This window comes from Thalassobacillus cyri, assembly GCF_900107755.1.
Taxonomy (GTDB): domain Bacteria; phylum Bacillota; class Bacilli; order Bacillales; family Halobacillaceae; genus Thalassobacillus; species Thalassobacillus cyri.
This window is the reverse complement of sequence record NZ_FNQR01000017.1, coordinates 1-57,671: the sequence shown is the minus strand read 5'-3', so window position 1 is coordinate 57,671 and position 57,671 is coordinate 1. Positions and strand designations below refer to the sequence as shown.

Annotated in this window: 61 protein-coding genes and 1 pseudogene (1 of these 62 running past the window's edge); 24 read left to right on the top strand and 38 right to left on the bottom strand. The window is 44.2% G+C overall.

Features of this window, described 5'->3' with window-relative positions; all coding sequences use genetic code 11:
* The 5 genes from lpdA to BLV00_RS17120 all read right to left on the bottom strand — a co-directional run.
* A protein-coding gene (lpdA, locus tag BLV00_RS17140; RefSeq protein ID WP_093046187.1) for a dihydrolipoyl dehydrogenase crosses the window boundary here: on the bottom strand, positions 1 to 383 show its 5' portion. The gene continues 1,024 nt to the left of window position 1, outside the view; the window shows 383 of its 1,407 coding nt (coding positions 1–383); it begins with the start codon at positions 381 to 383; the stop codon falls past the left edge of the window.
* Between the two features lie 3 nt (positions 384 to 386).
* Positions 387 to 1,715 carry a dihydrolipoamide acetyltransferase family protein gene (locus BLV00_RS17135; RefSeq protein WP_093046186.1) on the bottom strand — a complete coding sequence of 443 codons (1,329 nt, stop codon included), beginning with the start codon at positions 1,713 to 1,715 and terminating at the stop codon, positions 387 to 389.
* A gap of 29 nt (positions 1,716 to 1,744) precedes the next feature.
* Positions 1,745 to 2,722, bottom strand: coding sequence for an alpha-ketoacid dehydrogenase subunit beta (locus BLV00_RS17130; protein WP_093046185.1), 978 nt, complete (start codon positions 2,720 to 2,722; stop codon positions 1,745 to 1,747).
* A gap of 3 nt (positions 2,723 to 2,725) precedes the next feature.
* A complete protein-coding gene (gene pdhA / locus BLV00_RS17125) occupies positions 2,726 to 3,808 on the bottom strand; it encodes a pyruvate dehydrogenase (acetyl-transferring) E1 component subunit alpha (RefSeq protein ID WP_093046184.1) in 1,083 nt (360 codons plus the stop codon).
* A gap of 417 nt (positions 3,809 to 4,225) precedes the next feature.
* The gene (locus tag BLV00_RS17120) at positions 4,226 to 4,978 is read right to left on the bottom strand and encodes a YkyA family protein (protein WP_093046183.1); all 753 of its coding nucleotides are present in this window, start codon (positions 4,976 to 4,978) and stop codon (positions 4,226 to 4,228) included.
* Between the two features lie 197 nt (positions 4,979 to 5,175).
* Here BLV00_RS17120 and def point away from each other — a divergent pair, with 197 nt between their 5' ends.
* A complete protein-coding gene (gene def, locus BLV00_RS17115) occupies positions 5,176 to 5,730 on the top strand; it encodes a peptide deformylase (RefSeq protein WP_093046182.1) in 555 nt (184 codons plus the stop codon).
* A 92-nt stretch (positions 5,731 to 5,822) separates the two neighbouring features.
* Here def and BLV00_RS17110 read toward each other — a convergent pair whose 3' ends face one another.
* Positions 5,823 to 6,602 carry a Cof-type HAD-IIB family hydrolase gene (locus BLV00_RS17110; protein ID WP_093046181.1) on the bottom strand — a complete coding sequence of 260 codons (780 nt, stop codon included), beginning with the start codon at positions 6,600 to 6,602 and terminating at the stop codon, positions 5,823 to 5,825.
* Positions 6,603 to 7,087: 485 nt separating this feature from the next.
* Here BLV00_RS17110 and BLV00_RS17105 point away from each other — a divergent pair, with 485 nt between their 5' ends.
* Positions 7,088 to 7,300: a DNA-dependent RNA polymerase subunit epsilon gene (locus BLV00_RS17105; protein ID WP_093046180.1), complete on the top strand. Its 213-nt coding sequence runs from the start codon at positions 7,088 to 7,090 to the stop codon at positions 7,298 to 7,300.
* A gap of 2 nt (positions 7,301 to 7,302) precedes the next feature.
* Positions 7,303 to 8,970, top strand: coding sequence for a ribonuclease J1 (gene rnjA / locus BLV00_RS17100; RefSeq protein WP_093046179.1), 1,668 nt, complete (start codon positions 7,303 to 7,305; stop codon positions 8,968 to 8,970).
* Between the two features lie 238 nt (positions 8,971 to 9,208).
* Here the strand turns inward: rnjA and BLV00_RS17095 are convergent.
* From BLV00_RS17095 to BLV00_RS17060, 8 genes and pseudogenes are all read right to left on the bottom strand, one after another.
* A pseudogene (locus tag BLV00_RS17095) lies at positions 9,209 to 10,926 on the bottom strand (pyruvate oxidase).
* 224 nt (positions 10,927 to 11,150) lie between these two features.
* Positions 11,151 to 11,819: a potassium channel family protein gene (locus tag BLV00_RS17090; protein ID WP_093046178.1), complete on the bottom strand. Its 669-nt coding sequence runs from the start codon at positions 11,817 to 11,819 to the stop codon at positions 11,151 to 11,153.
* 191 nt (positions 11,820 to 12,010) lie between these two features.
* Positions 12,011 to 13,024: a cytochrome d ubiquinol oxidase subunit II gene (locus BLV00_RS17085; protein WP_176791675.1), complete on the bottom strand. Its 1,014-nt coding sequence runs from the start codon at positions 13,022 to 13,024 to the stop codon at positions 12,011 to 12,013.
* Positions 13,024 to 14,379 carry a cytochrome ubiquinol oxidase subunit I gene (locus BLV00_RS17080; protein ID WP_093046176.1) on the bottom strand — a complete coding sequence of 452 codons (1,356 nt, stop codon included), beginning with the start codon at positions 14,377 to 14,379 and terminating at the stop codon, positions 13,024 to 13,026. Before BLV00_RS17080 ends, BLV00_RS17085 begins: the two co-directional genes overlap by 1 nt.
* A 312-nt stretch (positions 14,380 to 14,691) precedes the next feature.
* The gene (locus tag BLV00_RS17075; protein WP_093046175.1) at positions 14,692 to 16,536 is read right to left on the bottom strand and encodes an ABC transporter ATP-binding protein; all 1,845 of its coding nucleotides are present in this window, start codon (positions 16,534 to 16,536) and stop codon (positions 14,692 to 14,694) included.
* A gap of 22 nt (positions 16,537 to 16,558) precedes the next feature.
* The gene (locus tag BLV00_RS17070) at positions 16,559 to 18,313 is read right to left on the bottom strand and encodes an ABC transporter ATP-binding protein (protein WP_093046174.1); all 1,755 of its coding nucleotides are present in this window, start codon (positions 18,311 to 18,313) and stop codon (positions 16,559 to 16,561) included.
* 296 nt (positions 18,314 to 18,609) lie between these two features.
* Positions 18,610 to 19,059: a redoxin domain-containing protein gene (locus tag BLV00_RS17065; protein WP_093046173.1), complete on the bottom strand. Its 450-nt coding sequence runs from the start codon at positions 19,057 to 19,059 to the stop codon at positions 18,610 to 18,612.
* A gap of 103 nt (positions 19,060 to 19,162) precedes the next feature.
* On the bottom strand, positions 19,163 to 19,705 hold the full coding sequence (locus tag BLV00_RS17060; RefSeq protein WP_093046172.1) for a peroxiredoxin: 543 nt from the start codon (positions 19,703 to 19,705) through the stop codon (positions 19,163 to 19,165).
* 327 nt (positions 19,706 to 20,032) lie between these two features.
* Between BLV00_RS17060 and BLV00_RS17055 the strand changes: the two genes are divergently transcribed.
* Positions 20,033 to 20,887 (top strand): mechanosensitive ion channel family protein, encoded by an 855-nt coding sequence (locus BLV00_RS17055; RefSeq protein WP_093046171.1) that lies wholly within the window; start codon positions 20,033 to 20,035, stop codon positions 20,885 to 20,887.
* 132 nt (positions 20,888 to 21,019) lie between these two features.
* Here BLV00_RS17055 and BLV00_RS17050 read toward each other — a convergent pair whose 3' ends face one another.
* The 6 genes from BLV00_RS17050 to cbpB form a co-directional block, all read right to left on the bottom strand.
* On the bottom strand, positions 21,020 to 22,303 hold the full coding sequence (locus tag BLV00_RS17050) for a hemolysin family protein (RefSeq protein ID WP_093046170.1): 1,284 nt from the start codon (positions 22,301 to 22,303) through the stop codon (positions 21,020 to 21,022).
* Positions 22,304 to 22,352: 49 nt separating this feature from the next.
* Entirely contained in the window at positions 22,353 to 22,595 is a 243-nt protein-coding gene (locus BLV00_RS17045; RefSeq protein ID WP_093046169.1) for a YkuS family protein, read from the bottom strand.
* A gap of 82 nt (positions 22,596 to 22,677) precedes the next feature.
* A complete protein-coding gene (locus BLV00_RS17040; protein WP_093046168.1) occupies positions 22,678 to 23,796 on the bottom strand; it encodes an N-acetyldiaminopimelate deacetylase in 1,119 nt (372 codons plus the stop codon).
* A gap of 597 nt (positions 23,797 to 24,393) precedes the next feature.
* A complete protein-coding gene (gene dapD, locus BLV00_RS17030) occupies positions 24,394 to 25,113 on the bottom strand; it encodes a 2,3,4,5-tetrahydropyridine-2,6-dicarboxylate N-acetyltransferase (RefSeq protein ID WP_093046166.1) in 720 nt (239 codons plus the stop codon).
* Between the two features lie 93 nt (positions 25,114 to 25,206).
* Positions 25,207 to 26,709 (bottom strand): MDR family MFS transporter, encoded by a 1,503-nt coding sequence (locus BLV00_RS17025; RefSeq protein WP_093046165.1) that lies wholly within the window; start codon positions 26,707 to 26,709, stop codon positions 25,207 to 25,209.
* Between the two features lie 84 nt (positions 26,710 to 26,793).
* Complete coding sequence (gene cbpB / locus BLV00_RS17020) at positions 26,794 to 27,261, bottom strand: cyclic-di-AMP-binding protein CbpB (protein ID WP_093046164.1); 468 nt, start codon at positions 27,259 to 27,261, stop codon at positions 26,794 to 26,796.
* 470 nt (positions 27,262 to 27,731) lie between these two features.
* Between cbpB and trhA the strand changes: the two genes are divergently transcribed.
* Positions 27,732 to 28,367, top strand: coding sequence for a PAQR family membrane homeostasis protein TrhA (gene trhA / locus BLV00_RS17015; protein WP_093046163.1), 636 nt, complete (start codon positions 27,732 to 27,734; stop codon positions 28,365 to 28,367).
* 291 nt (positions 28,368 to 28,658) lie between these two features.
* Here trhA and BLV00_RS22590 read toward each other — a convergent pair whose 3' ends face one another.
* Both BLV00_RS22590 and fadH read right to left on the bottom strand, forming a co-directional pair.
* Positions 28,659 to 28,871 carry an IS3 family transposase gene (locus BLV00_RS22590; RefSeq protein ID WP_093046162.1) on the bottom strand — a complete coding sequence of 71 codons (213 nt, stop codon included), beginning with the start codon at positions 28,869 to 28,871 and terminating at the stop codon, positions 28,659 to 28,661.
* 67 nt (positions 28,872 to 28,938) lie between these two features.
* The gene (gene fadH, locus BLV00_RS17005; protein ID WP_093046161.1) at positions 28,939 to 29,706 is read right to left on the bottom strand and encodes a 2,4-dienoyl-CoA reductase; all 768 of its coding nucleotides are present in this window, start codon (positions 29,704 to 29,706) and stop codon (positions 28,939 to 28,941) included.
* Positions 29,707 to 29,868: 162 nt separating this feature from the next.
* Between fadH and BLV00_RS17000 the strand changes: the two genes are divergently transcribed.
* From BLV00_RS17000 to BLV00_RS16930, 15 genes are all read left to right on the top strand, one after another.
* Positions 29,869 to 30,753: a metallophosphoesterase gene (locus BLV00_RS17000; protein WP_245729002.1), complete on the top strand. Its 885-nt coding sequence runs from the start codon at positions 29,869 to 29,871 to the stop codon at positions 30,751 to 30,753.
* A 134-nt stretch (positions 30,754 to 30,887) separates the two neighbouring features.
* Positions 30,888 to 31,466, top strand: coding sequence for an SCO family protein (locus BLV00_RS16995; protein WP_093046160.1), 579 nt, complete (start codon positions 30,888 to 30,890; stop codon positions 31,464 to 31,466).
* A 241-nt stretch (positions 31,467 to 31,707) separates the two neighbouring features.
* On the top strand, positions 31,708 to 32,190 hold the full coding sequence (locus tag BLV00_RS16990; protein WP_093046159.1) for a YkyB family protein: 483 nt from the start codon (positions 31,708 to 31,710) through the stop codon (positions 32,188 to 32,190).
* 487 nt (positions 32,191 to 32,677) lie between these two features.
* Positions 32,678 to 33,583: a branched-chain-amino-acid transaminase gene (gene ilvE / locus BLV00_RS16985; protein ID WP_093046158.1), complete on the top strand. Its 906-nt coding sequence runs from the start codon at positions 32,678 to 32,680 to the stop codon at positions 33,581 to 33,583.
* Positions 33,584 to 33,966: 383 nt separating this feature from the next.
* Positions 33,967 to 35,688 (top strand): acetolactate synthase large subunit, encoded by a 1,722-nt coding sequence (gene ilvB, locus BLV00_RS16980; protein WP_093046157.1) that lies wholly within the window; start codon positions 33,967 to 33,969, stop codon positions 35,686 to 35,688.
* The gene (ilvN, locus tag BLV00_RS16975) at positions 35,685 to 36,206 is read left to right on the top strand and encodes an acetolactate synthase small subunit (RefSeq protein WP_062445571.1); all 522 of its coding nucleotides are present in this window, start codon (positions 35,685 to 35,687) and stop codon (positions 36,204 to 36,206) included. The genes ilvB and ilvN overlap by 4 nt, the downstream gene beginning before the upstream one ends.
* 152 nt (positions 36,207 to 36,358) lie before the next feature.
* Positions 36,359 to 37,372: a ketol-acid reductoisomerase gene (ilvC, locus tag BLV00_RS16970; RefSeq protein WP_093046156.1), complete on the top strand. Its 1,014-nt coding sequence runs from the start codon at positions 36,359 to 36,361 to the stop codon at positions 37,370 to 37,372.
* Between the two features lie 4 nt (positions 37,373 to 37,376).
* Positions 37,377 to 38,921 (top strand): 2-isopropylmalate synthase, encoded by a 1,545-nt coding sequence (locus tag BLV00_RS16965; RefSeq protein ID WP_093046155.1) that lies wholly within the window; start codon positions 37,377 to 37,379, stop codon positions 38,919 to 38,921.
* 32 nt (positions 38,922 to 38,953) lie between these two features.
* Positions 38,954 to 40,060, top strand: a complete 1,107-nt coding sequence (leuB, locus tag BLV00_RS16960) for a 3-isopropylmalate dehydrogenase (protein WP_093046154.1) — start codon at positions 38,954 to 38,956, stop codon at positions 40,058 to 40,060.
* Positions 40,061 to 40,084: 24 nt separating this feature from the next.
* Positions 40,085 to 41,506, top strand: coding sequence for a 3-isopropylmalate dehydratase large subunit (leuC, locus tag BLV00_RS16955; RefSeq protein ID WP_093046153.1), 1,422 nt, complete (start codon positions 40,085 to 40,087; stop codon positions 41,504 to 41,506).
* A 12-nt stretch (positions 41,507 to 41,518) separates the two neighbouring features.
* Positions 41,519 to 42,112 (top strand): 3-isopropylmalate dehydratase small subunit, encoded by a 594-nt coding sequence (gene leuD / locus BLV00_RS16950; protein ID WP_093046152.1) that lies wholly within the window; start codon positions 41,519 to 41,521, stop codon positions 42,110 to 42,112.
* 256 nt (positions 42,113 to 42,368) lie between these two features.
* Positions 42,369 to 43,319 (top strand): threonine ammonia-lyase, encoded by a 951-nt coding sequence (gene ilvA, locus BLV00_RS16945; protein ID WP_093046151.1) that lies wholly within the window; start codon positions 42,369 to 42,371, stop codon positions 43,317 to 43,319.
* A gap of 122 nt (positions 43,320 to 43,441) precedes the next feature.
* Entirely contained in the window at positions 43,442 to 43,606 is a 165-nt protein-coding gene (locus BLV00_RS16940) for a YqaE/Pmp3 family membrane protein (RefSeq protein WP_093046150.1), read from the top strand.
* Between the two features lie 117 nt (positions 43,607 to 43,723).
* The gene (locus BLV00_RS16935) at positions 43,724 to 44,458 is read left to right on the top strand and encodes a Bax inhibitor-1/YccA family protein (protein ID WP_093046220.1); all 735 of its coding nucleotides are present in this window, start codon (positions 43,724 to 43,726) and stop codon (positions 44,456 to 44,458) included.
* An 87-nt stretch (positions 44,459 to 44,545) separates the two neighbouring features.
* Positions 44,546 to 44,746, top strand: coding sequence for a hypothetical protein (locus BLV00_RS16930; protein ID WP_093046149.1), 201 nt, complete (start codon positions 44,546 to 44,548; stop codon positions 44,744 to 44,746).
* A gap of 237 nt (positions 44,747 to 44,983) precedes the next feature.
* On the opposite strand, the gene BLV00_RS16925 is transcribed toward BLV00_RS16930, so the two are convergent.
* The 7 genes from BLV00_RS16925 to BLV00_RS16895 form a co-directional block, all read right to left on the bottom strand.
* Positions 44,984 to 45,190: a PLDc N-terminal domain-containing protein gene (locus BLV00_RS16925; RefSeq protein ID WP_425441702.1), complete on the bottom strand. Its 207-nt coding sequence runs from the start codon at positions 45,188 to 45,190 to the stop codon at positions 44,984 to 44,986.
* A gap of 94 nt (positions 45,191 to 45,284) precedes the next feature.
* Positions 45,285 to 45,605 (bottom strand): hypothetical protein, encoded by a 321-nt coding sequence (locus tag BLV00_RS16920; protein ID WP_093046148.1) that lies wholly within the window; start codon positions 45,603 to 45,605, stop codon positions 45,285 to 45,287.
* A gap of 127 nt (positions 45,606 to 45,732) precedes the next feature.
* Positions 45,733 to 46,017 (bottom strand): ferredoxin family protein, encoded by a 285-nt coding sequence (locus BLV00_RS16915; RefSeq protein WP_093046147.1) that lies wholly within the window; start codon positions 46,015 to 46,017, stop codon positions 45,733 to 45,735.
* On the bottom strand, positions 46,017 to 47,312 hold the full coding sequence (locus tag BLV00_RS16910) for an FAD-dependent oxidoreductase (RefSeq protein ID WP_093046146.1): 1,296 nt from the start codon (positions 47,310 to 47,312) through the stop codon (positions 46,017 to 46,019). Before BLV00_RS16910 ends, BLV00_RS16915 begins: the two co-directional genes overlap by 1 nt.
* A complete protein-coding gene (locus BLV00_RS16905) occupies positions 47,305 to 48,330 on the bottom strand; it encodes an electron transfer flavoprotein subunit alpha/FixB family protein (protein ID WP_093046145.1) in 1,026 nt (341 codons plus the stop codon). The genes BLV00_RS16910 and BLV00_RS16905 overlap by 8 nt, the downstream gene beginning before the upstream one ends.
* Positions 48,331 to 48,431: 101 nt before the next feature.
* Entirely contained in the window at positions 48,432 to 49,247 is an 816-nt protein-coding gene (locus BLV00_RS16900) for an electron transfer flavoprotein subunit beta/FixA family protein (RefSeq protein WP_093046144.1), read from the bottom strand.
* A gap of 323 nt (positions 49,248 to 49,570) precedes the next feature.
* On the bottom strand, positions 49,571 to 49,975 hold the full coding sequence (locus tag BLV00_RS16895) for a hypothetical protein (RefSeq protein ID WP_093046143.1): 405 nt from the start codon (positions 49,973 to 49,975) through the stop codon (positions 49,571 to 49,573).
* Positions 49,976 to 50,110: 135 nt separating this feature from the next.
* Between BLV00_RS16895 and BLV00_RS16890 the strand changes: the two genes are divergently transcribed.
* Both BLV00_RS16890 and ric read left to right on the top strand, forming a co-directional pair.
* Positions 50,111 to 51,007 carry a DMT family transporter gene (locus BLV00_RS16890; RefSeq protein WP_093046142.1) on the top strand — a complete coding sequence of 299 codons (897 nt, stop codon included), beginning with the start codon at positions 50,111 to 50,113 and terminating at the stop codon, positions 51,005 to 51,007.
* 67 nt (positions 51,008 to 51,074) lie between these two features.
* A complete protein-coding gene (ric, locus tag BLV00_RS16885) occupies positions 51,075 to 51,767 on the top strand; it encodes an iron-sulfur cluster repair di-iron protein (RefSeq protein WP_093046141.1) in 693 nt (230 codons plus the stop codon).
* A gap of 50 nt (positions 51,768 to 51,817) precedes the next feature.
* Here ric and BLV00_RS16880 read toward each other — a convergent pair whose 3' ends face one another.
* A complete protein-coding gene (locus BLV00_RS16880) occupies positions 51,818 to 52,669 on the bottom strand; it encodes a patatin-like phospholipase family protein (protein ID WP_093046140.1) in 852 nt (283 codons plus the stop codon).
* 124 nt (positions 52,670 to 52,793) lie between these two features.
* Complete coding sequence (locus tag BLV00_RS21755) at positions 52,794 to 52,934, bottom strand: FbpB family small basic protein (RefSeq protein WP_143030742.1); 141 nt, start codon at positions 52,932 to 52,934, stop codon at positions 52,794 to 52,796.
* A gap of 120 nt (positions 52,935 to 53,054) precedes the next feature.
* Here BLV00_RS21755 and BLV00_RS16875 point away from each other — a divergent pair, with 120 nt between their 5' ends.
* Positions 53,055 to 54,206 (top strand): aminotransferase A, encoded by a 1,152-nt coding sequence (locus tag BLV00_RS16875; protein WP_093046139.1) that lies wholly within the window; start codon positions 53,055 to 53,057, stop codon positions 54,204 to 54,206.
* Between the two features lie 174 nt (positions 54,207 to 54,380).
* Here BLV00_RS16875 and BLV00_RS16870 read toward each other — a convergent pair whose 3' ends face one another.
* The 4 genes from BLV00_RS16870 to BLV00_RS22585 all read right to left on the bottom strand — a co-directional run bounded on the left by BLV00_RS16870 (position 54,381) and on the right by BLV00_RS22585 (position 56,082).
* A complete protein-coding gene (locus tag BLV00_RS16870; protein ID WP_093046138.1) occupies positions 54,381 to 55,238 on the bottom strand; it encodes an NAD(P)-dependent oxidoreductase in 858 nt (285 codons plus the stop codon).
* A 185-nt stretch (positions 55,239 to 55,423) separates the two neighbouring features.
* On the bottom strand, positions 55,424 to 55,603 hold the full coding sequence (locus BLV00_RS16865) for an aspartyl-phosphate phosphatase Spo0E family protein (RefSeq protein ID WP_245729001.1): 180 nt from the start codon (positions 55,601 to 55,603) through the stop codon (positions 55,424 to 55,426).
* 82 nt (positions 55,604 to 55,685) lie between these two features.
* Positions 55,686 to 55,868, bottom strand: coding sequence for an aspartyl-phosphate phosphatase Spo0E family protein (locus BLV00_RS16860; protein ID WP_093046137.1), 183 nt, complete (start codon positions 55,866 to 55,868; stop codon positions 55,686 to 55,688).
* A gap of 82 nt (positions 55,869 to 55,950) precedes the next feature.
* Complete coding sequence (locus BLV00_RS22585; protein WP_281243062.1) at positions 55,951 to 56,082, bottom strand: hypothetical protein; 132 nt, start codon at positions 56,080 to 56,082, stop codon at positions 55,951 to 55,953.
* A 139-nt stretch (positions 56,083 to 56,221) separates the two neighbouring features.
* Between BLV00_RS22585 and lepB the strand changes: the two genes are divergently transcribed.
* On the top strand, positions 56,222 to 56,743 hold the full coding sequence (gene lepB, locus BLV00_RS16850) for a signal peptidase I (protein ID WP_093046135.1): 522 nt from the start codon (positions 56,222 to 56,224) through the stop codon (positions 56,741 to 56,743).
* Positions 56,744 to 56,801: 58 nt separating this feature from the next.
* On the opposite strand, the gene BLV00_RS16845 is transcribed toward lepB, so the two are convergent.
* From BLV00_RS16845 to BLV00_RS16835, 3 genes are all read right to left on the bottom strand, one after another.
* Positions 56,802 to 56,939, bottom strand: coding sequence for a YvrJ family protein (locus tag BLV00_RS16845; protein WP_093046134.1), 138 nt, complete (start codon positions 56,937 to 56,939; stop codon positions 56,802 to 56,804).
* A gap of 62 nt (positions 56,940 to 57,001) precedes the next feature.
* Entirely contained in the window at positions 57,002 to 57,214 is a 213-nt protein-coding gene (locus BLV00_RS16840) for a DUF2922 domain-containing protein (protein WP_093046133.1), read from the bottom strand.
* A gap of 34 nt (positions 57,215 to 57,248) precedes the next feature.
* On the bottom strand, positions 57,249 to 57,473 hold the full coding sequence (locus BLV00_RS16835) for a DUF1659 domain-containing protein (RefSeq protein WP_093046132.1): 225 nt from the start codon (positions 57,471 to 57,473) through the stop codon (positions 57,249 to 57,251).
* Positions 57,474 to 57,671 lie beyond the last annotated feature (198 nt).

Below are 57,671 nucleotides of genomic sequence, written 5' to 3'. Positions count from 1 at the left end.
CGGACGGTGTTTTTGTCTACAAAGTAAACTTCACCTTTTACGATGTCCACTTCGTTACCTTTCAATAACCCTTCCACGCCGCCAGTCAATTTATCAACGACTTTTCCTTTCCATTCCTGTACTTTGGAAAAATCGACGGTCGTGTTTTCAGATTTGATACCCATATCGTCGGCGCCTTTTGCATGTGCAAAACGGTGGCCAGCCTGAATCAGGGCTTTAGAGGGGATACACCCTACGTTCAGGCACACCCCGCCAAGAACTCCTTTGTCTACGATTGTTACCTTTTGACCCGTTTGTGCGGCACGGATGGCAGCTACATAGCCACCAGGACCCGCACCTACTACTAACGTATCAAGTTCAATTGGGAAATCTCCTACTACCATACTTTACGCCTCCATCATAATTAGTTGTGGATCGTTCAGTAAACGCTTGATGTGGTTCATTGCAAGTTGAGCTGTCGCACCATCAATAATACGGTGGTCAAAACTTAGTGATACTGCAAGAACTGGAGCGACTACAATTTCACCATCACGTACGACTGGTTTTTCAGCAATACGTCCGATACCAAGGATAGCTACTTCCGGATGATTGATGACCGGAGTGAACCATTGTCCACCTGCTGAACCGATATTGGTGATTGTAGTAGAACCACCCTTCATGTCTTCAGATGATAGTTTACCGTCACGAGCTTTCACAGCAAGTTCATTGATTTCACTTGAAATAGCGAAAATGGATTTGCGATCAGCGTCTTTTACGACTGGTACAAGCAATCCTTTGTCAGTATCTGCTGCGATACCAATATTATAGTAGTGTTTCTGAATAATTTCATCCGTTTCATCATCAACTTGCGTATTTAGTGCAGGATATTTTCTTAGTGCTGATACTAAAGCCTTTGCGACATATGGCAGATATGTCAGCTTAATATCCTGTTCGGCGGCAACTGCTTTGAACTTCTTACGATGAGCAACAAGTTCTGTAACATCTACTTCGTCCATCAAGGTTACATGTGGTGCAGTATGCTTGGAATTGACCATCGCTTTAGCGATTGCTTTACGGATACCGCTCATCTTCTCACGTGTTTCTGGATATTGTCCTTCCAGTACAGGCTGTTGTTTTTCTGTAGAAGCAGCAGCTTGCTGATCTTGTGCTTCTTCTTCTTTTGCTTCACCAGCATCAGCTGCCGGTTTCTGATCGCCGCTTAAGTATGCATCGACATCTTCTTTAGTCACGCGGCCATTTTTTCCAGACCCTTGGACTTTACGGATATCTACATCATTGTCGCGGGCATGCTTACGGACAGACGGCATAGCGATGACACGCTTGCTTTCATCTACTTCCTCATCGTCTGCAGCTGGAGCTTCTTCTTTAGATGCACCTTTATCTTCTGCAGCCGGTTCTTCTGATTTTGTTTCTTCTTGTTTTTCTTCTTTTGGTGCTTCTTCTTGCTTATCGTCTCCGCTATCGTCAGACTCATAGCCTTCTGCGTCGAATGTAATGATGGTTGTGCCGACAGTAGTAGTGGTACCTTCATCAACCAGTACCTCTTTAACCGTTCCTTCCACAGGTGATGGAATCTCTACTACTGCTTTATCATTTTGTACTTCACAAAGTACATCGTCTTCTTTTACTTCGTCACCAGGTTTGACAAACCACTTTGCAATTTCACCTTCATGGATGCCTTCGCCGATATCCGGCAGTTTAAATTCGAAAGCCACGAATATTGCCTCCCTTTTCTAGGTTTCAATTAAAAGTTCATTACTTTATTGACTTTCTCTACAACGTCATTATGGTTTGGAAGCCATACTGTTTCCGCTTGAGAGAATGGGTAAACCGTATCTGGAGCTGCTACGCGTAGTACCGGCGCTTCCAGATACAGGATCGCTTTTTCCTGGATTTCTGATACGACATGCGCAGCAATACCTGCTTGCTTCTGCGCTTCCTGAAGTACGACAGCACGATTTGTCTTTTTGACAGATTCTACAATCGTTTCATAATCGATTGGAGCTACAGTACGCAAGTCGATTACTTCCGCTGATACGCCGTTTTCTCCCAGTTCGTCAGCAGCTTTCAATGCCGTGTGGACCATTGCACCGTATGCTATCAATGTTACATCCTTACCTTCACGTTTCACTTCCGCTTTCCCTAGCTCGATGGCATATTCCTCTTCAGGAACTTCTTCACGGAAAGAACGATAAAGTTTCATGTGTTCAAGGAAAATAACCGGATCGTTATCACGAATGGATTGGATTAATAATCCTTTCGCATCGTAAGGATTAGAAGGAATGACTACCTTTAGGCCTGGCTGCTGTGCCATCAACCCTTCCAGGCTATCCGCGTGAAGTTCTGGCGTGTGTACACCGCCGCCGAATGGAGAACGAACGGTAATCGGCATAGTGCGAGTACCACCGGAACGGTAACGGTAACGGGCCATTTGTCCGCTAATCGCATCCATCGTTTCAAAAACGAAACCGAAGAACTGAATTTCAGGTACTGGACGGAATCCTTGAAGAGCAAGTCCAATTGACATGCCGCCGATTCCGGATTCAGCTAGTGGTGTGTCAAATACACGATCTTCACCGAATTCTTTTTGTAAGCCTTCAGTTGCTCGGAAAACACCGCCGTTTTGGCCGACGTCTTCACCGAAGACTAGCACATTTTCATCATTTTTTAATTCTGTGCGCATCGCATCAGTGATGGCTTGGATCATTGTCATTTGTGCCATGGTTTACTTCGACTCCTTTGCCTCGTATTCTTCCCTTTGCTCTTTCAGGCTGGCAGGAAGTTCTTCATACATGATGTCCATAAGTTCAGTGACTTTCTGTTTTGGCTGCTCGTCCGCTTTCTTGATCGCAGCTTTGACATCTTCTTTCGCCTGTTCAATCACTTCATTTTCTTCTTCTTCAGACCATAAGTCTTTATTTTCAAGGAACGTACGGAAACGGACAATCGGGTCTTTCGCTTCCCATTCGTTGTCAGTTTCTTCTGTACGGTAACGTGTCGGATCATCCCCGGCCATTGTATGTGGACCATAGCGGTAAGTAAGTGTCTCGATCAATGTCGGACCTTCACCGTTGATAGCACGTTCACGCGCATCTTTTGTAGCAGCATAAACAGCTAATACGTCCATACCATCCACCTGGACTCCTTCGATACCGGCAGCAACTGCTTTTTGTGCAATTGTTTGTGCTGCAGATTGCTTTTCGACTGGTACGGAAATCGCATAACGGTTGTTTTGGACAACGAATACTGCTTGAGCGTTGAATGCACCAGCAAAGTTGATTCCTTCGTAGAAATCACCCTGAGAGGCACCGCCATCTCCAGTGTAAGTAATAGCAATAGCGTCTTTACCACGTTTCTTCATTCCGATTCCAACACCAGCTGCTTGTGTGATCTGTGCTCCAATGATGATTTGCGGGCTGACAGCATTCACACCTTCTGGCATTTGGTTACCATGGAAATGACCACGTGAGAAAAGAAATGCCTGGTACAATGGAAGACCATGCCAGATCAATTGTGGTACATCACGATACCCTGGTAAAATGAAGTCTTCTTTTTCAAGTGCAAAATGGCTTCCTAGCTGGGAAGCTTCCTGTCCTGCTGTTGGAGCATAGAATCCCAAACGGCCTTGACGATTCAAGGCAATCGAACGTTGGTCTAAAATACGTGTGTAAACCATCCGACGCATAATCTCTTTCAAATCATCGTCTGAAAGTTCAGGCATCGCATCTTCGTTTACTATTTCGCCTTTTTCATTCAGAATTTGAAACATTTCGAACTGATTTTCAATGTTTTCAAGTGAGCGTTTCAAACTGATTCACCTCTTCCTTCCTATTAAAAAAATGGTTACTTTCCTTAGCTTTCCCAAAAGCTGCAAAAACCTGTACCGATTTGCTCTTATTCTTTTACCCTTAAGCCATTTATATTAATCATAAGCCTTATACAACGGAAACTGTTACAATAAGAACACAAAAACAATTGGTACAATGAAATGTTCTGTATGTAGTTTAGCTCATGTAACTAGGGAACGTCAAACAGTTTGTATTAAATTAAATTAGCCTTTTAGAAAAACAGCTTACAAAACATGGGTGAAACAGGATGGAGAGCTGTTTGCACCGTCCCCCCCCCTGTTTCAGATTTTCCTATTAGCTGTATCATTCAGAAAGACAAAGAAAAACTTAGCTTAAACTTTCTTTAAGAATAAAAAAAACCGCCGTGGGCGGTCTTTTTATTCTTCACTATTTTGTTCGTCGTTCTCCGCATTCTCTTCTTTCTTGGGTTCATTGGATTCTGAGCCGGAAACGTCTTTTTCATCTTCACTATATTCGACATTCAAGTCTGTCGCTTCATAGAATGCTTTTTTCTGTTGATTATATTCTTCGGTATACTTATTGAAAGTTTCGTTCGACTTAATCACCTTATCATAACTATCATTGATCTTTTCGATGTGCTTCTGTAACGTTTCTTCTTCTAAATCTTCTTTCTGTAATAATTGATATAATTCTTTATCAAGCGCAATGGCTGCCTGATAATCTTCATATAGTTGCTGATATGCATCATAGCGATTGTTCATCGTTTTAACAAGAACCTTTGCTTTCTCTATGGCTTCCGCCTGTTCTTCTTCATCTAAATCGTCGATCAAGGGTTCGATTTTATCAAACTCCTCTTTAGCAGCATCGATACTTTCTTTCTCCAGCTCGATCTTTTGCTGACGCTCTTCCACTAAATCAGCTGCCTCTTTAGAGTATTCTTTAATTTGATCAAACTCTTCCATACTGAGGTTGATGATTTTGTTATACAATTCCTGCTCTTTACGTTCCAACTCTACGATCGGCTGTTGTTGTTTACGGAACTCTTCCTCTAATGATACGGCTTTTTCCAAGTGTTCATAAATCTGTTCTTCCGGGGCTGGACCATTATTACACGCTGCCAACACTACTAAGATGAGGGTTAATGGTATGTATAGCTTTCTCAATGACACGAAACTTCCTCCTTAAGGGGTATGGATAAATCCATACTTTCATCATAGTTTTAATAGTATAATAAATGATTTTAAATTGGAAGGATATTTTATCCAATCCTAAATAGCCGACTGTATCATCATTTAACCTTTCCAATGTTATCTATGTTAAACTAAATGAAGATATTCGAAGATAGAGAGAAAGGGTGGACTTTGGAATGATTACTATGAAGGATATTATCCGCGAAGGGGATCCAATCCTGAGAGAGGTTGCGAGCGAAGTTGACCTCCCCCCGTCCGAAGAAAATAAAGAAACGTTAGAAGAAATGCTGCAATATTTAAAAAACAGCCAGGATGAGCAAATTTGCGACCGATATAACCTCCGGCCTGGCGTAGGATTGGCAGCTCCTCAAATCGGATTGTCCAAGCGCATGCTTGCTGTCCATTTTACTGACTTCAATGAAAAGTTATATAGTTATGGGTTATTCAATCCAAGAATCGTCAGTCATTCAGTAGAAAAAGCCTATCTAACCAGTGGAGAAGGCTGCCTTTCTGTTGACCGGGAAGTCCCAGGCTATGTCCCGCGCTATGCCCGTGTTACTATCAAGGCAACTGACCTGGAAGGAAATGAAGTGAAGTTACGCCTTCGGGACTTCGCAGCCATTGTCTTCCAGCATGAAATCGATCATCTGAATGGGGTAATGTTTTACGATCATATCGATCCCGATAATCCATTCAAAGAACCGGAAAATGCCAAGCCGCTGGATCATTAAGAAACAGCACCCTCATTTAAATGAATAACAAAATAATAAGTAACAAAAAAGCTTAGAGTAACTATGGGACTCTAAGCTTTTTATATAGGTGTTTAGTTTTTCAGAAGGCCGACTTCCTGAATTGCTTTGACTAATCCGCCTTCGTCAACGTCATCGGTGACATAATCGGCAAGTGATTTAAGCTCCGGGATGGAGTTTCCCATTGCTACTGCTGTACCGACCACTTGCATCATTTCTTTATCATTAGGTCCGTCACCGAATCCATAGGAATCTTCGATGCGCAGTCCTGCGGCTTCTATCACCTTCTTGATTCCTTCTGCTTTGGAACCTCCTCCTGGCAGCACGTCACAGGCTTTTGGATGCCAGCGGATAAAATCAAAAGACTCATGTTCTCCACTATATTCTTCGATTTCATCCCCTTCACAGAATAGCAAGGATTGATAAATATTTTTATCCTCATAAAATGCATCATCAATATCTGGGTATTCGAAGTGCAGGGATCCCATACTCTCAGAAATATGCTCGTGATCTGGTTCAGTCGCTTTCATCTCTTCGTGGTTCATGAAGACCATTGGGTGGCCTGTTCGTTTAGCATGCTCGACCAATGTCGTCAATTCTTCAGTAGCAAGCGGGTTTTCATAGATAACTTCCCCTTCGAAAACGACATATTGTCCATTGAAACTGACGAAGGATTCTATCCCTAGCTTTTTTCTGATATCTTCAAACATGAATGGAGCACGGCCTGTTGCAATAGCGCAGTATACTCCCTCTTCTTGCAGCCGCTTGATGGCCAGCACCGTTTCTTTGGGCAGCTGTTTATGGTGATCAAGTAAGGTGCCGTCGATATCAAAAAAGGCAATTTTTTTATTCATGTATTTCATCCTCCTGCTGTTGCGAGCTATTCTCTCTGCATTTCTCATTTTTCATCAATGAATACACAATAGCATGACTGAAACAAGATGAGAAGGGAAAAACTATAAGCAACTAAAGCTTTCGAAAGCCCCAATATTGGGCTCTGATGGATAATAAATCCTTTATATCAATAGTTCTTTGTTTCATTATTCATCAAACCGTATTATACTATTAGTAACGGGATTGGGTCGGTTGAACGTTTTGCTTGTTTTCTTCATCACCTTGAAAGGAGATGAGTGCTATGCTGAAGCGCTTAAGAAGAAAGCTCAAGAAACGTTGGAAAGATTTTTGGAAGCGGAAAACATTAGCCTGAGACGGTCTTCTCCTACGATTTAGGAGCAGAAACAGTAATCGATTAGAAATACCATCCGATAAAAAAACATGCTATCATTGTTGCTAGGACAAGAATGTGGAAATTACTACTAGTTAGGAGAGATATTAGAAAATGGTATATAAAGTTTTATACCAGGAACTTCCAGACGAAGTTCCTGTTCGAGAACGTACAAAATCAATGTACGTGGAAGCAGAAACAGAAAGAAAAGTACGTGAACAACTGTCCGATCGTGGGATCAATATTGAATATATTCAGGTGTTAGATGAGGACCACCTGAATTATGAACAACAAACTAAAGATGATTTCAAAGTGGAGAACAGCTGATCATGAAGTTTGTTAAAAACGATCAAACCGCTGTTTTTGCACTGGGCGGATTAGGTGAAATCGGGAAAAACACATACGGAGTCCAATTCCAGGATGAAATCATTCTGATTGATGCGGGTATCAAATTCCCGGAAGATGAATTGCTTGGAATCGACTATGTCATTCCTGATTATACCTATTTAGTACAAAACCAGGATAAAATCAAAGGTCTTATCATCACCCACGGACATGAAGACCATATTGGCGGCATTCCTTATCTTCTACGTGAAATCAATGTGCCAATTTATGCTGGAAAATTAGCGATCGGACTAATCAAAAATAAATTAGATGAACATGGATTATTGCGTAATGCAAAGTTGAACATCATTCAGGAAGACGATGTCATCAAATTCCGCAAAACATCTGTATCCTTTTTCCGGACAACGCACAGTATCCCGGATTCTTTCGGAGTAGTAGTCAAAACTCCTCCAGGGAACATTGTGCATACAGGTGATTTCAAATTTGATTTCACCCCCGTTGGAGAGCCAGCTGACCTAGCAAAAATGGCTGAAATCGGAAAAGAAGGCGTTTTAGCATTATTATCGGATAGTACGAATAGTGAAGTCCCAGGTTTTACAAAGTCTGAGAGTGTCGTCGGACAAAGCATCCAGGATATTTTCGGCCGTGTTAACGGACGTGTGATTTTTGCGACATTCGCTTCGAATATCTACCGTTTGCAGCAAGCGGTAGAAGCAGCGGTTAAGCATAACCGTAAAGTTGCCGTTTTTGGGCGCAGCATGGAATCGTCCATCCGTATCGGGCAAGAGCTTGGCTATATCCAGGCTCCTAAGGATACTTTCATTGATGCCCACCAAATCAACCGTCTTCCAGCACATGAAGTGATGATTCTGTGTACCGGTTCCCAAGGGGAGCCAATGGCAGCTCTATCCCGTATTGCCAACGGTACACACCGTCAAATTCAAATCATGCCTGGAGATACGGTCGTGTTCTCGTCTTCCCCAATCCCTGGGAACACGCTTAGTGTATCTAAAACAATCAATATGCTTTACCGTAACGGAGCAGATGTTATTCACGGCCCATTGAATGATATCCATACTTCCGGCCATGGCAGTCAGGAAGAAATGAAATTGATGCTTCGTCTGATTCAGCCGAAATACTTCATGCCAATCCACGGTGAATACCGTATGTTGAAAGAACATACGAAATTGGCTCAGCAATGCAATCTGGATCCAAGTGATTGCTTCGTTATGGATAATGGTGATGTCCTTGCACTCGGTAAAGACAATGCCATGATCGCCGGCAAGATTCCATCCGGCTCCGTCTACGTGGATGGAAGTGGTATCGGGGACATCGGAAATATCGTATTGCGTGACCGCCGGATTCTTTCTGAAGAAGGGCTGGTTATCGTGGTCGTAAGCATTAATATGAAGGAGTTCAAGATTGCTTCCGGACCAGACATCATTTCACGCGGTTTCGTCTATATGCGTGAATCCGAGGATCTTATCAAAGAAGCTCAGAAGCTTGTCTCTAATCATGTGGAAAAAGTAATGGAACGTCGTACGACTCAATGGTCCGAGATAAAAAATGAAATCACGGATACCATCGCACCGTTCTTATTCGACAAAACCAAACGCCGTCCGATGATCCTTCCGATCATCATGGAGGTATAATGAAAAAGCCCGGACTTAACTGTCCGGGCTTTATTACTTGTTACAGAAAAGGAGCCAGCTTTATGTGCTGGGCTCCTTTTTCATTTGATTCAGCCAGCTGAACTTCTTCCCTAGCGTAGACATGTTCTATCTTAACGCCATCATGTTCTACCCTAACTGTTCCTCCCTAATTCACCATGTTCTGCCCCAGCGGTAAAAACTTCTGCCCTAACTTTATCCGTACAGCGTTACGATATCGTCAGAATAGACGGTCGATGGCTTTTTTCATATCAGGCAGCTCGATTTTTCCACTGTCGAAGAATTCTTTTATCAAAAATTTGCTGTAATTGACAGCCTGGGTGTAATTGATATGACCTGGTAATGGTGCCTGTTCTTTAATGACAACGTCAATGATGGCGGGTTTGTCGCTGGCAAAGGCTCGTCTCATGCTGCTTTCCAGTTCTTCATACTTTTCCACGCGGTATCCTTCTCCTCCGCATGCTTCCGCAAACTTGGCAAAATCCATTTCTCCAAGATCTGTTTGATACGTCTGGTGCCCCATTTGCTGCTGTTCATATTTAATCATACCGATGGATTTGTTGTTCAAGATAACCACTTTAACTGGCAGTTCATATTTTACAGCGGTTACAAAGTCCTGGGATACCATAGTAAAGCCTCCATCCCCGCATATGGCAATCGCCTGTCTGGGTACGCAAGCTGAGCGGCAATAGCTCCTGGCAGGCCGCTCCCCATGGTAGCCAGCCAGCCGGATATGATGAAGTCCTGTTGTAATAAGGGTAAAAATCGTGTCACCCATACCGTTACATTTCCTACATCGCAGGAGATGACCGCGTTCTTCTCCATCACTTGTTCCAGATGGTACATAACCTGCGGGGCGTGCATTGGATTTTGTTCCAGCTTTTTTTCTTCAAGCAGCTTGGTATGCCATTCTTTCATTTTTCCTTGATACTCTTTTAAAAAAGAATCATCCTTCTTTTCACTCATATGGGCAGTCAGATAAGCCAGTGTTTCCTTTGCATCACCTGCCAACCCTACCTCAACTGGATACATTTTACCGAGATGTTCAGGCTTATTATCAATTTGAATCGCCCTTACCCCATCAGGGAGAAAATCGCGGTATGGGAACTGCGTACCGATCAAAACAATTAAATCCGCGTCCATCATCGCGTGATAAGCTGGCTTTGTGCCGATTTGTCCGTGCTGTCCAAGGCAAAGTGGATGCTGATCCGGGATGACCCCTTTTGCTAACAAGCTGAGAATGATTGGTGCTTTGATATGTTCGGCAAACGACACCAGCTCCTCACTCGCGTTCTTCACACCTTTTCCTGCTAAAATAATAGGCTTTTTCGCACCATCCAGAAGTGACCTTGCTTCTTTCAATGATTTTTCTGAAGGGAAGACTTCGGGCCGGTAATAGCCTTGGGATGTCAGTCTGCTTTCATTTTTGAACTTTTTCGCGAATAGGTCATCCGGCACAATCAGTACAGAAACCCCTTTATTTACATAAGCCTCGCGGATTGCTTGATTCAACAGATCAGGAAGCTGTGCTTCGGTTGCTGCGCGTTTGTTGAAGACTGCGACATCATCAAACATACGCTCTAAATTAATTTCCTGAAAGGCATCCGTCCCGATTTCTTCGCTTTGCACCTGTCCTACAATCGCCAGTACAGGAGCTCTGTCCGCTTTGGCGTCATACAGCCCATTCATCAGGTGGATTGCTCCGGGACCTGCGATAGACATACATACACCAATCTTCCCGGTGAGCTTTGCATAGGAAGCTGCTGCAAGAGCCCCCACTTCTTCATGACGAACCTGTATGAATTTCAAGTTCTCTTCCTGCTTTCTAAGATCGTCGATCAGTTCATTGATCGAATCTCCAGGCATGCCGTAAACATGGTTTATACCCCATTCTAATAACATCTCGGTCATTACCGTACCGGTTCGTTTCTCTAACAATACCATCATCCTTTCGTTGCAAAATTGTCTTATACAATGGATTATTTCCCTAAACTCAAAAAGCAAACCTATGGAAGCCAATGGCCAAAAAGATATTAGCGGGAGATTTGACAAATTGCCCAGAAAATGATGAACGCGTGAAAACTCTGATAACGGAGAAAATAATAATTGCGGACACATCAAAAAACAGCTGAGCTTTACTGCTCAGCTGTTTGATAACTAAATCAATCATCTTCTACCACAAGGTTTTTCTCGAACCGGGAGATATCTTTGTCTGCGCCGATGACAATCAATATGTCGCCCTCCTGGATCATTTCGGTTGCCATTGGAGAAACGATGACATCTTTCTGACGCTTGATGGCCACCACGTTACATCCATATTGGGCGCGGATGTCTAGATCGACGAGTGATTGGCCGCTCATCTTACTTCCTGCTTTAACCTCGACTACACTGTGATCATCCGAGAGCTCAATGTAATCTAATATATTATTGGACATGATATTATGAGCAATTCGTTTACCCATGTCACGTTCCGGGTGGATCACATGGTCTGCCCCGATTTTGCTTAATATTTTTTCATGGTAATCATTTTGAGCTTTCACGGTTATTTTTTTAATTCCGAGCTCTTCTAGTATGACAGTGGTCAACAGGCTCGCCTGGATATTGTCACCAATGGCAACGATAACATGATCGATGTTCCGGATTCCAAGCTCCCTTAACACTGTTTCGTCCGTAGAATCGGCAATAACAGCATGGGAAGCGATTTCTTTGTACTCATTGACCTTATCTTCATCCAGGTCGATCGCTAATACCTCCAGCCCCTCCTGGCTCAGTTCCCGGCAGATACTTCCGCCAAAACGGCCCAAACCTATGACTGCATATTCCTTTTTCATCTCGAATCCTCCATTTTTGCTGACATCAGATAGAAGTAATTTTATCATAATTCCGGCTAACGTACGACAAAAAACATAAAGCGCAAGCGCTGGTGCTGGTGCTGGATGCAGCCCGTTACAAAAGATTATACATAATTACTTACTTAGACAGTGTAAAAAACAGCCCCCGCTTGCTTGGGGGCTGTGTGTGTTTATTTTTTACCTTTTACATAATCGGCATCAAACAGGAACATTCTCATCAACAATACAAGCGATGGAATTAGAAGGAACAATCCCGCAATGAAGGCGATGACTAGCGCAAGCCCCATGGCGTCATTGACCACTCCTTCTGAGAGAGTCACATAAGGATAAAGCAGGTAAGGCAAATGGGAAGCTCCATAACCGAAAAAGGCAGTCAGGAATTGAAACATTACCGCTATGAAAGCCCATCCATAGTATTTTCCTTGATAGATTAAAAAGATAGCGATCATGAAAAATCCTACAGACAGTCCGAATACCCACCATAATTCCATCATGCGATTGAAGTGCTCCTGGTTATGCTGACTCATCGCAATGAATGTCGTCAAACTCGCAATGATGGTTGGAGAACTCCAAAATAGTGCGTACTTCCGTACTAAATCCAATGCTCCCCTGTCATCAGCACGGTGTGCATAAAAGCTTAAGAATGCCGAGCTGATATAGAGTACGGATACGATCGCAAGAAATACAACACTCCAGGAGTAAGGGCTTTTCAATAGTGCCCCGGTAAGGAGATGGACGCCCTCTGAAGTTTCTTCGATGAATCCTCCCTCGGAAATAGTAAGGGCAGTAGACAAGGAAGCAGGAATCAGCAGGCCGGTCGCACCGTACAAGAATAAGTAGACACTGCTTTGTTTTGACCCGTAATTTTCAAAAGCGTAGAAAGAGCCACGGATAGCAATTAATACGATTGCGATACTTCCCGGTACCAGCAAGGTTTGCCCGAAATAGTACGCTGAATCCGGGAAAAAACCGACCAGACCGACGAAGAAGAAAACGAAAAATACGTTAGTCACTTCCCAAACAGGTGACAAATAGCGGGATATCAATTTGTTGATCAAGTGGTTTTTTTTGGTAATTTTTGCATAATAAGCAAAGAAACCTGCCCCGAAGTCGATAGAGGCTACGATTAAATAACCGTATAAAAAGATCCACAAGACTGTTATTCCAATCAGTTCGTATGCCATCAGCGCTCCTCCCCTTCAGTTTTAAAATCTGGATAGTGACGTTCCAGTTCCGATTCTGCCGGGTTGTTCTTAAACAATTTGCGCAGCACAGTGATGACACCAATTCCTAATACCGTATACAGGAGAATGAATAACAACAGCATCCAGCCGACATTAGGGGATGTCGTGGCGCCTTCTGCCACTTTCATGTATCCGCGTAGAATCCATGGCTGACGCCCGACCTCAGCATAGATCCAGCCGAATTCGATTGCCAGCATCGCCAATGGGCCATTGAGGAAAATCAGCCACAGCAGCAATTTATTGTTTTCATTCCATTTTTTTATTTTAGCAACAATCAAATACAGCAAGGAGACGCCCAGGGAATAAAAGCCGATCAGAACCATCAGGTCGAACATATAGTGGACCCAAAATGGTGCGATTTCATCTTCAGGAAACTGGTCCAAGCCGACCACTTTCCCATTGAAATCACCCGTAGCTAAAAAGCTCAGCGCATTTGGCAGCCGGAGGGCATTTTCCACTTCATTCTCTTCATTAAGATGGCCGAACAGGATCAGATCCGCCCCCTCTTCCGTTTCAAAATGCCATTCGGCGACCGCCAGTTTTTCCGGCTGCTCATGAGCCAGGAATTTAGCGGATAAGTCGCCAGCCACCGCTGTCAGCAAGGCGAAAATGAAAATCGAACCTACCGTGAGTTTTAGTGCTTTCTTATGGTAATCACTGTTTTTATTTCTAATGATATAAAAAGCTGTAATCGCAGCGAGAATCGCTGCGGAAGTTAAATGAGCAGTGGAAAGCACATGGAATACTTTTGTCGGTGTCGCCGGGTTGAACATGGCGACAAGCGGCTCGACATTAACGAGCGCCCCATCCTTGAATTCGAATCCTTGCGGCGTATTCATGAACGCATTCACTGTAGTGATGAAAAATGCGGACATCCCGGCTCCAATAACCACTGGAATAGATAATAACCAGTGATAAATCGGGTTTTTGAATCTGTCCCAAGTATATAAATATGCACCTAAAAAAATCGCTTCAAAAAAGAATGCGAATGTTTCCAGGAATAACGGCAAACTGATGACATTTCCCGCCACCTGCATAAAGCTTGGCCATAATAAAGATAATTGCAATCCGATAGCCGTGCCCGTCACAACCCCGACTGCAACAAGGATGATGAATCCTCTTGTCCAGCGACGGGCCAATAATGTATAGTTCGGATCTTTCTTTTTGATTCCCATAAACTCCGCGATGGAGATCATCAATGGGACGCCTACCCCGATAGTGGCAAAAATGATATGAAAGCCAAGCGTCAACGAAGTCAATAACCTGCTCAGCAGAACATTATCTAATTCAAACAAACACGTTCCCTCCCCATGTAACAATAAATACCTTTCTATGGTTACTCTACCCTAAAAAATACTAAGACTAGTATAATACGTGAAATCGTTTTAATTCTATTAAAATAACGACTATTTTGTGACAGACTTCACATACTTACTGATAATTTTATCTTATACTATTTATTGGGGATATGTCTAAAGAAAAACCTCTGCGGCTTAAATTAGTGGGAGTCTTGCCTTTTGAAACTAATGTTCCACAAACGGTACTTAATTTTTACCAGACCATGCAAAAACGCTTGGATATCAAAATCCAAGCGTGTTTTGCTATTTCTATATGGCGTCGAGCATCTGGAATTGTGTTTTGACTAAGTCGTAATATTCCCCTTTTTGCTCCATCAGTTCATCATGACTTCCTTGCTCGAGGATTTTACCATGCTCAAGAACGATGATGTTATCCGCTTCCCGGATCGTAGACAGACGGTGAGCGATAATGATCGCCGTCCTTCCTTTCAACAACCTGCGGAGTGCGGATTGAATTTTCACCTCGGTTTCTGTATCGATGCTTGCTGTCGCTTCATCTAAGATAAGAATTCGCGGATCTGCAAGCAAGGCGCGTGCGAAGGACAACAATTGACGTTCCCCTGCCGAAAGGACGTTTCCTCTCTCTTCCACTTCGGTTTGATAGCCTTCGGAAAGCCGTTGGATGAATTCGTCTGCACCTACGACCTTCGCAGCATCGATGACTTCCTCATCGCCCGCATCCGGGCGGCCGAACCGGATATTTTCCATGATGGTACCGGAAAAAATGAAGGTATCCTGAAGGACGACACTGATTTGCTGACGGACACTGTCAATGGTCACATCCCGAAGGTCGGTTCCATCAATTTTCACAGCACCTTTGGTAGGGTCATAGAAACGACTAATTAGATTGGCAATGGTAGATTTACCAGAACCAGTATGACCGACCAGTGCGACTGTCTGGCCTTGCTTCATCTCCAGTGATATTTCGTGTAAGGCGATCCTTTTTTCATCATAAGAAAACTGGACGCGATCGAATTCGATGTGGCCTTTGATTTGCTTTAAACCTTTCGCATCAGGCTTCTCAGCCACATTCGGCTGCTCGTCGAGAAACTCAAATATTCGCTCCGATGCCGCCATCGCCATCAACAACTGGTTATACATCTGTCCGAGACGTGAAATCGGTTCCCAGAACATTCCCAGGAAAAATGCAAAGGAGACAAAGGTACCAACTTCAATCCCCCCGTTCGCAGGGCCCTGGATGATAAGCCACGCCCCATAAGAGATAAGGATAACCGTTCCGATCGCGTTACTCATTTCAACAAACGGACGAAACATGGCACTTTTTTTCGTGGCATTGCGCCAAGCTTCAAAACTATCGGTATTGACACCATCAAAGAACTCAGCGTTTTCTTTTTCCTGTGAAAACGACTGGGTAATGCGGATGCCCTGGATGCTTTCATTCAAATGAGAATTCAAGCGGGATTGTTGGATTCTCACCCGCTGCCAGGAGCGGCGAATATTCCGGCGAAGTTTAGTAGAAATATAGAACATGATCGGCAGGATGACCATGATTGCCAATGCCAGCTTCGGACTAAGCACGAACAAAATGATGATGATGCCCAGCAATGTCACGATGTCCATCAGTAGATTGATGATTCCATTCGTGAACAGCTCCTGCAAAGAATTGATGTCATTCATGATCCGGACTAGTATTGAACCAGCTGACCGTGAGTCAAAGAACCGGTGGGATAGTCGCTGAACATGGGAAAACAAATGCTGGCGCAAATCGTAAATGACGTTTTGCCCGAGGATGTTTACCCATTTGATCCGGAACACATTTCCGAGATAACTGAACAAGTAAAGGATACCGATTCCGACAACCAGTTGGATCAGCATGTTGACATCCTGGTTTGCGATAGCAATATCAATGGCTACTTTACCTATTAAGATTGGTACCACCAATCGGATGATTGTCGATACCAGCATGGCGATGATCGCTGCCGGTAATAGGGTTTTTGCGTATGGTTTCAAATATTTCATTAACCGGACCATCTGTTCCCAGTTGAACGGTTTCTCAATCGCCTGATCAATGGTGTAATGGAAACGGTTCAAGTGTTTATTTTCTTGTGGCTTCTTTTTTTGCCTTCGTGCCAAGGTGACTCCCCCCTTTTCTATTTCAAATATTGGATGCGTTCATAATTTGTTCTTTATCCTGGTATTGAATATCATAAATCCGCTGATATGGACCGCCATTGGAAAGCAGGAAGTCGTGGGTTCCACGTTCTTTCACTTCTCCATCTTCCAGTACCAGAATTTCATCGGCATGTTTCAAGGAAGAGATACGGTGAGCGATGATGAAGGTCGTTCTGCCTTCCATCACTTCCTTCAACGCTTTTTGGATTTTGAATTCGGTTTCCATATCGACAGCAGAAGTCGCATCATCTAATACGAGGATACTCGGGTCGATGAGAATGGCCCGTGCTATTGCGATCCGCTGCTTCTGTCCACCGGATAGGCCCATGCCGCGCTCACCGAGCAAGGTATCATAACCGTCAGGCATATCCATGATAAACTCATGGGCCTGTGCCCGCTTGGCAGCATCGATCACTTCTTCCGGTGTAGCATCCGGGTTTCCATAAGCGATATTTTCCTTGATCGTTGTCGAAAACAGGAACGATTCCTGCAGAACGAATCCGATATTGCGTCTCAATGTTTTTAAGGAATAATGATCAACCGGTTTGCTATCGATCAGGACTTCTCCTTGTTCCGGTTCATAGAAACGGGTGATCAACTGAGTGATACTCGTTTTTCCGGAACCGGTCGCCCCGATCAAACCAATCACCTTGCCTGGAGGGGCGTCAAAACTGATATGTTTCAATGCCGAATCATCATCTTCCGTGTAGGTGAGTGTGACATCCTGGAAAGTGACATGCCCGTTCAAACGCTTCAGGGTTATCGGGTCTTCTTTTTCCTGAATATCTTCTTTGGCTTCCAAGATTTCAAGGAGACGTTCACCGGAAGCTTTCGATTGAGAAAATAGGTTGATGACAAAGCCGAGGTTCATCAATGGGCCAAGGATGTACCATACCAGACTGAAAAATGCGACTAGTTCACCGAGGCCAAGCTGGCCGTTGACGACCATTCTTCCTCCGTAAGCCAGCAATGCGACGACGGAAACATTTCCGATGAACTCCATCAATGGGAAATACTTCGCCCAAATATTGGCGGTTGTCAGGTAATTCTGCCGGTAGTCCTGGTTCCGGTCCGAGAATCTGCCAATTTCAAAGCCTTCCCTTGACAGCGATTTGACTGTTGTCATCCCGCTGATATTTTCCTGCACGCGTGTATTCAGTTTTCCGAACGATTTACGAATCCCCCGGAAAGCTGGATGGACACGTTTATCGAACTGAAAAACGACAACAGCCAGAAATGGCATGGCCGCCATTGTCACAAGCGCTAATGGTACAGAGAAATAGAACATGACGCTGAGACTGATGACAATCAATAAGGTGATACGGATCAGCTCGGCAATACCGAAGGAAAGGAAAAAACGAAAACCTTCCACATCTGCTGTCAGACGGGACATCAAATCTCCTGTTTTTGCATTGTCATAGTACTTGAACGGGAGACGCTGCAATTTTTTATAAAGCTCATCTCTCAATTTATAGACAGAGGTTATTCCAAATAAATCACCTAAGTATTGATGTAAGTATGTGGCAATCCCTTTGATAGCCATCAGGATGATGAAGGCTCCTCCCAGGTAAGGGATCAGGTTATAACGTTCATCTGCTACGACATCATCGATCGTAATTTTCAAAATGATTGGATATACCACGGTGATTGCTGTCACAAAGAATAAAAACAACAGCGACCAGAAGAAAAACTTTTTATAAGGCCAGTAGAACTCTTTCAGCTTTTTGAAGGTATCCAAATGTCTCCCTCCTCTTTCTGTAAAATTTTTACGTAATTATAAATATATCGGGTTACGAAATAAATATCCACCTTTTTGAGCTAATTTTTTAAAAATTCTACTGCTAAATTTTATGTTGGAAAGTGATGTAAAAGTGGGTAATACTACTGTTCATGGCAGGTGGATTTTATCATTAGAAAAACTTGGCATATCGCCAAGTCCTTATGTCGAAAGCCTAAGTGATTCTTATACTTTAACCCTTTAACAAAGTTAAGTATAAAAAAACCACCAGCTTCAACTGGTGGTTCAGATAACTCTTATTTATCTTTAACGCCAAGGACACGGTTGACACGCTTGCGGAGCATTTTCATACCGCCGCCCCCTGCCTGGAAGTGACGCAAGTTGCCTTCTTCATCAAATACATAGTAGGCAGGTACATATTGATTTTCAAAGGCATCAGTAAGTGCGTGTTTATTGTCTACGAAAATCGGCTGTGTAATGTCATGCTCAGCTGCCACTTCTTTTATTTTATCCAAATCAAGGTCTTTTTCAGAGCGTGGCATATGAACAGCAACCACGTTCAAATCGTCTTTATATTCTTCACGAAATTCATTGACATTCGGCATTGCTTCTTTACATAGGCCGCAGCTGACAGACCAGAAATGGATCAATGTCGGTTTATTTCCTAATAGATCACTTTTAGAAACTTCCCCATTCAACCATTCGGTTGCGCCTTGCAGCTCTGGCATCGGTTCTCTTAAACGCATGCTAATTCCTCCTTCATTAATGTACATGAACAATTGCCGTAGATATAAAAGGGTCTAACATGTAGTTAGACCCTTGTGAATAGCTTGTCCTTTTATGACTCGATTATAGAGTCTCTTGACCTGGCTTCCAGTTTGCAGGGCAAAGTCCGCCAGTTTGAAGTGCTTGAAGTACACGAAGTGTTTCGTCAACGTCACGACCAATGTTGTTGTGGTTGACTACCTGATACATCAATTCGCCTTCTGGGCTGATGATGAATAGGCCGCGAAGTGCTACACCTTCATCTTCGATTAGCACACCATAGTCTTGAGCGACTTTATGGTTAGTGTCAGCAGCCAATGGGTAAGCTAGGTCACCCAGGCCATTGTCGTCACGGGAAGTGTTGATCCAGGCTAAGTGGGTGTGGATAGTATCTGTAGATACGCCCACTACTTCTGTATCAAGATCTTCGAATTCATCGAAACGATCAGATACTGCAGTGATTTCTGTAGGACATACGAATGTGAAGTCCATTGGATAGAAGAAAAGCACTGTCCATTTGTCATTCTTCATGTTTTCCTCTAAAGATACTTTTCCGAATTCTTTGTTCGGAAGTACCGCGTCCATTTCAAAGCGCGGAGCTTGTTTTGCTACCATACGTTCTGCCATGAAAATCCCTCCAAAATTAATAAATTAATTTGTAATAATCACTCACAAGTTATATTATAACGAGCAGCTTTTTTAAAGTCAATATCAAATTATAATAAATTTAATCTAGCATTTTTGACTTTCACAATCAAGCATGCCCCAATAATATAACCCTTACACATTCTCATTAAACATTAATGAATGATGAAAGTAAAATGATAGGCTTTACATCTAACCCTCCTCCTCATTTTAACTCTGGCATATGACAATCACCCGTTTGATTTGATAATTTCTGACAAAATCCGCTATTCTAGTACATGGGATTTTATTTGAATAGGAGTTGTTATTATGAATTTGTTTGAAGAAGGTTTTGAATTCAACCTGGCAGAGTTTACTGAACTGCTGATATCGGTAGGACTTAAAGTTCTGGTGCTGATTATCATATTCGCCATCATATCTCCAATCGGGCGCAGGGCGATCAGTGGAGCGATCAACAAAATAAGTAAACATCGCAAAATTCCAGAAGCACGGACAAAGACCCTGGAACGATTATGTGTCAACATTTTTTCTTATATATTGATGTTCGTGTTCGTTGTCATGCTGCTGGAAATGATCGGGATTCCAATCGGTCCTTTGCTCGCCGGGGCCGGTATCGTCGGCCTGGCCATCGGTTTCGGTGCCCAGGGACTTGTCAGCGACATCGTTACTGGTTTCTTCATTTTGATCGAACGCCAAGTAGACGTTGATGACTATGTGACAGCAGCTGGGTATGACGGTGTGGTTGAGGAAGTAGGGCTGCGAACCACGAAGTTAAGAGGTTTTGATGGTACCCTGCATTATATACCCAACCGGGAAATTTCAGGCGTCAGTAACCACTCCCGCGGCAATATGCGTGCGATGATCGATATCGGTATTGCCTATGATGAAAATATCGAGGAAGCACTCACCGTCCTGCAGCGTGTCTGTGATGAGTTTTCCATCACGGATGAACGGATCAAAGAAGGTCCGGACGTTTTAGGGGTGCAGAGTCTTGGGTCTTCTGATGTCGTCTTGCGCGTTCTCGGCAGGACAGCTAATATGGAGCAATGGGCTGTAGAAAGGGATCTACGGAGAGCAATGAAAGAAGCTCTGGACGAAGCAGGTATTGAAATCCCGTTCCCTCATCAAGTATATGTGGAGAAGAAATATGGAGCGGAAGCTTAAGTATTATGGCACGGCCGCTTTGTCTCAGTTCTGCAAATTATATCTCGTAAGATTTCACTTTTGTCACTTAACATCCCGATTTTGTCTCATTAAGTTAAAAAGGATGCCCGGGTGCTTGCCCGGGCATCTCTGTTAATCTTTCCATACTTCCACTTTTCTGATTTGTCCATTAACCATGTCGACGATTTTGAAATGGTAGCTGCCATGCGTGACCTCTGTTCCTTCTGCTGCGTCAATGTCATTGGTATATATGAATCCGGCTATGGTGTCATAATCTTCGTTATCAAGGTCAAGATCGAAATATTCATTCATGTCCTGGATGGATACTTTGCCTTCCACAAGAAAGTGTCCATTTTTCAATCGTTTGATCGCCCGCTCTTCTTCATGGTCGAATTCATCACGGATCTCCCCGACAATCTCTTCAATGATATCTTCTATCGTGACAATTCCGGAGGTACCACCATACTCGTCAATCAAGACAGCCAGGTGTGTCCGCTCTTTTTGCATTCGCACTAACAAATCGTGGATAGGGACGTTTTCAAACACTTTGAAAGCAGGTCGGATAAACGGATCTAAGGTATCCAACTCTTCAAAATCACTGTAGAATAATTCCTTCAGATGGATGACTCCTAAAATATGATCTTTATCACCATCGATGACCGGGTACCTTGTGAATCGTTCCTGATGGATATACCTGCTGATCGCTTTGATGGAATCATTGATATCAATGACAGCGACTTCAGTCCGAGGAATCATGATCTCTTTTGCAGTCCGGTTATCGAATTCGAAGATTCGATCCACATATGTGAATTCGGAGCGGTTGATTTCCCCTTTTTGGTAACTTTCTGATAGAATATGCCGCAGTTCTTCTTCGGAGTGTACCTCTTCAGACTCTTTTGCCGCATGTAGACCGAACATACGGACCAGCACATTGGCAGATCCGTTCAGGAGCCAGATCAATGGGTACATCATTTTACTATAGAGGATCAATGGCTTTGCTAAAACGAGCGTGATTGCTTCCGCTTTTTGGATGGCAACTGTCTTTGGAGCAAGTTCTCCTAAAACCACATGTAAAAAGGTAATAACAAAAAAAGCGATACCAAACGAAATGGCATGACTGATTCCGGCGGGTAGCTCAAACCCTTCTATCAACGGGTCAATGAGCACGACCAGAGTAGGTTCCCCGAGCCAACCTAAACCTAAGGCTGTGATCGTGATGCCAAGCTGACACGCCGATAAGTAGTAGTCTAAGTTATTTGTCAGCCGCAAAACACTTTCCGCTTTTTTATCCCCTGCAGCTGCCCTTGCTTCCATCTTTGTTTTTCTGACCTTGACGATTGCAAACTCACTTGCGACGAAAAACGCGGTCAAAATAATTAGCAAGGCAACTGCCAAAAGCTTTAATGTGATTTCCATCCAATCTCTCCTCTAGCAACTATGTAACGGGGCGTTATAGCCCCTCCTGTCAGCGCAAACGCTGTTCTACCTGTTGGCAGACTTCTTCTGCCGTAGACCCATCGGCATTGATTACCGACTGTTGTGTTGAAGCATCCGCCATCCCCATGACGTTTTTATCCTGACCGGAAATGACACAGCAGTCACATCCTTGTACGTCCTGCTCATTTTTCAGGGTTATTACATCATACCCTTTTTGCTGTAAAGCAGAACTGATGTCTGACAAACTTTCTTCTACTGCAATTTTACTCATTGTCGTCATCCTCCTTGAATAGGGTAATATCTACTTCCCTATTGTTACCAACGTACAAAGAGGTATGCAGACTGAAGATCACTTACCAGCCTCTTATCATAGCTTCTACGGTATCCACTCCGGTGGTCAGAGCTTGTTCATCTGGTGTCAGCCTGGCGTGGTGAAGTCCATATTCTGATTCCACTCCAAGCCAAAACATAAACCCGGGTATTTCTTTCAGCATATAGCCGAAGTCCTCTCCAGTCATCGCTGATGGAGCTTCTTGAAAGTCAACGTCTTTCAGTTCTGCAACAACCCTACGGAAGGATTCGACATGGTTCCCGTCATTATAGACCTGATGATAATTTGCACCATAATCAATGGAGACCTCACAATCATGGCCAAGTTCCAGACCTTTTGCCAGCCTTTCGATATTCTCCTTCACTTCTTCCATCGCCTTCGGGGACATTGTCCGGATTGTACCTTCTAACCTGGCGTGTTCAGCAATCACGTTCTGTACGGTTCCACCTGTTATTTTGCCGATGGTCACGACTGCGCTGTCCAAAGGGTCGACTCTTCGTGCCACAATTTGCTGAAGCTGTGTGACAAAATAGCTGGCAGCAACCACCATATCATGGGTGTGATGAGGATAAGCGGCATGCCCTCCCTTCCCTTTCAGATCGATGAACAATTCACTGGTGTTGGCGAACAACAGACCTTTCCGGGAGGAGACAGTGCCGACCGGTAAATCAGGGGCGATGTGCAAAGCAAAAATGACGTCCGGACGCCAGAATTGAAATTCTTCACTTTCCAGTAACGGCTTGGCTCCTCCCGGCCCTTCCTCTGCCGGCTGGAAAATGAATAGACAGTTATCTTGTGCCGGGTTCCCGGCTAATCGTGACAAGGCACCCAGCGCTATAGTCATATGAAAATCATGACCGCAGGCATGCATTTTCCCTTTATGGCGGGAGTGGAAATCAAAACCTGTTTTCTCTGTAATCGGCAGCCCATCAATATCCGCACGGTAGCCAATGGTTTTGGACGGATGCTTACCTTTGACAAAAACCAAAATGCCTGTTCGCCATGTTTTTATTTCGATATGCTCCTGTGGCATTCTCCCAATTTCATCTAAGAGATACTGTTGCGTTTTGAACTCTTCAAACCCCAACTCAGGGATCTGGTGCAGCTCTCTTCTAATTGTTTGGAGTTGTTTTCTATCCAAGCTTTCTCACCTCTTTTTCCTTATGGCTCTATTAAACGTAATTGTTAATTTTTCGTAAGGGACTCATTCAACTATCAAACCGGAAAGTCGAAGACTTTATTTCGAGATGCTTTAGGTCCGTTGCCGAGCAGGAGGAAGGGCGGCTGGGAAACGGTTCGCTTTCCTGTGGGGGAACTGGCAAGCCTCCTTAGACTTCGTCTTCCGGGGTCTTGCCTAAATCCTTCTCCCACGGGAGTCTCACCGTTTCCCCGCAGCCCATCTGTTATTGAGATTAACGGACCCAGGTATGATGAGAAAGAAGGTGTATACATAAAAACTCCTCTTAAGATTTTTGCTAAAACTTGTGGTACAGAAAGTAATTAGCCACTTTTGTAAGAACTTCTTTAGTCATTTGTGAACTGCAAATCTGTAGGGTTTCCGTTTGCCTCACCACTGCCCACGGAAAGCGATCCGTTTTCCCACCCACCATCTTCTCCCCCATAAGCCTCGAAACTGAGTATTCTGGAAAAGGGAGCTTGACTGTAAAATCAACATGAAGTTTAAATAGAGATTTTCTTATAGAAAAGGCCCTGCAAAAGCAAGGCCTCCAATGATTGATCAGTTATCCAGTTTACGCAATTCCTGCTTGATTTCTGTTTTGGATTTCGTTTGATCATCAATGTCTTTGATTTTTTTCGCTGGTGTACCTGCCACAAGCGTATTCGGTGGTACATCTTCTGTTACGATCGATCCTGCCGCTACGACAGATCCTTCGCCTACAGTTACGCCTTCAAGGATAACTGCGTTTGCACCGATGACTACCCCGTCTTCAATGACTACCGGGCTTGCGGATGGTGGCTCAATGACACCGGCAAGAACAGCACCTGCACCGATGTGGCAGTTTTTACCGACCGTAGCACGACCGCCAAGTACAACGTTCATATCAATCATCGTTCCCTCACCGACTACCGATCCGATATTGATCATGGAACCCATCATGATGACACAGCCATCACCAATTTCTACCTGGTCGCGAATAACGGCTCCTGGTTCAATTCGAGCATTAATATTTTTCAAGTCAAGCAACGGAATAGCAGAGTTTCTGCGATCATTTTCCACTACATAATCCGCAATGGCATCTTTGTTATTTTCAAGAAGCTGTTCGATGTCTTTCCATTCACCGAACAGGACACCGCTTTTTTCTTCGACAAAATCCTGGACGCTTTCCCCGAAGTCGATGCTCTTCAAGTTTTCCCCTTTCAAGTAAACCTTGACTGGAGTTGACTTGGTACTATTAGAAATAAACGAAATAATTTCGTTGGCATCCATTTGTTTCATAATGACTATTCCTCCTTTATGGTATGTAGCATACTGCTTCATTTACTTTATCAAAGTGAAATCCTTGTGACAAGAATTTCACGTCTATCTCTATCATTTCTTCAGCCTGCTCTTTTCCCCTTTCGGCAAAAGAGTAATCAGTAAGAAACTGATGATTGCCAGGACCAGCAGCCCCAAATAAACGAGATGCAGCCCGGATGTCAAAGCATCCTGTAATACCTCCAGTGCGTTCGGTGAAAGATCGTCCCGTTTTTCCGCATCCAGCAGCAAGTTGGTAGAATCGACATTTAATTCCTTGTCGAGATCCGCTTCGTTGATGGCAGACTGAATTCTGCTGTTGAGCATTCCTCCAAGTAATGCGGCTCCTACGGCGCTTCCTAACGAACGCATGAACATGTTAGAAGCTGTTGCGATTCCCCTTGTTTTCCAGTCGACCGTGCTTTGAATCGAAACGATGAAGGATGTCGTCGACAGTCCCATCCCGACACCGATGAAGAATGAGCCAGTGGCTGCCCACACTGGTCCTTTTTCCGGTGATAATAAAAAGAAAAAGATGCCACCAATAATTAATGAAACGCCGCCGATCAGAGAAGTTGTCCGAAATCCGATCCGCAGCAGCAGTTTACCCGCTAATGCAGATGAAATCGGCCAGCCGATCGACATGGTTGTCAAGGTGAACCCGGCTATGATGGCAGGCTTTTCCATTACACCCTGGACAAATGCCGGCAGATAACTGGACACCCCGATCAAAATCATTCCTGTCGTTAATGAAGTGATGTTTGCGACAGATATCGAACGATGCTTCCAGATTTCAAATGGCATCATCGGAGCACTTACCCTTGTTTCCTGTAAGAAAAACAGGATGAACCCGATGAGCGACAGACCAGAGAGTAACAGCATCAACTGGGAATCCCAGGCGATCCTCACCCCTCCTTCTACGAGGATCAACATTAACGTACTGACGGCGATGAACATAAACACGGCACCGCCATAGTCGATTTTCCTATCTGTCTTGTCCAGGTCTTCATGAAAGAAAATGATGATGCCGGCCATCGCCAGCAACCCTAAAGGAATATTCATCCAGAACACATATGGCCAGCTTAGTACGTCTACGAAAAAGCCCCCGAGCGCTGGTCCGGTAACAGCAGAAATACCCCAGACACTGGACAGGTATCCCTGGATATTAGCACGTTCTTCCTTCGTATAGATATCACCGACAATCGTTGTCGCAATCGGCATCAGTGCGCCAGCTCCAAGTCCCTGGATCAACCGGGCGAAAATCAACATTTCCATCGAGACAGCAAACCCGCTAAGTGTAGAACCTAGCAGGAAAACGGAAATTCCAATCATAAAAATCGGCTTCCTGCCGAAAATATCAGACAGCTTACCGAAAATTAGCACCGTAGCAGCATTTGTCAATAAGTAGGCTGAAAACACCCAACTATATAAACTGAACCCGCCTAAATCAGCTACGATACTCGGCATAGCAGTGGAGACAATCGTAGCCTCAATCGCAGCCAGAAACATCGCGAGCATGATTGATGCTAATACCAGTGGTCGTTTAAGCTTTTTTTTATGTATAACCGGTTCTTCCATAAAACCCCTTCTCTTTTTTATTTTATATAAAAGAGGGGCTGACCCATGGGAGAGTCGAGCCCCGCTAATCCCTATACCTTTGTTTTACCTCTCCACTTTGTCTCGAAAGAGGTGTGTTTGTGTGTGCAGATATCGATTCAACTGCTTTAAAATAGCCCTTCGCGTCAAAATGCCATCAAAAGAACCTTCTTCATCGGCTACGCATACAAATGGATTATCAATGACAGACTTTAACGCTTTTTCAAACGAATCTTCCTTGTGAAGTGTGGGAATATCTGTTTTCATTACGGTATTGACACACATCTCTGAGAGGTTGTCAAATTCGAATTGTTCGATTCCTAATGTTTGTTCAATGATTGCCGCCTTGCTGATCGTCCCTTTAAGCATGTAGGCAGGATCCAGTACAGGCACCGCAGAATAACCTGTCTTTACCAAAACCAATAAAGCATGCTCTAATGGATTGCCAACCTGGACGTGTGCAACTTTATCGGCAGGTATCATAAGTTCATTTACTGTCGTTTGTATCAACTGATCGTTTGGTACATTAATCATTTTTTCAACACTCCCTTATCATCCAACAGTTGAAGGAGTATACAGAGTATGCACAGCACAAAGCAAACTAAACTTTCCTTTACCAAAGCCTTAAATCACGCTTTTCATGTGTAGACTTTTAGGCCACGAAATATGCTACCTCCATTATTTTAACATAATCCAGCAAAGCAAAAACTAATTTGGCACAGAAAACTTATAATTTCACATGTCTGACATCTCTTTGTAATTCTGGCGAAGGTTTTCTTTTTCTACATTAATGGTGATTTCGACTAATGTAATTTTATTACATTTATCACAATACCCCGGCTCCCTATAAAGCAAACAACATTTCGGACATTTATAAAACATACGAACACCCTTTTTCATAGCTTATGATAAACGATGAGGTTGGGTGAGTCTCTAGCCATAACGGACAAAAGATGAGATAATTGATAGAAAATTGATTGAAATTAAGGAGATGTCCTTTAAAAATGACTACTCACACGTTTACGAAACCGGAAGAAATTGCCAATACGATTACACATGGGATCGGAGCTATACTTAGTGTAGCTGCACTCGTCCTGCTGCTTGTATATGCCGGTATGGAAGGGAATCCGTGGCACATTGTCTCAGTCGCCATATATGGTGCTACTATGGTACTCATGTATGTGTCTTCCACTCTCTGTCACGGATTTCCAAAAGGAAAGATGAAAGATCTCTTTGAAATTTTCGACCACTCCGCGATCTATCTATTTATTGCCGGAACATATACACCTATCATGCTGGTTCCTTTAAGAGGGACATTAGGATGGACGTTGTTCGGCATCGTTTGGGGAATTGCCATTCTCGGAATCGTCTTCAAAGTATTTTTTGTCAAACGATTCGTGATGCTATCGACCTTGTTCTATATTCTGATGGGTTGGCTGATCATATTAGCCTGGGGTCCTTTAACTTCCGAACTGCCAGCTAAAGGGATTACCTACCTTGTAGTCGGCGGGGTACTGTACTCAATCGGAAGTATCTTCTATGTCTGGCGGAGCTTTCCGTTCCACCATATGGTATGGCACCTGTTCGTCCTGGGCGGCTCGATTTTCCACTTCTTCACGATTTTCTTTTATATCCAATAGAATATACACTCACACTATTTCTACCAGCTACACTAAAAAGACAACAGTGAGCATAGCTTCTTTACTATGCCCTCTGTTGTCTTTTTTCAATGCTGTGCTAAACGTTGTTGCTTATTTTTTCATAACAGACTAATTCAACTTTAGGGTCGTAAAGTCGAAGACTTGATTTCCAGATGTTTGAGGGAGTTTAGGTCGTTGGGGAAGGATTCGCTTTCCTGCGGGGGACCTGGCGAGCTTCCTCGGGCTATTGAAATGACCCCTTTAATATTGGACACTCTATAATTCCAGCAGTTAACTGGGCACGTTCCCGTATTTGACGGGACTCATGCCAGTTAACCTGGATTTGATTCTTTCATGGTTGTAGTAGTCCATGTATTCTTTCAGCTCCTGCACTACAATGCTAATTTGAATGTGCTTTCTGTTCCAAAAGCATACTATTCTTGATAGGCGTTTCGAGATTATAATCCTTGTATGGTGGCTAAAGTCTCGAAACTGTGTCTTCAATTAAAGGGGGCTTATATGAAAAATCAACATTGAAATTCAACTGACTTCCCAATGTATAGAGTTAGAGTTAAAAAGGGAATTGGTTGAGCCATTGACCACCGTCGAGGGTGACGACTTCGCCATTCATATAAGAGGCTTTCTCTGACAAGATAAAATGGGCGAGGTCGGCTATTTCCTCAGGTGTACCAAGTCTTCGCAGCGGAACTGATTGAAGTGTCCGCTTGGCAGCTGCTTCCGATTCGAACAGTTTATCAGCGCCTCCGGTCCGTTCGATTGGTCCCGGGGCGATGGCGTTAACCCGGATTCCATATTTCGAACCCCATTCGACAGCAAGCGTCCGCGTCATGCTAAGAACACCGGCTTTTGCAGCAGCTGAATGAATGACTCCTGCCCCTGCATTCCATGCATAAGTGGCGACCATATTCAGAATAGAACCCTTGGTATCATTTTCAATCCAATAGTTCCCGACTGCGTGACTACAATAGAACGTGCCATTCAATACGATATCGATAACGGTTTTCCAACCATTTGCGGATAGCTTCTCTGCCGGAGCGATAAAGTTGCCCGCCGCATTGTTGACTAAATGATCAATTCTTCCGAATGCAGACTCTGTTTCCATTACCATACGCTCTGCATCTTCCATTTTTCTTACATCCATCACAATCGTTAATACTTGAGCGGGATCTTCCCCGCTGATTTCCTGCTTTGCCGCTTCCAGCCGTTCTTCATTACGTCCGGTTATGACCACATTTGCGCCTTCCTGGACGAACTTTTTCGCCATGTATTTTCCCATGCCGCTGGAACCGCCTGTTACTATCACTACTTGACCTTCCATTACAACTCCTCCTTCACTATGTATCTATTCCATATTAAAAAACTGAATTCCTGTTCATTTTTCAAAATATATCAATCTATTTTCATTTTCGAGTTAAATCTAGCACATATCAGCCCGCATGCTATAATAACCTAGACTGAACGAAAACCTTTTTGTCGTTCTATGGAACGTACATGCAGTAGAAAGGAAATCGATATGAGAATGAACCGGCGAAGTTTTATTAAACGAACACTAGGAAGCCTGCTTGCCTTATTCGGATTGAGCGGCGGAACCTATTACTATGCCAGATATATGGAACCGGATATGTTAACGATTCAGGAAGAAACGATTCGAAATGTAAAAATACCCGATAGTTTCCAGAACTTTAAAGTCGTGCAATTTTCTGATACCCATGTCGGATTTCACTATAGTCTGGAACAATTAGAGAAAGTAGTTGACCGAATCAATGGGCTTGAACCAGATTTAATCCTTTTTACCGGCGATCTTGTCGATAAACCGAACGCCTATGAATGGGATGGCAGAATTGTAGAAGTCTTGAAGAAACTGCATGCACCAAACGGCAAGTTTTGGATTTATGGCAACCATGATCATGGGGGTTACGGAACCGATGTCGTCAAAAAGAAAATGGATCAAAGTGGATTCAAGTTATTAAAAAATGAAAATACCGCCATAAAAAAAGGCCAGGATTCGTTCATCCTGGCCGGGGTAGACGATATTATGCTGGGTAAACCAGATATGGCTAAGACGCTTGAAGAAGTATATGAACGGGAATTTGTATTATTAATGGTGCATGAACCTGATTATGCCGATCATGCAGCCGCCTACCCTGTCGATGTGCAATTGTCCGGTCATAGTCATGGAGGCCAGATTCAGATTCCTTTCATCGGCTACCTGGTCACCCCTCCCCATGCTGAAAAATATGTAGAAGGACGCCATACCATCGGTGGACTTGAATTATACGTAAGCCGGGGACTCGGTACCACACGGCTCCCCTACCGCTTTTTGTGTAAACCAGAAATCACACTCCATACACTCACTAATTCTTAATTGTGAGTTTCGACATTTTTGTGACAAGTCTGCAAGCAATAGAAACCCTCCACCCTTCGTGTTACAATTAATGTCGGAATAACAAAGGAAGAAAATTCACCTAATTCCAAGCAACAATGCTGGAGGTTACAAAGATGAAAAAAATTTATACGTTGGCAATCCCCTTTTTCGCCGTGTTGCTATTCCTGTCAGCTTGCAGCCAGGAAATCGAAAGCAACATGTCACGTGACGTGCAGGAATTTTCTGCGGTTAACCAGGATGGCGAAAAAAGAAGCCTGGAAGACTATAAAGGTCAATATTGGATAGCGGATTTCATTTTCACCAACTGCGATACGGTATGTCCACCGATGACCGCTAATATGGCCCGTCTTCAAACGATGATGGAAGATGAAAATATTACAGATGTGCAACTCGTTTCCTTCAGTGTCGATCCAGAAAACGACACCCCAGAAGCACTGACAGAATTCGGAGACAAGTTCTCGGCGAATTCTGACAACTGGGACTTTTTAACAGGGTATGAATTTAAAGAAGTGCGCGAGCTTTCCATCAAATCATTCCAATCCATGCTCGAAGATGTTCCAGATTCTGACCAGATGAGCCATGGAACACGCTTTTATCTCGTAAACCCGGAAGGTGAAGTGATCAAACATTATAAAGGGACACAAGCAGACTCAATGAAAGATATCCTTGAAGATTTAAAGAAAATTCAATAAATATACAAAAGCGCAAGCGCCTTGCTCACCCCCTCGAGGTCTTAAGTCAAGCCTCGCCTTGACGTTCTCTGTCACAGAGAGGCTTGACTTAAGACCTCGAGGGGGTAGGCGCTGGAGCTGGATGCAGCTCACTGCTATAAGTTGTCCATAAGCAATGAATTTTTATTGTTTCCTAAGGCGCACCACTTTGTGCGCCTTTCTGTTTATGGATAATAAAATACAAAAGAAAGGAGTGCGTGGAATGAAAGAAAAACACACGCTTACCGACCAGGAACTTGCTGAGTCTTTATTCATCATTAACCGGCATGCAAAAACCGCTCCGGATCCAAAAGAATTATATGACTTAAAAAAGCACACCATCCAAAAGCTTCTGAAGCATAATCGTGCAAAAAAAGTTGGTTTACACTATTCAGATCATCCAAAACTAAGCCAGCAACATTCCACTTTGCTGATTCAGGTTGCCAATTATTATTTTCATATCCCCGCCCAGAAGAAGGATTTTCAGGGGGTTCGACACTTAGGAAAACTAGACCAGAACTATCGTAACCCTAAGCCCCGGCTGTCGCTTTCACGAGCCAAAAAGAACCTTTACCGGTATTTGAATTGGAAGCCAGCTGCATCAAAAGCTGATCCACGGCCCCGTCCTAACTCCTATACTCCATCCTCCTACCTTGGCAGCATGAATTTCAAGCCATGGAACCAACGAGGTAAACGAACCAGGTGAATATCTCCCCTATTGTGATGATCACCTGCTTTATTCCCACCGACAGGAAAACTTCCAATCTTTGCGATTGGAAGTTTTTTTATTTTTTTGAACCTCAGATTTACCAGTTTCAGTAAAAAGCAAAACCTGCTGCAGCCCTCTGAGTAGGCATTCACCCACGTTTTAAAATCTTTGGTCGAAATTTTTTTAAAAAAATTTTAATAATCAAAATGCTGGCATCTCAATAATGTAAGCGTTTACTATTTATCTGATTTATCTAAACTATCAGAAAATTCGTTTTTTGCCTGTTGACGACCTTCAAATAAGGGAGTATAGTAATCGTCAAATTCAAAAAAAATTAGTTGTTTAAAGCTAATCAATTAAGAAAGTGAAACAATATCCCGGGCCCTCAAACTAAACACATATTTTCTTCGATGGGCTCATAAATTTCACAAAAATACTTTATGAATTTTAAACATTAATTAGTTAAAGAGAGGAGTGCAAAAGAATGAGTAACCAATGGATTTACCTCAACGGCGAATATGTCACGAAACAAGACGCAGTCGTATCTGTATACGATCATGGTTTTCTTTACGGAGATGGGGTGTTCGAAGGTATTCGCGTCTACAGCGGAAACATCTTCAAATTGGATGAACATCTTAGCCGGTTATACGACTCAGCAAAGTCCATTATGCTGAATATCCCTTATACGAAAGAGGAGTTCCAGGACATTATTGTCGAGACTGTCCGTAAGAATCAGTTAGAAACAGCTTATATTCGCGTCGTTGTATCCCGCGGTCCAGGAGATCTCGGATTGGATCCAAATAAGTGCTCAGAGCCTCGGATTGTAGTCATCGCGGAAGCACTCGCTCTCTTCCCGAAAGAACTTTATGAACGAGGTGTCAGGCTGGCATCGGTCGCAAGCCGAAGGAACCGTGCTGATGTATTGCCACCACAAGTGAAATCATTGAACTATTTGAATAATATTTTAGTGAAAATGGAAGCAAACCAGGCAGGAGTCGATGAAGCTTTGATGCTGAATGACCAAGGTTATGTCACGGAAGGATCAGCAGATAACGTCTTCATCGTCAAGAATGGAGTGATTAAAACTCCTCCGGTATACCTGGGAGCATTAGAAGGCATTACGAGAAACACAATCATCGATTTAGCGAAGCAATTAGGCTATGAGGTGCAGGAACAGCCATTTACCCGCCATGATGTCTATGTAGCAGATGAAGTTTTCCTTACAGGAACCGCTGCAGAAGTTATCGCTGTCAATGAAGTGGATTCCCGGATAATCAACAACCGTAAACCTGGAAAAGTCACCAATCACCTCCTTTCCGAATTCCGAAAGCTAACGACAGAAGATGGCGTGAAAGTCTATGACTCAAAAGAGAAAGTCCAAGTAAGCTGATAAAAGACAAATCCATACCGTTAACTCCATGACGGGAACAAAGGAATAAGCCACTGTATTCACAGAGAGCCGGGGTTGCTGGAAGCCCGGAAATACACCTTATTCCGACATCCTCCCTGAGTGTCGGACTGAACGATTTTCTACTAGGTCCGGCCGGGTGCCTTCCTGGCACCTGTTACTAAAAGAAGCTGTACTGGTTCAAAATGCAGCTTCACAAGGCAGTGTTTGCAAAGATACTGTAAACGAGGGTGGTACCGTGAAAAGCGAAAGTCTTTTCTCCCCTCTTGATCCACATGATAGTTCGACGTGGAAACAAGAGTTGGGGGAAAAGGCTTTTTTCATTGCTTATAAAACCCAAATTTCAATTAGGAGGGATTTAAAAAATGAAGGTAGAAGCGAAGCCGCACCACGAAAGTCAAACCAAACCAAAATCAGGTGCGGACCTGCTCGTGGATGCATTGATCCAGGAAGAAGTCAAAACCATTTTCGGATATCCAGGAGGTGCCGTGTTACCAATTTACGACGCCCTATATCGCTCAGGAGATGCTTTCCATCACGTTCTTGCCCGGCATGAACAAGGTTCCATCCATGCTGCTGAGGGATATGCACGAGTTACAGGTAAGCCCGGCGTCGTCATTGCAACATCCGGCCCGGGAGCAACGAATCTGATTACCGGTATCGCTGATGCCATGATGGATTCCCTCCCTGTTGTCGTATTCACCGGTCAGGTAGCACGCGGTGTCATCGGTACAGACGCTTTTCAGGAAGCGGATGTCATGGGCATAACTACCCCGATCACCAAACACAATTATCAGGTCCAGGCACTATCAGACCTTCCGAGAATCGTTAAGGAAGCTTTTCATATTGCATCTACTGGTCGTCCTGGCCCAGTTGTCGTCGATATACCAAAAGATATTTCAACAGAAGTCGATGAAAATCCGCCAAATGTGGATTTCTCACTTCCTGGCTATCAGCCTAATTTGAAACCGAATCCGCTGCAAATCAAAAAGTTGACAGATGCCATGGCACAGGCAAAGAAACCAGTATTGCTCGCTGGAGCCGGTGTCCATCATGGGAGAGCTTCCGAGGAACTGAAAGCTTTTGCGGAAAAGCATTCCCTCCCTGTTGTACACACGTTACACGGGCTCGGTACCTTCCCTGGCAGCCACTCCCTCTCATTCGGAATGGCTGGGATGCATGGTACCTATGCAGCCAACATGGCATTGTACGAATGCGACTTGCTCATCAATATCGGTTCCCGTTTCGATGACCGTTTAACTGGTAAATTGGAACATTTCGCTCCTAATGCGACAGTCGCCCATATTGATGTCGACCCAGCGGAAATCGGGAAAAACGTACCGACTCAAATACCGATCGTATCCGACTCCAAGGCAGCATTGGAAGCTTTGCTTAAGAACACTGTCTCTTCCCCGGCAGCGGAAGAATGGTACAAAAAGCTGGATAACTATCGGGATGAATATCCGCTCTGGTACAACAATCCAGATAGCGATATGGTACCGCAATGGCTGATGGAAAAGATCCACAGTTATACGCAAGGAGACGCAATTGTTACAACGGATGTCGGCCAGCACCAAATGTGGGCAGCTCAGTACTACAAGCTGGAAAAACCGAACCGCTGGGTCACATCAGGAGGACTTGGAACCATGGGGTTCGGCTTTCCAGCAGCAATAGGGGCTCAGCTAGCTGCTCCGGACGATAAAGTCGTAGCTGTCGTCGGCGATGGCGGCTTCCAAATGACGCTGCAGGAGCTTTCGCTTCTTCAGGAAATGAAGCTTCCAGTAAAAGTGATCATCGTCAACAACCAGGCGCTAGGAATGGTGCGCCAGTGGCAGGAAAGCTTTTATGAAAAACGCTATTCCGAATCCTTGATGGCGACACAGCCTGACTTCGTAAAACTTGCAGAAAGCTACAATGTGCAGGGCATAAAAATCGAATCGCAACAAGACCTGAAAGCTAGATTACCTGATGCACTGGCTAGTGATGAACCAGTCGTCGTTGACTGCCGGGTGCTGCAGCAGGAAAACGTCTATCCGATGATCGCTCCAGGCAAAGGAATCCACGAAATGATCGGGGTGAAACCATGAGAAGAATCGTAACAGCCACCGTACAAAACCGAAGCGGCGTATTGAACCGTGTGACCGGCTTGCTGGCTAAACGTCAGTTCAATATCGAAAGTATCTCTGTCGGTCGTACGGAAGCGGAAGGCATTTCAAAAATGACGTTCGTCGTCGACGTCGAGGACGAACGGAAACTGGAACAGCTGACTAAGCAACTGAACAAACAGATTGATGTCCTCAAGGTTTCAGACATTACCGATAAAGCGATTGTGGCCAGTGAATTAGCTCTCATAAGGGTGGTTAGCAACGCACAGATAAGAAATGAAATCCAGGGTATCATCGAGCCTTTCCGGGCTTCAATCATTGATATCAGCAAAGACAGCCTGACAGTCCAGGTTACAGGTAAACACGAAAAAATCGAAGCATTGATTGATCTGCTTCGCCCTTACGGCATAAAAGAACTGGCACGGACTGGGCTTACAGCCTTCCTTCGTGGCCAGCAGCCACAAGTAGCAGAAATGAAAAACTACTCAATATTGAAGTAACGCAAGGTTATGTCTTACCAGGTTCCATTACCGTGTAAGTAGAATCAGGTGAGGGAAACGACCCGCTTTCCACAGGAAAGGGAGTGAATTCCATCTCCATCAATAGCAAGATAAATAAATGAATGAAAACAAATTTGGAAGGATGATTAATCATGGCAAAGGTACTTTATCACAACGACATTAACGAAGAGGTATTGATGAACAAGAAAGTAGCAGTTGTAGGCTACGGCTCTCAAGGTCACGCACATGCACAAAACCTGAAAGAAAGCGGACATCAGGTAGTGGTAGGGTTAAGAAAAGGTAAGTCCTGGGACAAAGCGGAACAAGACGGCCAGGAAGTAAAAACCGTACCGGAAGCAGTCGAAGAAGCAGATGTTGTCATGGTGCTACTGCCAGACGAACACCAGCCGAAAGTTTTCGAAGAACAAATCAAACCTAATTTGCAGGCAGGAAACGCACTTGTTTTTGCTCACGGTTTCAATGTCCATTTCAACCAGGTCGTCCCTCCTGCTGACGTCGATGTATTCCTTGTCGCTCCAAAAGGACCAGGACACCTGGTACGCCGGACTTTTGAAGAAGGCGCAGGCGTACCGGCATTAATCGGTGTTGAACAGGATTATACCGGCGAGGCAAAAGAATTGGCACTTGCCTACGCGAAAGGCATCGGCGCTGGCCGTGCTGGAGTACTGGAAACAACCTTCCAGGAAGAAACGGAAACAGATCTGTTCGGAGAGCAAGCAGTCCTTTGCGGTGGCCTTTCCAACCTTGTCAAATCCGGTTTTGAAACTCTTACAGAAGCAGGCTATCAGCCTGAAGTCGCTTACTTCGAATGTATGCACGAACTGAAACTGATCGTCGATTTGATGTATGAAGGCGGACTTGAAGGCATGCGTTACTCCATTTCCGACACAGCACAATGGGGCGACTTCGTATCCGGACCGCGTGTCATCAATGAAGAAACAAAAGCCCGCATGCAAGAAGTGCTAAGCGATATCCAGACAGGTAAATTCGCGAAAGGCTGGATCATGGAAAACCAGGTCAACCGTCCAGAATTCAATGCCACTAATAACCTGGAAAACAACCATCAAATTGAAAAAGTGGGACGTGAATTACGCGAATTGATGCCGTTCGTCAAGCAGCAGAAGAAACAAAAACAGGAGGTGTAAGCTCATGACCCATGTGAAGGTGTTTGATACCACCCTTCGTGATGGTGAACAATCAGCCGGAGTCAACCTGAATAAACTTGAAAAAATCGAGATTGCCAAACAACTGGAACGTTTTGGCGTAGATATCATGGAAGCAGGCTTCCCTGCCTCTTCCGAAGGTGAATTTGAAGCGGTACGACAAATCGCTCGTACGATCAAGCATGTTTCTGTCGCAGGATTGGCCCGCGCAGTAAAAAGTGATATCGATACAGCATGGGAAGCTTTAAAGGATGGTGTGGAGCCTCGTCTCCATATCTTCCTTGCCACCTCCCCCATTCACATGACCTATAAATTGAAGAAAACACCGGAAGAAGTATTACAGACAGCGGTCGAGACAGTCGCTTACGCCAAACAGAAATTCCACCATATCGAATGGTCGGCTGAAGATGCTACCCGTACGGACATCGATTTTCTTGTCAAAATCGTAGAGGCCGTGATTGATGCCGGGGCTACGGTCATCAATATCCCAGATACGGTTGGCTATACGACTCCAGATGAATACGGAAAGCTATTTCGTCATTTGAAAGAAAATGTACCGAATATCGACAAGGTAACCCTTTCCGCCCATTGCCATGATGATCTTGGCATGGCAGTCGCCAACTCCATCGCAGCCATCGAAAATGGAGCGACCCAGGTGGAAGGTACGATCAACGGCATCGGCGAACGGGCCGGCAATGCCTCCCTTGAAGAAATTGCAGTCGCCATGAAAATTCGCCAGGACGTCTATCCGTATACAAATGGTTTAAACCTGAAAGAAATCAAACGGACGAGTGACATGGTCAGTAAGCTTACCGGGATGATGATTCCAGGAAATAAAGCAGTCGTCGGCCGTAATGCTTTCGCCCATGAGTCCGGTATCCATCAGGATGGTGTTTTGAAGGAAGCTTCCACTTATGAAATCATCACACCGGAAATGGTCGGGGTAAAATCAAACAGCATGGTACTAGGCAAGCATTCCGGGAGCCATGCGTTCAAAGAAAAAGTTCATGAACTGGGTTATAAATTCAACGATGCCAAAATGAAAGAAGCATTCATGGCTTTTAAGCAATTGACAGCGAAGAAGAAAGAAGTTACGGATGATGACCTGTTCACCATTCTCATGGAAACACAAGTAGACAGTATCACCATCAAGAAATATCAGTTGGAAGCCTTCCAGGTACAATACGGATCTGCCAATCTGCCGACAGCTACTGTGGCATTGACGACACCGGAAGGAAAGAGACTGGAGCATGCCGGCACTGGCCAAGGTAGTGTGGAAGCAATCTACAATACACTCGAAAGTCTGGTTCACGAAGAAATACACTTGGAAGATTACCAATTGAGTTCCATTGGTAAAGGACGCGATGCACTTGCAGAAGTTCATGTAAAAATGACGGTTAATGGTAAGGAAACCGGCGGACGTGGTACTGCCCAGGATGTCTTAGAAGCTTCCGCTAACGCATTTTTAAATGCAGTCAACCGTGTTTTCGTTACCCAGCATGTCGAAGAACAATCACAAGCGCACGTATAAGGATCACTACTATTACTGAGGGAGGAAATTTTATGAAAAAGCATATCGTACTACTTCCTGGTGATGGAATCGGCCAGGAGATCATCGGTTCAGCTCGTGCGGTTTTAGAAGAAATTGCAGAAAAGTTCGGTCATACGTTCACATTTGAAACGCATGCCATCGGCGGTACAGCAGTTGATGAGCATGGTACTCCCCTTCCGGAAGAAACCGTTACGGCCTGTAAACAGGCAGATGCGGTACTTTTAGGGGCAGTCGGAGGTCCGAAATGGGATGACCTCCCTTCCCACCTCCGTCCCGAAAAAGGACTGCTGGGTATCCGAAAAGAGCTTGGCTTATTTGCCAACCTTCGACCGGTCAAGGGGTTCAAGAAGCTGCTCGGCTCCTCCCCACTTAAGGAAGAATTAGTAGAAGACAGTGACCTGTTGATCGTGCGCGAACTGACCGGAGGCCTTTATTTTGGAACACCAAGTGAACGCCAGGAAAATGGGCAGTCTGTTGTCGATACCCTTTACTATGAACGACATGAAATCGAACGAATCGTTGACAAAGCGTTTCAAAGTGCCCGCCTGCGCCGGAACCATTTAACTTCCGTCGATAAAGCGAATGTACTGGAGTCCAGTAAGTTGTGGCGCGAAGTTGTAGAAGAGAAAAAAACAGATTACCCGGATGTCACTGTCGAGCATATGCTGGTCGACGCTGCAGCTATGAAACTGATTCAGAATCCAGCCCAGTTTGACGTTATCGTGACAGAGAATATGTTCGGTGACATTTTGAGTGATGAAGCTTCTGTGTTGACTGGATCCCTTGGCATGCTGCCATCTGCCAGTCTTCGCAGCGATGGCGTGGGACTATATGAACCGGTTCACGGTTCTGCCCCGGACATCGCCGGACAGAATATCGCCAACCCACTGGCAATGATTCTATCCACCGCTTTGATGCTACGTCATTCATTCGGAATGGATGAAGAAGCGTCCTGCATTGAAAAAGCGGTCGAAGAGGTAGTTGACCTTGGCTATCATACCAAAGACTTGAAGATAACCAATGGCATTGAAACCAATACGACCAACATGACCCATAAGGTCGTGGAATATATGTCACAAAATGATGCGTGCAGCTGTATCATGAGTGCCTACGCCTGATTACACAATGTGAGGAGTGAAAACATGACCCAGCCGAAAACGATTATTGAAAAAATTTGGAACAATCATATCGTCCATCAGGAGCCCGGCAAACCTGATCTTCTATATATCGACCTGCATTTGATCCATGAAGTCACTTCTCCCCAGGCTTTTGAAGGACTAAGAATGAAGGGGCGGAAAGTACGCCGCCCTGAATTGACTTTTGCGACCATGGATCATAACGTTCCGACGAAGCAGCGTCATATCATCAAGGATGAAGTCTCGAAAAAACAAATGCACACATTAAAAGAAAACTGTGAAGAGTTCGGTGTGCCGCTCGCTGATATCGACCATCCCGACCAAGGGATCGTCCACGTCATCGGACCCGAACTTGGTTTGACGCAGCCTGGTAAAACAATTGTCTGCGGGGACAGCCATACTTCTACGCATGGCGCTTTCGGTGCCCTTGCGTTTGGTATCGGAACAAGTGAAGTCGAACATGTCCTCTCTACTCAGACACTTGGGCAGGCACGTCCGAAAACGTTGCAAGTGAAAGTAAATGGCAAACTTGGCACCGGCGTCACGGCGAAGGATTTGATTTTAGCAATCATCGCAAAATACGGTGTTCGCTTCGGTACCGGATACGTCATCGAATATACGGGTGAAGCTATCCGTGATCTATCTATGGAGCAGCGGATGACTGTTTGCAACATGTCAATTGAAGCCGGTGCACGTGCCGGTTTAATTTCACCGGATGATACGACCATTGAATATCTCCGCGGCAAACGCCATGTACCGGATGGAGAAGCTTTTGAACAGGCTGCAGCAGAATGGCGTGCCCTTGCCACCGATGAAGGGGCCAGCTACGATGCAACGGTGGAAATCGATGCGGATAAAGTCGAGCCGCAGGTCACATGGGGCACCAACCCTGCCATGTGTGTCCCTGTCAGCGCTAATGTCCCTGATCCTGCCAGTCAGGAAAAAGATTATGAACAGGACGAAGTACAACGGGCCCTGGATTATATGGGACTTGAAGCCAATCAGTCGATTGATTCCGTTGAAATCGAACATGTATTCATCGGTTCCTGTACCAACTCACGTTTGAGCGATTTGAAAAAGGCAGCTGACATCGTTCGTGGTAAGCAAGTGCATGAAAAAGTGACCGCTCTCGTCGTCCCAGGCTCCAAAACGGTTAAAGAACAGGCAGAAGCTGAAGGCCTGGATGTCATTTTTAAAACCGCAGGGTTTGAATGGCGGGATGCAGGATGCAGCATGTGTCTGGCGATGAATGATGATATTATTCCGCCGGGAGAACGCTGCGCCTCGACTTCCAACCGGAACTTCGAAGGCCGGCAAGGAAACGGTGCCCGTACCCACCTGGTCAGCCCGGAAATGGCAGCAGCCGCTGCTCTCGAAGGACATTTTGTGGATGTCCGCCAATATACCAAAACAGCACTGAATGGATAGGAGGTTATTTCCATGGAACCGATACGCGTACATTCCGGTCTTGTCTATCCGATGAACCGGGCCAATGTCGATACCGATCAGATCATCCCCAAACAATTTTTGAAACGGATCGAACGGCAAGGCTTCGGCCAGTTCCTTTTCTATCATTGGCGTTTCGATGAAGAAGGAGAAAAACGCGACAGCTTTTCGATGAATGATAAAAAATACACAGATGCTTCGATTCTGGTGGCCGGCGACAACTTTGGCTGTGGCTCTTCACGCGAACATGCGCCGTGGGCAATCCTGGATTATGGTTTCAGAGTCGTGATTGCTCCTAGTTTCGCTGATATCTTTTATAACAACTGCGTCAAAAATGGAATTCTTCCAGTACAATTAAGTGAAGATGAAACACAGGCGATCATCAAAAAAGCCGAACAACAAAAGCTTGAATTGACCATCGATTTAGAAAAGCAGCTGGTCGTTGAGGAGGAAGAATTCAATTTCAGCTTCGATATCTCTGATTATCACAAGCAGATGCTGTTGAATGGCTGGGATGAAATCGCCGTCACATTGACACATGAAGACAAAATTACCGCCTATGAAGAACGCCAGCATCTTACTGGATAAATAAAATTTTTTAACGAATAACTGGAAGGATGGTAAGGGAAACGATGAGACTCCTGCGGGAAAAGTAAGGTTGGCGAGACCCACAGGGCTGAGCCCGAGGAGGCTTGCCGTCTTACCCGGGAAAGCGAGTCGTTTCCCTGACCCGCAATTCTCGGTAATGGACCGAGAAGCAACAATTGATTTTATTAAATAACAAATTTTTAAGGAGTGTGAAGACATTGGGAATTCGTTATTATTAACCAAGGTGGCGGATGCAATGGAACAGCTATCCTCTGTTGTGCATCGTACCCCGCTCACCACTTCAGCGACATTAAATGAACAAACAGGAAAAAAAGTGTTTATGAAGATGGAGAACCAGCAAAAGACAGGCGCTTTCAAAATCAGAGGCGCCAGCTATAAAATCTCACAATTGACGCAACATGAAATGAAGCGAGGGGTGATTGCTGCTTCCGCCGGCAATCATGCCCAGGGGGTTGCCCTGGCAGCCGCTAAACGCGGCATTGAGGCTAAAATCTTTATGCCAGCCAATACGCCAAAAGCAAAAACGAAAGCAACAGAAGGCTACGGGGCAAAAATCGTGTTGACTGGAGAATCGTTCCAGGAAGCTTACGAAGCGGCCATCCAGGAACAAAAACGATCACAAGCTGTTTTCATCCACCCTTTCGATGATCCCGATGTCATGGCAGGACAAGGAACCATCGCCATCGAGATGCTGCAGGAGCAGCCTTCCCTTGATACACTGATCGTCCCTGTAGGAGGCGGCGGTCTGATCAGCGGGATCGCTTTTGCAGCAAAAAATATCAATCCGACCATCAAGGTGATCGGCGTCCAGGCAGAAAGAGCAAGTGCGACCTACAATCAATTTCATTCTAAAGGGGCGACTTCCCTTGCTTCTGTATCCACCATTGCTGATGGAATCGCCGTCAAACGCCCTGGTGAGCTGACCTATCCGATCATCCGCAAATATGTCGACCACATCGTGACCGTCTCTGACCAACAATTAGCGGCAACCATGGTCCATATGCTGGAACGGGAAAAGACGATGGTAGAAGGTGCCGGTGCTGCAGCACTCGCTGCTCTCCTTTCCTATCATAAAAAAATCAACACTAAACAATGCGGTGTGGTGGTAAGCGGTGGTAATATGGACATTGCTAAATTACCATCGATACAATCGTTATCGCAGAAACATAACTATCAGGTAGTGTAATTGTACAGGCAGCCATAACATTGGCTGCCTGTTTTGCTGAGCTATTTTACCTATTTTTAATGATTAGTAGATTAACACCTGCTTTCTTGTGGTATGTACAACACTAAAGGAGGCATTCGATTATGTTAAAATACATTCTAGCAGTATTGCTGCCGCCTTTAGCAGTATTCATGGCAGGCAGACCAATGACAGCATTATTGAATTTGATTCTTACAGCGATTTTCTGGATTCCAGGTGCGATCCACGCTGTCTTAGTTGTTCGTAACAAAGAGCTCGGCACCGTATAATAGGAGAAACATGGCCCCTGTTTTCAGGGGCTTTTTCCTTTTACATAGGGGCGGCGAATGCATACAATGGAAACCAGGAAGCATAGACTAGCTTATCAGGAAAAAGGAGCGTGGAACATGAGGACAGCAAACCCGACGTTGAATGACAATATATTTGGCAGGCAGCGGGTCAAATCAGGTAAACGGATGATGACACTAGCAGGAACCGTGAATAAAGTATTTATCCTTCTCTTTATCTTGATGGCGACTGCTTATTATACATGGAACCTCTATTACAACAATCAACCGGTAACGACTTATATCTGGATCGGTATTATCGGCTCGTTGATTTTTGCATTGATCACCGCGTTCATCCCGAAAGCTGCTCCAGTTACGGCACCGATCTATGCTGCACTGGAAGGATTATTTATCGGAGCTATTTCAGCGCAATACGCAAATCTTTATGAAGGTATCGTGATCCAAGCAGCAATGCTTACAATGATGACCTTATTCGCTTTGCTGATCGCTTATAAGCTGCGGATCATCAAAGTTACGAAGAATTTCCGCTTAGGCGTTTTTGCTGCCACGCTCGGCATTTTCCTCGTCTATTTGCTGGATATTATCCTTAGAAGCTTTACATCGATCCAGGTTCCGCTGCTGCATGAATCAAGCCTGCTAGGGATCGGAATCAGTTTATTCATCGTGGCAGTCGCTGCATTGAACCTCGTCCTTGATTTCGATTTTATTGAACGGGCCTCCAACCGCGGCGTGCCGAAGCACATGGAGTGGTATGGAGCTTTCGGATTAGTTGTCACCCTTGTCTGGCTGTACATCGAAATGCTCCGGCTGCTGGCTAAATTAAGAAACCGTTGAGTCGTTCCAGCAACCAGTTTCTGCCTGGTTGCAGGTTTTAATTTTTCTATTAAGAGGAAGATAGTTGGTAGAGGAGGTAGATTAAAAATGGATGAACTAAACGATTTTCTCTATCAACTGAAACGGCATATGCAATATACAAGTGAACTTAGGGATGCCTATGAAAAGCTACCTGTTCACCAGCAGGAGATTGTCAAGAATGCTTCCCCAAGGCATGAATCGCCGGAAGACCTTTCGAAACACGCCTACCAGTGGCACGACAACCTGTTCAAAGTAGTCGAAAAATAAACAATCACAAAGTAAATTCAGCAAAGGCTGTGCCCTATAGGGCACAGCCTTTTGATTATGTATCATATGGTTTTCTGGACAGGATGCCTGTTTACTAGAAATGAGGTATAGCTTACTAGACAATTCATTGCATTTACTAGACATTTTTTGAAATTCACAAGACGATACTTGAATTTTACTGGACATTCCTTAAGATTTTCTAGACAGGCTGCACGGTTACTAGACAATTAGAAAAAATCATCCATCATTCCGGATGATCAAATAAATGATCAGTCCGATGATTGGAAAAAATAAAGTACCAATCAGGATGATAAGAGCATACTCCTGGCTCTTCCCTTTTCTCTGAGAATCACGATAGGCCCAAATGCTGGTTACAATATTCAACACGAATAACAGGAGTACGAAGAACACTCCGAAAAACAGAAAGCCACCCATTTCCATCATTTATTACTCCCCCCTTTTCTCTCCCATCCTATTATCGGTTACTTGGAAGTATGTTTCAATATAAGAAAAAACACGTCTTAGATGACAGACGTGTTTAGGTGACGCGTTTCTCTTCAAACCAGCGATCTTCTAACAGCTTGACTTCCCAATCCTTGATCATGTCCAGTCCTTCATGAAATGTAGAACATTTTTTTTCGAACAAGGCTTTCGCATTAAAATCGTAGATACCTTCCGGATTAGAAGTCAGTAGCGATACCTTCCAAACCCAGTGCCCCCCTTCTAAATCTACGACTTTCATAACTACGAGCCAGTGATCATCCATTGTTCGATTCCTTGTCAGCGTGCGCAATACCTGTAAGTCTTTTTTTCCGATAATGATTGGTTGACGTGGATAGTACTCCACAAAATTCATCATCCCGCTCCCGCCTTTCAGGATATTTTAATTTTCCTCTTTTTTCTAAATTTTCTGATAACAAAAACGTTAAATAAAGTGTTATCCCACCTAATGACCCTTTTTACAGCACTGTGGGATAACACAGGAATTATGCCAACTGGAAGATGACTCCATGGCCTCCTTTCGGGTATTTCCATTCGATATTATTTTGTGGGCAGCCAATGCGACAGCTGCCGCATTCATGGCATCCTTCGTAGCCGACTTGGATCCGGTTGCCTTCGAATTTGTATACTTCTCCCGGACAAAAATACGTACAAGGCTTATCCGGACAGTTTTCCAGGCAGATGGACTGATCGGTTATTTTCAAGTGGGATTCTTTATCTGCTTTAAACCTGACGAGATACTGTTTTTCTTCAATCGTAGCTTTCGTCATTATTTCATCACCTTCCATGCCCGGTACATGTCCTGCACGGTGCGGATTTTACCACGTTCCATGAACATGTTGAAGATTCCCTTCTGTTTTTCACGTTTACTGGTGCCATCCACTGTAAAAAATGCACGGGCTGCCCGGTTCATCATCGGGATATATTCCTTCAGGTACTGCGGGTGGTTTTCCAATGTTTCCGTCGCATCCTTATATTTTTTCAAATCCTGTCCAATGAAGCTTTCGTATACTTTTTCACGATAGATAGCCAGTACTTCCTCTGTAAACCGCCCCTTTTGTTTAGCCAGTAAAATTGCTTCTGCTGCATAAGATCCGGATTTCATGGCCATGTTGGACCCTTCCCGGTGGATTCCATTGACAAGCTGGGCAGCATCTCCGGCAACAATAACTCCATCACCCACCAGTTTAGGGATAGCGTGGTAACCCCCTTCAGGTATCAGATGAGCAAGATACTCTGCTTCCTCAGCTCCCTGGATCAACGGTTTTACAATCGGGTGGTTTTTAACATATTCCAGCAATTCATATGGTTTTATCTTTTCCTTCACTATACTGGATAATGTTGCTCCTACACCGATATTCAAGCTTTCTTTATTCGTATATAGAAAAGCAGTCCCTAAGTGACCTTTGGTAGAATCTCCGAACATTTCAATCGTACAGCCCTGGCCATCTTCAATGTTGAACCTTTCATTGATCGTTTCTGCAGGCAGTTTCAGTACTTCCATCACCGTAAGGGCTACTTGAGCAGGCTCGATGTCCTGATGGAATCCCAGTTGTTTTGCGAGCAAAGAATTGACACCATCAGCTAACACGACGACATCAGCCAGTACCTCTCCTTCAGGGCGATCCGTCCGAACACCGATCACTTTTCCATTCTCGACGAGACATTCTTCTACTACCGTTTCATTGATTAACGTGACTCCTAGTTCTTGAGCTTTCCTGGCAAACCATTGATCGAACTTCGCTCGTAAGATTGTAAAATTATTATAGCTGGCTTCGTTTGCCCACGCTCGCCCTTTAAAACCGAGTGTCATCGCCGATTCTTCATCCAGCAGCCACATTCTTTGTTCGACAATCGGACGTTCGATCGGTGCCTCCTTCCAAAACTCTGGAATGATTTCTTCTAATTGTTGTTTATACAGAACGCCGCCCATAACATTTTTAGCTCCTGGATATTCACCACGTTCAATCTGAAGTACCTTCAGCCCGTTTTTAGCACATTGATAGGCACAGCTGGTCCCTGCCGGTCCTGCTCCGACAACAATGACGTCAAATTTTTCAGGCATGGGAAATCACCTCATTTTCTCTCAGCAGTTCCTCGAAGGCTTTGATCATCACAGGTACAGTCTCCCTGGCATCACCAACAATTCCATAGGTTGCAACATCGAAAATAGGTGCATCTGGATCTTTATTGATGGCAATGATCAATTCCGAATTCTTCATGCCAACTGTATGCTGGATGGCACCAGACACGCCGATGGCAAAATAAATTTTCGGTGTCACTGTTTCTCCAGTCTGACCGACCTGATGGTCATGAGAGATCCATCTAGCTTCAACTGCATCCCGTGTACCTCCAACAGAGGCACCGATCGTATCCGCTAATTGATGGATCAGTTGAAACGCTTGTTCGTCACCCATCCCTTTCCCGCCACATACGATGACATCTGCGCCTTCAAGGTCTACTGATTTGCCTGGGCCTTTTATGATTTCCAAAACTTTGGTGCGAATTTCTGCTTCCTTCATTTCCAGTTTTTCTTTGAGCACCATGCCTTTTCGAGCAGGATCCGGTTGTAATGCCTTCATTACTTTCGGACGGACTGTCGCCATTTGGGGGCGATGCTTTTTACAAAGGATGGTAGCCATGATATTTCCCCCGAATGCCGGTCTGCTTGCCTCCAGCAAACGATTTTCAATATCCACACCCAACATGGTGCAATCGGCAGTCAGCCCTGTCTTCAAGTCAGTAGCAATAGCTGAGGCGATATCTTTTCCATTCGGAGTAGCTCCATATAAAATGATTTCCGGCACATACATCCGTGCCAGTTTCCCCATACCGGCTAAAAAAGGCTCGGTCCGATAATCTTTTAAAACAGGGTCATCTATGATGTAGACTTCGTCAGCCCCATAAGGAATCAACTGTTCGGATAAATGGGTGATGTTCTCCCCTAATAATACGCCTGCCAACGGCACATCAAGCTTATCCGCCAACTCTCTGCCAGCTCCCAGTAATTCGAGTGATACCCCGGCGATTGCGCCATCGATCACTTCAGCGAATACCCATATTCCCCGATGTTCTTCGCTCATTCCTGCACCTCCTCCTTCCCATGTTAGAGAAACTTGGCTTATCGCCAAGTACTTATGGCAAAAGCCTTCGTATTATCTTATACTTTAATCCTTAAACAAAGTTAACCTTTATTAAAATGGAACAAATACTGCTTTTCTTTCAAAACTTCCACCAGTTGTACCACTTGTTCCTCAGGCGTCCCTTCCAAGCGGTGGCCGCCTTCTTGTTTCGGAGGCGCAAACATTTTTCCGACAACCGTCGGTGAGCCTTTCAAACCAAGCTGTTTTCGATCGACATCCTCTAAATGATCGATACTCCAAACTACCGGCTGATAATTGACTGCTTTCAACATGTTCGGAAATGGTGCATATTCAATTTCGTTGATTTCTTTTTCAATGGTAATTAAACACGGCAGTGTGCTGCGGATGTGGGCATAACCGTCTTGAAGTTTACGTTGGAGTTCCACATAGTCTTTGGTGACTTTGGTGATGGCAGATATGTTCGTGATTGGTGGTATGTCCAGGCGTTTTGCTATCCCGGGACCTACCTGACCTGTATCCCCGTCAATGGCATGTTTTCCACAAAAAACCATATCTATCGGGGAGGTTTTGCTGATTTTTTCCAGCGCTTTGGTAAGGGCGTAACTTGTAGCTAGTGTATCAGCCCCTGCAAATGCCCTGTCAGATATCAAATATCCTTCGTCTGCTCCAATTTCAATACTTTTTTTAATGACCGCAGTTGCTTGCGGAGGCCCCATAGACAATACAGAAACCTTTCCTCCATGCTGTCGTTTCAGATGTACAGCTTCCTGAACCGCATGAGCATCATACGGGTTGATGATCGATGGCACTCCTCTTCGATCTAATGTATTCGTTTTGGGATTGATTTTAATTACTTTCGTATCAGGCACCTGTTTTACACAAACAACAATATGCATGTAATATCACCCCCCTTTCCTTAAAAATAGATTCCCCGCCACCGATCTTTCTTAAAGTAAGCGTTTGCAAATTTGGGTGAACAGGCGAATGTTCCCAAGAGCAAGACTTACATTGGGGATGAAGTCCAATCACTTACGATCAGTAAAAACAATGGCAGAAAACCCACTTTTCACCTTGATACTAGCAAAGAAGGAACCGCACGCTCTATGACATACGTCACAGTTCAGCAAAGTGAACTCGCACGCTTTGCAGTATCTTCAATTTGTTAGGAAGCACAGGAAAAATAAAAAAACCTGCTGCCCTCTGGCAACAGGTTAAAAGTTTACCACCGCTTCACGGCTGGTCTGGAATTTTTGCTGAAATAACGGAAAATTTGTCTTACCAACGCATACAACGTGTAACAGGCCCCAAAACAAATTACTGCAAGCAATTGGAAAGCCAGCGCCTCTTCGGCTATGCTTCCGTTCATCTTCACTACCTGATACAGCTGGATGCTGATCAATAGGTTGGTTACTGCAAGACTGATGACAAGAAAAGTCAAAAGCCGTTTCCAATTCGCGTTGATCAGCCATAACATGACTGGCTCAAACAGCCACACCCCGGCAGCCAATAATAAAAATGACAGCAGGAAATGTACATAAGAAGGATCAATGCCAAGGATTGCAAAGGTGCCAATATCAAACTCCAGCCATTTGCTGATAACGTTCCAATCTACCCACTCTTTCATTCCACCACGTCCTCTCCGATTTTATTCCCAAGTCTTTCCCATGCAAGGCAAATTTAAACCTGTACAATCTGCAAGAAGTCATAGCCTCCCCCCTTTTTATTCTGATATAATTCGATTCATCAGGGGGAGTTGCCATTGAAAAAAGCGATCTTATTAGTTTTGACAGGAGCTGCACTTTGGGGAACCATCGGAATATATGTAAAAATGCTGGAACAGGCGGGCTTCACTCCGATGGAAATCGTGACCGTCCGGGTATTTTTTGCAACCGTATTTCTGCTCGGATACATGGTGTTACGGCATAGGAAGAACCTCAAACTGAAAAGCTGGAAAGATATGCGATATTTTATTGGTACAGGAATCGGCAGCATCGTGTTTTTTAATTATTGTCTATTTGCCAGCATGTCAGAAACGAATATTCCGATTGCGACAGCCTTACTTTACACCGGGCCTGCTTTTGTCATGATTCTATCGATTATTTTATTCCATGAACCATTCAATGGAAAAAAAGGGCTTGCGCTCGGACTTACACTGGTGGGCGCCGCGTTTGCCGTAGGGGCATTCCCGACACCTGATGCCAGTCTGTCTACCATCGGGATTTTGTTAGGAATCGGCTCTGGTTTTGGTTATGCGCTTTACAGCATTTTCAGCAAGTTCGCTTTTCTTAAATATGACAGTCTGACAATCACCTTTTATACGTTCCTTACTGCAACAGCAGCCTTACTTCCATTTTTTCCTTACCAGCAAAAACTCGACCAGCTGTTGAGCCCGGGACCCCTGCTGCTTGGTATCGGGCTCGGCCTATTGCCGACAGCTGTTGCCTATATCGCTTATACACTAGGTTTATATGAAATGGAAGCTTCGAAGGCATCGATATTGAGCACGATCGAACCAGTTGTTGCAATAATTATTGGAATAAGTATTTTCCAAGAGTCGTTCAATCTATGGCAGATGGCAGGAATGATGGCGATCCTTGCTGCAGTTGTTGTTATTGCGAAAAGTCATAAACGTGTAAAAATCACAGGCAGGGTGTGATTTATATCATTATCTCTATAGTGGAAACCTTGTATGATAAAGGTAACCAAACAAGGAGGTTGATGAAATGAGCCCTTTTACCAGAGAACATACACCTGCAGATATTGTGAATATATACCCGAAAGCGAGCGACTTGTTTAAAAAGAACCGAATTGATTTTTGCTGTGGCGGAGATAGGCCACTAGGCGAATTATTTGATGAGAAGAAAATCGATGAAAGCATGATTTTGCATCAGTTGAATGAAGAATACACAGATTGGAAGACAAAAGGAAATGAAAGTCCTTCCTGGGATTCCGTTTCCAACACAGAACTTGTCGACCATATCGTTTATACCCATCATGCTTTCCTGAATGACGAACTGCCTGCATTGGGACAATTCGTAACGAAGATTTACCGGGTCCATGGCGCTAATCACCCACATTTAAAAGAGCTTCACCGCCTATATAATGAATTGAAAGTCGAGTTGGAATCCCATCTGATCAAAGAAGAAATGGAAGTCTTCCCTCTCGTAAAACAATATGATCGTGAGCCTAGTGAAGAATTGTGTCAACGGATCCATGAGGCTAACGGGGGGCTTGAGGAGGAACATGATCAGGCCGGCGATCTACTTAAGGAGATCCATAATTTAACGAACGGTTTCGAACTTCCTGAGGGCGCCTGCAATTCGTATCAAATTACTTATAAACGATTGGCAGAACTCGAAGCAGACACGTTCCAGCACATTCATTTGGAAAATAACATTTTGTTCAAGAGAATTTAACTCGCTATTAACTTTTAAAAATCCACCCGTATTTACGCCGGGTGGATTTTTTACGACTTCAAAAAGTCTTCTATTGCTTTTTCCTGATTCTTCATTTCCTCATAACCTTGCATGTAGACATGATGCAATTTCTGTTTATTGCGCTCGATCCTGCCGATAGCAAGCTGCTCTTCTGGCCGTATAATGAAGACCTTCCCCTCTTTTTCCAACTCGTGGAGGCGTTTAGTCAAGTGATTATATTTATCATGGCGGGTCAGCAAGCTTTCCACAAACTTTGGATACTGCTTGAATTTCCGCTGTAAATACCACCCTAGCCGCATACGTTTTTTGATATATCCCTGGTTTCTCGTCAATATGACGACATGTTTCCCGTTGCCATGCCGGATCGATTGTTCGATTGGAACCGGATCGGCGATTCCGCCATCCATGAGGTTTTTCCCATCATAAGAGATCATGGGAGATATCAAAGGAAGCGAGCAGGAAGCGCGCATGATTGTCAGTAAACTGCTGCGGTCTGGAAAATCATCATAGTGATGTGCCTCGCCGGTCATCATATCCGTTGTGGCGACAGAAAAGTGGGTATCTCGAGCCTCGAAGGCATCATAATCGAATGGCACCAGTTCGTTCGGTAATTTATCAAAAATGAAGTCCATGCCGAATAATTCCTTTTGCCGAAAGGCTCGTTTATAAGAAATATATTCAGGATGGTCGCCATAACCAACAAGCACCTGATAGTTTCTGCCACGCTGCCTGGCTACATAGGAGCTGCCGTTAGACGCGCCGGCAGAAGCCCCTGCAACGTATGGAAAATGAAGATCCATGTCAAGAAAATAATCCAGTACTCCGGCAGTATAAGTTCCCCTCATTCCGCCACCTTCTAACACAAGGCCTGTTTGTTCCATATCAACACCTTCTTCTTTACCTTATATGCAAATTATAACAATTTTCGTGGTGTTGATAAATGTATCTACTCAAATGAAAGAAGCTGCCTGAGATTAAAGGCAGCTGTCTGGTTTTATGTTATTATCAGTTTACATTCAAGTTGTTGTTCTTGGACTGTTTCTCTTCCAAGTTCTTCTCGATTTCCTGCATGGCACGTGGATCTTTTTGTAGTTCTTCCTTATATTTGTTGACAAGTTCGTCAAAGGAAGGTAAATTTGGTCGCATGTCGTATGCTCCTTTCATGAAGTTTACGTTTTCATTATATCAAAGTTATCTACTTACTCATCTAAATTATTTGAACATTTTGTTAACATTTTGATTTTTCTAATAATTGGAGGCCTCCTTATGGAACATTTAGTCAATAACAACGTCAAAAACATCGAAATATCCGGAATCCGTAAATTCTTCAACATGGTCAGTGACTACGAGGACGTCATCTCCCTATCGATCGGCCAGCCTGATTTTACTACCCCAGAGCATGTAAAACAGGCTGCCAAACAAGCAATCGACTCAAATTATACTACCTATACCCATAATGCTGGCATTTTAAAACTGCGACAAGCCATCAGCGCCTCTGCAGCTCAGAAATACAACCTGCAATACGATCCTAATGATGAAGTGATCGTCACCGTAGGTGCCAGTCAGGGAATTGATATCACTTTACGGACACTGCTTTCCCCCGGAGATGAAGTCCTGCTTCCCGGCCCTGTCTATCCTGGCTATGAACCTTTGATCCGCTTAGCCGGTGGCACACCGGTACATGTCGATACAACAAACAATGGCTTCAAAATGACAGCAGAGCTGATTCAAGAGGCGCTCTCCGACAGGACAAAATGCATCATTCTCCCTTACCCTTCCAACCCTACAGGGGTTACGTTGACAGAAGCAGAGCTGAAAGATATCGCCGCTTTGGTTGCTGGAAAGGACATAATTGTTCTTGCTGATGAGATTTATAGCGAGCTGGTTTATGAACAGGAGCATGTATCAATTGCTTCTTTTCCGGAAATACGGGACCAGGTCATCGTCGTCAACGGGGTTTCCAAATCCCACGCCATGACCGGCTGGCGGATCGGATACCTGCTGGGACCGGCCTTATTGATGAAGCACATTTTGAAAGTCCACCAATACAATGTGTCCTGTGCTACTTCGATCAGCCAATATGGGGCGCTGGAAGCGATCGGAAACGGAGCTGATGATCCAGTTGCCATGCGGGAGGAATATCGGAAGCGCCGTAATTATGTAATGAAACGAATGGATGAAATGGGGATTGATTACGTTCAGCCTGGCGGGGCATTCTACATTTTTCCGAAACTTGTTAAAGCGAAATTAAGTTCTTTTGATCTTGGTATAGAATTAGTACGGGAAGCTGGCTTGGCATTGGTCCCTGGGGATGCCTTTTCCGATTACGGGGAAGGATATATGCGCTTGTCCTATGCTTATGACATGGAGACACTGGAAAAAGGAATGGATCGTCTGGCTTCCTATATGGGAAGGTGATCCTGGTTGAAATGTAGTTTAAAGAAACAAAGCTAATGTACGGGAATTAGATTTTTTACTAGACAAATGAAAGAGATACCAGAAATAATTATGTTTATCGGGACAAAATAGAGGGTTTACTAGAAAAAAGTCAAAAAAGCCGCTGGCAGAGTTTACTCCGCAGCGGCTTTTTATTTATTGGTAATAGTTATAGATGGCCTGTGTTCCGTTATCTTCATAGCCGAGTTCAATCAGCCGCTCATAAATGGATTCCGACAGCTTAAGACCCGGAAGTTCCATTCCCATCCGGTCTGCTTCTTCAATGGCTATCCGCAAATCCTTCACAAAATGCTTGATATAAAATCCAGGTGCATAATCTCCAGCAATCATACGGGGCGCAAGATTGCTCAATGACCAGCTTCCTGCTGCTCCTGTCGTTATGCTTTTCAAGACATTTTCAGGCGACAACCCGGATTTCTTTGCGTAGGCGATTGCTTCCGCCACTCCAAGCATATTGGAAGCAATCGCAATCTGATTGCACATTTTCGTATGCTGCCCGGCGCCTGCTTCTCCCTGGTAAACGATATTCGTTCCCATTGCTTCAAACACCGTTTTTACTGCTTCAAAGGCAGCTTTTTTACCGCCGATCATGATGGACAGCTTGCTTTCTCTGGCGCCGACGTCCCCACCGGATACAGGAGCATCTAACGCTTTTACCTGCTTTTCTTCAGCTGCAGCAGCTATTTTCTCTGCCAGGGTAGGTGTCGAGGTTGTCATATCAATCAGGTACATGCCTGGGCGTGCATAGGCTAACAACCCATTTTCCCCAAAATAAATTTCTTCGACATCAGACGGATAACCGACGATGGTAATGACGGTGTCGCTTCTCTCTGTTAGCGTCCCCAAATCTTCGCACCATTGCGCTCCAGCTTCGAGCAAAGCTTCCGCCTTCGCTTTCGTGCGTGTATGTATACAAACCTCAAAATTCTTGGCCAGCAACTGACCAATCATCCCTTTCCCCATAACTCCGGTACCGACAAATCCAATCTTCATCTACACCACTCCTTCCCTTTCCCCTATCATATCAAATCCTAGGAAGGAAATAACATTAAAAATTGGCGGCGCCCAATACTTACGGCGAAAGCCGAAAGCCTTTATACTTTAATCCTTTATCAAAATGTAAACTTTCTTACAGTAAAAAAAAGCTATCCCCTAAGTGTGAAATGAGGACAGCTTCTTTATGATTTATTATATTTATGTTTATATTTGTCATAGGTGTTTAAAAGTTCGTCCAGCTCTTGGCTGATCCGAATAGATTCAGGGCTTGTAAATCCTTCTAAGAGGGCAACCCTGGTCATTCTTTTTCGCAAACGTTCGATTCTTACAAGAAGTTGATCGGCTTCATTGAAAGTGGACACCAGGTTACCTCCAATCCCTGCTTTGGTTTAGGAATAGTGTACCATAGCAGGAGGGGATTGACACGTCGTATCCGCTTCAACTTCAGCTGATTTTTCTCTTTCGCCTCATATATTCCATGATCAGTGTATCTAAGGCTTGACTCTCCTGAATCGTATGTAGACTATCTCTCCCGTATTGATCGGCCAACGTCAGCATTTTCTTCTGGGAAAGATTGATTTTCCCTTCTAAATCCTTCAAATTAACATCCTTATCTGTTAGTTCCACCAGAATGATACCTCCAGAAACAATTTTTTCACCGAGATAAATTATGCCCGAAAAAAATTTCTTTGTAAACGATATCGCAAAACTAGACAAATGTCGTCAAAATTAGTTGTTCTACTTTGGTGGAATTGGTCGTAAAATTAATTTTATGCTCGTAATACTTTCCTAATTCAGGAAATTCACTCGATGTTTCAATAATAAAAGGTATAGTACTCATGAACGCTGACAAATGTGTTAAAATAAGGAATGATGAAGCCAAAAACTCTCGAGCTTCATAGCACAATCTCATCCACCTCTTCTTGAATAGCAAGAAGAGAATGCATCAACCGGCTATAATTAAGAAGGGAAGATCAAGATTGTCAGAAGAAGCTAAGAATGAATGGTGGGAATGGCTCAAAGCCATCATCATCGCTATTGTACTTGCATTCCTATTACGTACTTTTTTCTTCGCCACCTCGATTGTCGAAGGTGCGAGCATGAACCCCACTCTTGAAAGCGGGGAGCGTGTCATGTTCAATAAGATCATCTATTACGTAGAAGAACCTGCTTATGGTGAAATTGTCATTATCCACCGTCCGGTAAAAAGTTACGTGAAACGGATCATCGCTCTCCCTAATGATGTAGTTGAAGTGAGAGATCACAAACTTTATATCAACGGAGAAAAGCAGAACCAGGCTTACCTGGATCAACCCTCTATCGAAGGTACGACCAATTATGGTCCTGTAAAAGTTCCGGATGGGCATTATTTCGTGATGGGAGACAACCGCTCCATCAGTAAAGACAGCCGTAACGGCCTGGGATTTATTGAAGAAAGTGAAATTATCGGAAGATCAGAACTCGTCATCTATCCGTTCAAAGAATGGGGAATGACCCGTTAACAGCAATAAAAGTACCAGTTAAAAACCATCCTGTCGAGTCAACAGGATGGTTTTCTTCTTAAGGATTCATTTTTTCTGGCAAATGGTGCAATGTTTCGATCATGATATCAAGTTTTCCTTCAACACGGTGCAGCAAATAGAATGTGCCCGCGATCGGGAACCCGACATCGGTCAGTAAAGACACCCAATTGTCCATCACTTGTCTCCTCCTCCCTTTCGAATAGAAAGAGGCTGTCCTGCCGGACAACCCCTTCGACTTTACAACTGGATATCTACGACATTACGTTCGATGATGCGCGCTTCTTTCTTAGCTACTAAATCCCCGCCACTGGAATAAAAGCAATTAGCTGTAAGGATAGCATCCATCGCAGCATTGATTAGTGCTGGATCAGCAGGCTCTACCGGCTCGTCTAGAGTGATGGTCACTGTCTTATCTTCCTCATTCTGAAACTTCAATTCTAATTTCTTCATGATCTCCCTCCTTTCTTCACAAAGTTTTTACTCGTTAAATGTTCATGATTTTATTGTCGTCTTTACGCTCGATTGCATAAAGTACGCGTTGCTGCAATGGTTCTAATGCTTTGGCGACCGTGTACAGCTGGTCTGCAGTCGCTAGTGTTTTTACATTGTTGAAGTTCTTGTTCTTGAAAATGAAGTTTCCTCGCTCATCCTGGCCATTTTCAAGTACTAGCTGCAGCTGGGAACTCACTTTTTCACTTGTCACTGCCATGTCCCTCACCTCCTTTCAACTTTATAATCGAAAGGGGTGATAAAGTGGTGTTATGTTTTTAACAATTATTTTTAATGCCTAACTTAGTGTTGCTATTACAGTTAAGCTCCCTTTTATTGAAGACTCAGTTTCGAGATAAACCGTTTCCGTTACGGTGGTGAGCGGTTGGAGGTCCGTGAAATCACTCGCTTTCCGTGG

Bases quoted from the DNA above. Each gene is read 5' to 3' on its own strand.
- BLV00_RS21755 (WP_143030742.1), bottom strand. From the start codon at position 52,934: ATGCGACCAAATTTACCTTCCTTTGACGAACTTGTCAACAAATATAAG.
- BLV00_RS17085 (WP_176791675.1), bottom strand. From the start codon at position 13,024: ATGGCATACGAACTGATTGGAATAACAGTCTTGTGGATCTTTTTATAC.
- BLV00_RS16965 (WP_093046155.1), top strand. From the start codon at position 37,377: ATGACCCATGTGAAGGTGTTTGATACCACCCTTCGTGATGGTGAACAA.
- rnjA (WP_093046179.1), top strand. From the start codon at position 7,303: ATGAAGTTTGTTAAAAACGATCAAACCGCTGTTTTTGCACTGGGCGGA.
- BLV00_RS16925 (WP_425441702.1), bottom strand. From the start codon at position 45,190: ATGATGGAAATGGGTGGCTTTCTGTTTTTCGGAGTGTTCTTCGTACTC.
- BLV00_RS16900 (WP_093046144.1), bottom strand. From the start codon at position 49,247: ATGCATATTGTTGTTTGTGTAAAACAGGTGCCTGATACGAAAGTAATT.
- ilvN (WP_062445571.1), top strand. From the start codon at position 35,685: ATGAGAAGAATCGTAACAGCCACCGTACAAAACCGAAGCGGCGTATTG.
- ilvB (WP_093046157.1), top strand. From the start codon at position 33,967: ATGAAGGTAGAAGCGAAGCCGCACCACGAAAGTCAAACCAAACCAAAA.
- BLV00_RS16870 (WP_093046138.1), bottom strand. From the start codon at position 55,238: ATGAAGATTGGATTTGTCGGTACCGGAGTTATGGGGAAAGGGATGATT.
- cbpB (WP_093046164.1), bottom strand. From the start codon at position 27,261: ATGATTAATGTACCAAACGATCAGTTGATACAAACGACAGTAAATGAA.
- ric (WP_093046141.1), top strand. From the start codon at position 51,075: ATGAGCCCTTTTACCAGAGAACATACACCTGCAGATATTGTGAATATA.
- BLV00_RS17065 (WP_093046173.1), bottom strand. From the start codon at position 19,059: ATGCGTTTAAGAGAACCGATGCCAGAGCTGCAAGGCGCAACCGAATGG.
- ilvE (WP_093046158.1), top strand. From the start codon at position 32,678: ATGAGTAACCAATGGATTTACCTCAACGGCGAATATGTCACGAAACAA.
- BLV00_RS17000 (WP_245729002.1), top strand. From the start codon at position 29,869: ATGGAACGTACATGCAGTAGAAAGGAAATCGATATGAGAATGAACCGG.
- BLV00_RS17045 (WP_093046169.1), bottom strand. From the start codon at position 22,595: ATGAGTAAAATTGCAGTAGAAGAAAGTTTGTCAGACATCAGTTCTGCT.
- fadH (WP_093046161.1), bottom strand. From the start codon at position 29,706: ATGGAAGGTCAAGTAGTGATAGTAACAGGCGGTTCCAGCGGCATGGGA.
- BLV00_RS16920 (WP_093046148.1), bottom strand. From the start codon at position 45,605: ATGATGAATTTTGTGGAGTACTATCCACGTCAACCAATCATTATCGGA.
- BLV00_RS17055 (WP_093046171.1), top strand. From the start codon at position 20,033: ATGAATTTGTTTGAAGAAGGTTTTGAATTCAACCTGGCAGAGTTTACT.
- BLV00_RS16895 (WP_093046143.1), bottom strand. From the start codon at position 49,975: ATGAAAGAGTGGGTAGATTGGAACGTTATCAGCAAATGGCTGGAGTTT.
- BLV00_RS17025 (WP_093046165.1), bottom strand. From the start codon at position 26,709: ATGGAAGAACCGGTTATACATAAAAAAAAGCTTAAACGACCACTGGTA.
- def (WP_093046182.1), top strand. From the start codon at position 5,176: ATGATTACTATGAAGGATATTATCCGCGAAGGGGATCCAATCCTGAGA.
- BLV00_RS16910 (WP_093046146.1), bottom strand. From the start codon at position 47,312: ATGCCTGAAAAATTTGACGTCATTGTTGTCGGAGCAGGACCGGCAGGG.
- BLV00_RS22585 (WP_281243062.1), bottom strand. From the start codon at position 56,082: ATGAGTACTATACCTTTTATTATTGAAACATCGAGTGAATTTCCTGAA.
- BLV00_RS16940 (WP_093046150.1), top strand. From the start codon at position 43,442: ATGTTAAAATACATTCTAGCAGTATTGCTGCCGCCTTTAGCAGTATTC.
- BLV00_RS17130 (WP_093046185.1), bottom strand. From the start codon at position 2,722: ATGGCACAAATGACAATGATCCAAGCCATCACTGATGCGATGCGCACA.
- leuB (WP_093046154.1), top strand. From the start codon at position 38,954: ATGAAAAAGCATATCGTACTACTTCCTGGTGATGGAATCGGCCAGGAG.
- BLV00_RS17110 (WP_093046181.1), bottom strand. From the start codon at position 6,602: ATGAATAAAAAAATTGCCTTTTTTGATATCGACGGCACCTTACTTGAT.
- BLV00_RS16915 (WP_093046147.1), bottom strand. From the start codon at position 46,017: ATGACGAAAGCTACGATTGAAGAAAAACAGTATCTCGTCAGGTTTAAA.
- ilvA (WP_093046151.1), top strand. From the start codon at position 42,369: ATGGAACAGCTATCCTCTGTTGTGCATCGTACCCCGCTCACCACTTCA.
- leuC (WP_093046153.1), top strand. From the start codon at position 40,085: ATGACCCAGCCGAAAACGATTATTGAAAAAATTTGGAACAATCATATC.
- BLV00_RS16875 (WP_093046139.1), top strand. From the start codon at position 53,055: ATGGAACATTTAGTCAATAACAACGTCAAAAACATCGAAATATCCGGA.
- ilvC (WP_093046156.1), top strand. From the start codon at position 36,359: ATGGCAAAGGTACTTTATCACAACGACATTAACGAAGAGGTATTGATG.
- BLV00_RS16835 (WP_093046132.1), bottom strand. From the start codon at position 57,473: ATGGCAGTGACAAGTGAAAAAGTGAGTTCCCAGCTGCAGCTAGTACTT.
- BLV00_RS17105 (WP_093046180.1), top strand. From the start codon at position 7,088: ATGGTATATAAAGTTTTATACCAGGAACTTCCAGACGAAGTTCCTGTT.
- BLV00_RS16905 (WP_093046145.1), bottom strand. From the start codon at position 48,330: ATGAGCGAAGAACATCGGGGAATATGGGTATTCGCTGAAGTGATCGAT.
- BLV00_RS17050 (WP_093046170.1), bottom strand. From the start codon at position 22,303: ATGGAAATCACATTAAAGCTTTTGGCAGTTGCCTTGCTAATTATTTTG.
- BLV00_RS17060 (WP_093046172.1), bottom strand. From the start codon at position 19,705: ATGGCAGAACGTATGGTAGCAAAACAAGCTCCGCGCTTTGAAATGGAC.
- dapD (WP_093046166.1), bottom strand. From the start codon at position 25,113: ATGAAACAAATGGATGCCAACGAAATTATTTCGTTTATTTCTAATAGT.
- BLV00_RS16845 (WP_093046134.1), bottom strand. From the start codon at position 56,939: ATGGACAATTGGGTGTCTTTACTGACCGATGTCGGGTTCCCGATCGCG.
- BLV00_RS16880 (WP_093046140.1), bottom strand. From the start codon at position 52,669: ATGGAACAAACAGGCCTTGTGTTAGAAGGTGGCGGAATGAGGGGAACT.
- BLV00_RS17090 (WP_093046178.1), bottom strand. From the start codon at position 11,819: ATGAAAAAGGAATATGCAGTCATAGGTTTGGGCCGTTTTGGCGGAAGT.
- BLV00_RS16995 (WP_093046160.1), top strand. From the start codon at position 30,888: ATGAAAAAAATTTATACGTTGGCAATCCCCTTTTTCGCCGTGTTGCTA.
- BLV00_RS16930 (WP_093046149.1), top strand. From the start codon at position 44,546: ATGGATGAACTAAACGATTTTCTCTATCAACTGAAACGGCATATGCAA.
- BLV00_RS16990 (WP_093046159.1), top strand. From the start codon at position 31,708: ATGAAAGAAAAACACACGCTTACCGACCAGGAACTTGCTGAGTCTTTA.
- trhA (WP_093046163.1), top strand. From the start codon at position 27,732: ATGACTACTCACACGTTTACGAAACCGGAAGAAATTGCCAATACGATT.
- BLV00_RS16935 (WP_093046220.1), top strand. From the start codon at position 43,724: ATGAGGACAGCAAACCCGACGTTGAATGACAATATATTTGGCAGGCAG.
- leuD (WP_093046152.1), top strand. From the start codon at position 41,519: ATGGAACCGATACGCGTACATTCCGGTCTTGTCTATCCGATGAACCGG.
- BLV00_RS16840 (WP_093046133.1), bottom strand. From the start codon at position 57,214: ATGAAGAAATTAGAATTGAAGTTTCAGAATGAGGAAGATAAGACAGTG.